This window comes from Chryseobacterium sp. CBo1 (assembly GCF_001693475.1).
In the GTDB taxonomy this organism is placed as follows: Bacteria; Bacteroidota; Bacteroidia; order Flavobacteriales; family Weeksellaceae; genus Chryseobacterium; species Chryseobacterium formosense.
Map to the genome: position 1 here is coordinate 57672 of NZ_MAUH01000003.1, position 57671 is coordinate 115342.

Consider the following 57671-nt stretch of genomic DNA (forward strand, 5'->3'; position numbering starts at 1 on the left):
TTTTGATTCTTATTCAGTTTACGAAGATATTTGTAGTAATTCCCCATCGCTAAAAGTCCGCAAAACGGAATGATAGACATCAGAAAAGTCACTAAAAAGCCCACGAAAATGCTTCCGAAGTCTTTTTTCATAAGCTCAAAGCCTTTGTTGATGTATTCTCCAAACTTAAAATTGATCGGTTTAGGTGTTAAATTTACATTCATGATTTAGGTAGTTCTTTTTTTTATTCTTCTAAGTTATATTGTTTTATTTTCCTGTATAAAGTTCTTTGTGAAATTCCCAATTCGTCTGCCGCCCTGTTTCTTCTTCCGTTGTGTTTTTCTAAAGCTTTTACAATTAAATCTTTTTCATTATTCTGAAGCGATAAAGATTCCGGTCTGTTTTCCTCAACCTCAATATCTTCAATATCCTCATAAGAATCCTCCGAATTTGAAATAATTGTAGGATTCTGAACATTCTGATTGATGTTATTATTGTTTTCAAAATACAGCAAAGAATTCGAATTTGCAGCTTGCTGATTTTCAGGAGTGTAAATTCTATTGATTAAATTCTTTTCCTGATTGCTCAGATCCGCAGTTCCTCTGTTCTTAATCAGTTCCGAAGTTAAGGATTTTAAATCATTTATATCGTTTCGCATATCGAAGAGAATTTTGTACATAATTTCTCTTTCGCTGCCAAAATCGCTTTGTTTTTGTGTATTTGGCTGATTCACGACCATCGGCAAATGAGCATCCATCGGAATATATTCTGCCAATTTTCCGACAGTGATATTTCGTTCACGTTCCACCACCGTCATTTGCTCTACCAAATTTCTCAGCTGACGAATGTTTCCCGGGAAAGTATAATTTTCGATATAATGAACAGCACTTGGGTCTAATACCAACTCAGGCATTCTGTATTTTTCGGCAAAATCAATGGCAAATTTTCTGAAAAGCAAATGAATATCTCCTTTTCTTTCTCTTAAAGCCGGCATATCAATTTGTACTGTATTTAAACGATAAAACAAATCTTCACGGAATCTTCCGTCCTGAATTGCTTTCATCATATTCACATTGGTTGCGGCAACAATTCTCACATTGGTTTTCTGAACCTGCGAAGAACCTACTTTCATAAATTCTCCGCTTTCAAGAACTCTCAGAAGACGAACCTGCGTCTGTAAAGGAAGTTCACCAACCTCATCAAGGAAAATTGTTCCTCCATCGGCCACTTCGAAATATCCTTTTCTGGTTGCTGTTGCACCCGTAAAAGCTCCTTTTTCGTGCCCGAAAAGTTCAGAATCAATGGTTCCTTCCGGAATTGCTCCACAGTTTACAACGATATAAGGCTGATGTTTTCTTTTGGATTCTGAATGAATAATTTTCGGAATAAATTCTTTACCAACACCACTTTCTCCCATAACAAGGACTGAAATGTCTGTGGGCGCTACTTGTATTGATTTTTCTAAAGCTCGGTTTAGAGCCGGAAAATTTCCGATAATTCCGAAACGGTTTTTTATATTTTGAAGTTCGCTACTCATAAGTAAAATTTAGATTATTGAATTTGAATTTTGATTTACTAAATTGTAAATCTGATAATTAGCTTAATAATTTGATTAAAAATCTTAGCCGATTAATTCTAAATCATCTTTATTTCTGACTTTTGAAACTTTGGTTTTAAAATATAAAATTTCAGCAAAAAGATTTTCTTTACTGTTTTTCTCGAAATTTTTCAGGAGTTGATCATGCTTTTCTATATTAGAAAAAACTGTCTCTGATTTATTTTTATAAGAATATTCGCAATTTTTTCCGGAACAGATTTTTCCAATTAGATCAGCTGCGGTTTCTTTATCATGAATCGCAAGATTGCGACCCTGCTTTTCAGCACAAAACTTTCCCGAAACTTCAAAATCATGATTTAAAATCTGATTATAAAGCTCATACAACTGCTTACAATCTTCACTTTCGGCAGTTCCGTTTGTTACCTGTGCCGAAATATTGCTGCAGATTATTACCAACAATACACTTAGGCAATACTTATGAAGTTTTTCCATTGTCTGAGTTTAAAATGTTAATAAAATCTTCTTTACTTGGCAATACGGTAAAATATTTACTCGCAAAAATCTGTTCGTTATCTTCTGGCAAAGTATATTGAACTAATGCTTCACTTTTATCCTGACACAAAATAATTCCTATCGTTTTATTTTCATCTTCAAGGCGTTTTTCTCTGTCGTAATAATTTACATACATCTGCATTTGCCCAATGTCCTGATGCTTCAACTCACCGATTTTTAAATCAATTAAAACAAAACATCTTAAAACCCTATTGTAAAAAACCAGATCGATCTTAAAGTGTTTTTCATCAAAAGTTATTCTGTTTTGCCTTGCAACAAAAGTGAATCCCGTTCCTAATTCTAAAAGGAAATGCTCTAATTTATCAATTAATTCTGATTCCAATTCGCTCTCAGAATAATGTGGTCTTTCGGATAAGCCAAGAAATTCTAAAACATACGGATCTTTGATAAGATCTTTCGGTTTTTCTATAATTTGGCCTTTTTCAGAAAGTTGAAGGATTTCTTCTTTATTTTTACTTAAAGATAATCTTGTATATAAAGCCGAATCGTATTGTCTTTGTAGCTCCCTTAAGCTCCAATTATTTTTAAAACTTTCAATTTCGTAGAATTTTCTTTCCTGAATATCGTTTATTCTCATTAGTTTAAGATAATGAGACCATGAAAGATTGAAATTAACAGACGGTGTCTGTTGAATTTGAAAAACGTCAGATACTGCCTGACTTATTGAATTTTGTAATTCCGCAGACAGTGTCTGCGGAATTGAGTAAGACAAATAGAATTGTCTCATCTGTTCTAAATTTCGTTGAGAGAAACCCTTACCAAATTTTTCTGTAAGATGTGTAGACAGATCTTTAAGGACAGCCTTTCCATACTCTGCTCGACTTTCACCATGTTGCTCATCCTCTACAATCATCCTTCCTATCTCATAATAAGTGAGAACCATCGTCTGATTTACAGCCACCGCAACTCTCTTTCTGGCATTATCCAGTAATGCAGAAATATTATCTAAAAGTTGTTTTGTCGTTAAATCAGCAGACATATTTTATTTTGAAACAGTTTCTCCTAAAAGTGTGCCTTGTGTATTATCAAAAACAAAAACATCCACACTGTCACCTATTTTCTGACCTTCCAGCATATCAAATACGCAAACCGCGTTTTGGGAATTTCTTCCTTTCCATTGGTTTTTATTCTTTTTCGAAATCCCTTCAATTAAGATTTTATGTGTTTTTCCAACATAAGATTTCATCCTATTTCTTGACAATTCCCCTTGTAAAGCAATTACCTCTGCTAAACGTCTTTGTTTAACATCAGCAGGAATATTATCTTCCATTTTTTTGTGAGCCGGAGTTCCAGGTCTTTCTGAGTAAGCGAACATATAACCGTAATCGTATTCTACTTCTCTCATTAAGCTCAATGTATCTTGGTGATCTTGTTCAGTTTCGTTACAGAAACCAATAATCATATCTTGAGAAAAAGAAATGTCCGGAACAATTTCTTTTGCTTTTTTAATTAAATCTAAATATTCTTCACGCGTATGTTGTCTGTTCATTGCTTCCAGCATATTATTGCTTCCGCTCTGAACCGGTAAATGAACATATTTACAGATATTATCGTGCTTCGCCATCATTCTAAATACATCCAGACTCATATCCTGCGGATTTGAAGTTGAGAATCTGATTCTCATTTCAGGAACTGCTTTAGCCACCAGATCAAGCAACTGAGCAAAATTCACTGCTGTTGCTTTCTGCATTTCTGATGCTTTTGCGAAGTCTTTTTTAGGACCCCCTCCATACCAAAGGTAAGAATCAACGTTTTGACCTAATAAAGTGATTTCTTTATAACCGCTTTCCCAAAGATTTTTACATTCATCTAAAATAGAATGCGGATCACGGCTTCTTTCTCTACCTCTTGTAAACGGAACCACGCAAAATGTACACATATTATCGCAACCTCTCGTGATCGTAACGAAAGCAGTAACACCATTTCCACCCAAACGAACAGGATTAATGTCTGCGTAAGTTTCTTCTTTTGAAAGAATGACGTTGATAGCATCTCTACCGTCTTCGGTTTCTTTTAAAAGATTCGGCAAATCTCTGTATGCATCGGGACCAACGACCAAATCAACCAACTGTTCTTCTTCTAAGAATTTGGTTTTCAGTCTTTCCGCCATACAACCTAAAACACCAACCGTCATATTCGGACGTTCTTTTTTCAGGTTTTTGAACTGAGAAAGACGCATTCTCACCGTTTGTTCAGCCTTTTCACGGATTGAGCAAGTATTTAAAAGGATAAGGTCTGCTTCTTCTACTTTTAGAGTAGTGTTGTATCCCTGTTCATTAAGAATAGATGCAACGATTTCAGAATCAGAAAAATTCATCTGACAACCATAACTCTCCAAGAATAACTTCTTGGAATTTCCATCTCGTTCAGCGATTGCAAAAGCCTCTCCCTGCTTTGTTTCGTCTATATATTTTTCCTGCACGGTTTTTAAAATTTGAGATTCGAGATTCGAAGTTTGAAATTAAAACTACTGTGTAATTTCAAATTCAAACATTAAATTTCAAATCAATTGAATTTGCAAAGATACAAAATCTTGTGACAGAATGTCATAGAAATGGGTAGACTATTAAAAAAGCCTATTGAATAAGAATTAGTAGGCATTAAATCGTATAGGCATTCTGAATACCTGCTTTACAGGAACTCCTTTGTAGTAACTTGGTTTCCAGTAAGATTTTTTTGTATTAGAAGCGCAATCGACAACCATCTTGTTGAATTTCTCCAAATCAGACTGATTTTCAATATAAAAAAAGCCTGCCTCGCCTTTTGTATCAACATCAAAATTAATAACAAAAGAATAGTCTAAATTTGCTCTATATCCATTCGAATCAAAACATTTAACAAAGTTCTCGCGGAATTTCATGATGTCACTTTCTTTATCCTTATACATATAAACAGGATTTGAAAATTCTTCCTCACTAAATCCTTTTTTAAGTAAAAGGTCGTCTGTAAAAAGAGTGCAGAACATTGCAGCTGTTTTATTCCCATCCAGTTCGGCTGGCTTCCAGTTTTTCACAGATTTCATCAATCCCAAAACTTTATCTTTTATACATTTATTATTTGCAACAGCAAGCGTATCCGGATCTGCAACATATTTTACTTGATTGTCAGGATAAATAATAAACCTCATAAACAAAGCTTCTGTTTTTTCACATGGCTTTATTCCGCTTTTTACAGCAGCGTCCTGAATATCTTTGTTAAAACCTTCCCTTCCTCCTTCATAAAAATCCTGACCTTTTGGATAATTATACAAAACCTGAGCATCAATACTGATAAAAAATATTGAGCTAATAAGAATAAAAATTTTAAGTTTCATGGTAAATAAATTAAAAATAGCCATTGCAAAATTACAACAGCTAAAATAAAAAATTTATTCGTTAGTGTATTTTAAGAGTATTTAAATTATTTTATTCGTGATCAACATGATCAGATGTAAAATTTATTTTAATTACTTTTTTAGAAATTATTGGTACTCCATCTTTCATTGCAGGTTTCCATTTCTTTTTAACTTTTTTAATGGCAAACTCCATGTCTTCAATAAATAATTCGCTGTTTTTCACTTTAGGTAAAACATTCAGGTTTTCAACTTTTCCTTCAGTACTAATGTCAAAGAGAAAAGTAAACTGACCATTTACCGCATATTTACTCATATCAATATACCCATGAATCATTCTTAAAAATTCATTAGTGAAGGCCTTATCACCTCCTGGAAATTCAGCATTGCTGGTTATTATAGAATTTTCTGTATTTGGTTTTAAGTCTTGCGAAAAACTTTTAAACCCAATCAGTAGGAGCAGTACAAAAAAATATTTATTCATATTTACATATCTGCCGACAAAGATGAGAAATTCATTTTTAATTTCATTTCAGATTTTACCGCTTGTCCGTTACACATTGCGGGTTTCCAGTTTTTCTTGATTCTTCTCACGACATACTGCATATCATCAAAAAAGACTTCACTGTTCAGAACTTTGGGGTCTCCTGCAACATCTGTCACTTTCCCCATTGCATCGATAGTTAATGTAAATGTGAAATCACCTGTTAACGTATAAAAATCAGAATTGAGATAGGTGTACATATATTTTCTTAAAATATCCTTATAAGCTGCAGCTCCACCATCAAAACTTGCCGCCTGAAAATCATTACAGCCTTTCAATGCAACCTGCATGAATGGTTCTTTAATATCAATTTTCAAAAGGTTTTTATTATTCTCAACAATAAATGAATCGTCTCTGTCTTCAAGATCCTGCGCAAAGGCGAAGTTTGCAACAAAAAGACCTAAAAATAAAGCTAATGTTTTCATAAAATTACTTTTTTAAATTACATTAAAAATCAAGCCAAATAAAGAAAACTTCACAACGAATGTGAAGTTTTTTATGAGTAATGAATTTAAATTTACAATACTTCGATCTGGTTTTTCAGAAGATCTTCAAACTCGTCTCTTTTTCTAATCAAATGTGCTTTTCCGTCTAAGAAAAGAACTTCTGCCGGTTTTAATCTTGAATTAAAATTGGAACTCATTTCAAAACCATAAGCTCCTGCATTATGGAACACCAAAATATCGCCTTCTCTTACTTCATTCAATTTTCTGTCCCAGGCGAAAGTATCAGTTTCACAAATATTTCCGACAACGGTATAGATTCTTTCTGCACCTTTCGGGTTTGATAAATTTTCAATCTGGTGGTAAGAGTCGTAAAACATCGGACGAATCAAATGATTAAAGCCTGAATTTACACCAACAAAAACCGTTGCCGTAGTTTGTTTGATGACATTTGCTTTTACCAATAAATAACCGCTTTTTCCTACTAAAAATTTTCCGGGCTCAAACCAAAGCTCAAACTTTTTTCCTGTAGATTTTGAAAATTCGGCAATTACTTTTTCTACTTTTTTCCCTAAAGTTTTCACATCGGTCTCCTCTTCACTGTCCTGATAAGGGATTTTAAATCCGCTTCCCATATCAAGGTATTTTAGATTCGGAAAATGTTCAGATAATTCAAGCATGATATCCAAAGCCTGAAGAAAAACATCAGGATCTTTAATCTCGCTTCCGGTATGCATGTGAAGTCCTTCTACATTAAGATTGGTTGATTTCATCACTCTTTCGATATGACGAACCTGATGAATGGAAATACCGAACTTTGAATCGATATGACCTGTAGAAATTTTATAGTTTCCACCAGCAAAAATATGAGGATTGATTCTTACTAAAATGGGATAAGAATTTCCGTATTTGTTTCCAAATTGCTCAAGAATAGAAATATTATCGATGTTGATATGTACTCCAAAAGTCATTGCTTCCTCGATTTCAGCAAGATCTACACAATTCGGAGTAAAGAGGATTTTTTCTTTAGGGAAACCTGCTTTTAAACCTAATTTAACTTCATTTATCGATACGCAATCCAAAGAAGCACCCAGGTTCTTGACATATTTCAGAATATTAATGTTGGTCAATGCCTTTGCGGCATAAAAGAACTTTGTGTGTTTTAAAAAAGAAGATGTAAGTTTTTCGTATTGAATTTTGATGGATTCTGCATCGTAAACATACACCGGCGTGCCAAATTCATTGGCGATCTTTAATAATTCTTTTGAATTCATAATCTAAATTTTACATAAAAAAAGGCAGATTCTTCGAAAAGAGCCTGCCGCAATAATTATTTTTTTATGCAAGGCAACTCCTTAAATATTCCAAACCTTAGAGAACTTTATAGTTCCCTTTTTACCAGTTTTATTTTGTTTAAAATTTTGCATTGCTTTTGTTATTCTTTTGCAAAAATACTATTTTTTACTCAGATTAATTATTTTGAGTATAAAGTTCATCTATTTTTTCCAAAACTGAGATTACTTCGGTAATGGCAACGTCTCAAAATCTCCACGAAGCAGTGCCAACTGCAATTCATTGATCAGATCAGAGGTTGACAAAGGCAAATCGATTTTAAGCTTTGAAATTTTACTCATGGTCTGAATCTGCGTAAACAACTCATAAAAACCGTAAGAAACCACTTTTCCTTTTTCAATAATCAGGAATAATTTTTCTCCTAATTTTCTTCCGCTTCCAAGCCAAAGTTCATTTCTCTTTTTGAAATCGATTTTCCTTCTGAAATTTTCGACATTCTGATATTCTTCGAACGTATTGATAAACTGAACTGCTTTTGAACCCTGCGTAAATGCCCTGAATTTCAGAAGTGGTTTTTCTGTCTTATTCAGTTTATTTTTTTCGACTATATATTTTTCGTTTTTATAATACAATCCGAAAGGAAAGATTTCTCTCTTTTTTATCCCTTTTGAGTTTAAAATCAGCTTCGCAATAATATCAGTTCCTGTTAATTCAAAATTGATTTGTTCCGTTTCATTCTGAACGTTTTCCCATTTTTTTGATTTGGAATTAAAAAGCTTTTTAGAATATCTGTTGATATCCTGAACGTAATCAGAAAAAATAATCTTCCCTTCATCATTCTGAAAATAAATAAAGCCTTTTTCGTTTGGCAAATCCTGAGTTAACTGCTTGATTTTGTTGATGTAATTCTTAGCATTGGTTTCATCATGCTGCTTCTGAATAATTTCATTTTCGGTATCTTTCGAAATCAAAAGTTTAAAAAGCTCTAAAGTAGCTCTCGCATCTCCATCAGCTCGATGAGCATTTACGAGAGGAATCCCTAAAGATTTCACCAATTTCTGAAGAGAATAGCTTACCTCATCGGGAATCAGTTTTTTTGCTAAAGGAATTGTATCTAAAGTATTGATTTTAAAATCATAACCAAGCCGACTGAATGATTGACGAAGCATTCTGTAATCAAAATCGATATTGTGACCGACTAAAGTAGTGTTTTCTGTAATTTCAACAACTCTTTTGGCCAATTCATGAAATTTCGGAGCCGTTTTTACCATTTTTGGGGTAATTCCCGTCAGTTTCTGCACAAAAGGAGTAATATCTCCTTCGGGATTTACAAGTGAAATAAACTGGTCAGTGATTTTCTGACCATCATAACGATAAATGGCAATGTCTATAATGCATTCTTTCCTGAAACCTGCACCATTACTTTCTATATCAATAATTGAATACATTTTGTAGTCTTACTTTAAGCTTGTACAATCAAAAACCAAACCTTTTAAAATCCGGTATCTTGCTAAAAGGCTAATCTGCTAAAATAATAAAATTACATTTAAAAATCAAAGAGATCACTAAACTCCAAATTATCTTCTTCGTTTTCCTAAACCTAGCATTCCTAAAATCGCTTTGGCTCCTTCACGCATCAGAGTATTTGCAAATGTTCTTCCGGCGCTGCTTTTCATTACCTGCTCAAACATTCCCGGTTCTTCTTTTACAGGTTTTGTTTTTTCTGTCGGAGCCGAATTCTGAACCGCCTGTTCCATTCTGTTCACCAGAATTTCGTAAGCCGACTCGCTGTCAATTGCTTTCTCATATTTTGAAACCAATGCCGATTTTGAAGTTAAATCAGAAACTTCTGCATCATTCAAAACATCCATTCTTGATTCCGGAGAAATCAAATACGTATGAACCAAAGGAGTCGGAATTCCTTTTTCGTCCAAAGCTGTAACAAAAGCTTCACCGATACCCAAATTCTGAATCAGTTCCGAAGCATTATAAAATTCCGTTGTCGGATAATTTTCAACCGCTTTAGAAATTTCTTTTTTATCTTTTGCCGTAAATCCTCTCAATGCATGCTGGATTTTTAAGCCTAATTGCGAAAGCACACTTTCCGGAACATCTCCGGGAATCTGAGTAATAAAATAAATTCCTACTCCTTTAGAACGAATCAGTTTTACCATCGTTTCAATTTGTGAAACCAAAGCTTTTGAAGATTCATCAAAAATCAAATGCGCTTCATCGATGAACAAAACCAATTTCGGTTTTCCGCTGTCGCCTTCTTCAGGGAAAGTCATGTAAATTTCAGCGAAAAGCGAAAGCATAAATGTTGAAAACAATTGTGGCTTATTCTGAATATCCGCAACTCGTAAAATATTGACAACCCCTTTTCCATCTCTCGTTTCCAGCAAATCATGGACATCAAAGCTCAATTCACCAAAGAAATCTGAAGCTCCCTGTTGTTCCAAGGCAACAATCGATCTTAAAATTGCCCCTAAAGATGCGGGTGCAATCGACCCGTAATTGGCTGCCAATTCCGCTTTTCCCTGTGGATTATCGGTTACATATTGTAGAACTTTCTTTAAATCATTCAGATCAATTAACGGCAAACCTTTATCATCGCAATATTTAAAAACAATCGACATGATGCTTTGCTGCGTATCATTCAGCTCTAAAATTTTGCTTAATAAAACAGGTCCGAATTCGGTAACGGTTGCTCTCAGCTTGATTCCTTTTCCACCCGAAATGCTCATTAATTCTACAGGAAAAGCTTGTGGATTGTATGGAAGCTGGGTTTTAGCATAACGTTCTTCAATGATTGAATTCATTTGCCCGGCTGCCGCAATTCCCGAAAAATCTCCTTTGATATCTAAAACCAAAGACGGGATTCCTGCGTGAGAAAGCTGTTCGGCAAAAACCTGAAGCGTTTTGGTTTTTCCGGTTCCGGTTGCTCCGGCAATTAATCCGTGTCGGTTGATTGTTTTTAAAGGAATGGTAACATTGACTTCAGTGACCACATCACCATCCAGCATTCCTTTTCCTAATATAATATGTTCTCCTTTCGGAGTATATCTTGAACTCAGTTCATCAATAAATTTTGTTTTATCTGCCATTTGATTTTTTTAACTCTTAAATATAAAATTTTTAGAGAATATGTTGATGATGATTTGTGGTATTTATTTTAATTAAAATTTTAAAAGTCTACTAAATTAATATGATAAAAAACAGCAATTTCGTTTTAATGATATTTAAAATTGATTTACACCTAAAAATCAGTGAGTTTCCATCATATAAAATGTTTGAAAATTCTAACAATCGACAGAAACTATCAGCAACAATATATATTTCTTTACAATTATTGACTTACTTTGTATCTTTATAAATAATTTAAAACAGATCCAATGAAAGTTGAACAAATATATACGGGCTGTCTGGCTCAGGGTGCCTATTATATTGTATCAGAAAACGAAGCGGCAATTATAGATCCTTTAAGAGAAGTGAAGCCTTATCTTGATCGTTTAGAGAAAGATAATGTAACCTTAAAATATATTTTTGAAACTCATTTCCATGCAGATTTTGTCTCGGGACATTTGGATTTAAGCAAAAAAACTCACGCTCCGATTGTTTACGGACCGACTGCAAAACCTGAATTTGAAGCCATCATCGCTGAAGACGATCAGATTTTCGAGATTGGAAAAGTAAAAATTAAAGCACTTCACACTCCCGGTCACACCATGGAAAGCACAACTTACCTTCTGATCGACGAAAACGGAGTTGAAACTGCAATTTTCACAGGAGACACTTTATTTTTAGGCGATGTTGGAAGACCGGACCTGGCTCAGAAAGCGGGAAGCGTAACTCAGGAAGACCTTGCCGGAATTCTATACGACAGTTTACATACTAAAATTATGCCTTTGGATGACAGCATTACCGTTTATCCGGCACACGGAGCGGGTTCAGCTTGCGGAAAAAATATGCAGAAAGAGACTGTTGATATCCTTGGAAACCAAAAAAGAACCAATTACGCTCTAAATCAACCGGATAAAGAATCTTTCGTAAAAGAAGTTCTTGATGGTTTAACAGCTCCACCGAAATATTTCGGGATGAATGTTGCCATGAACAAAGGCGGCTACGAAAGTCTTGATGATGTCATGAATAAAGGTTTAAACCCTGTTTCGGTAGAAGATTTTGAGAGTTTTGCTGAAGAAACCGGAGCTTTGATTTTAGATACAAGAAGCCCTGTAGAATTTCACAAAGGTTTTGTTCCGAATTCAATTAACATCGGATTGAAAGGAGATTTTGCACCATGGGTAGGAACTTTAATTGTTGACGTAAAACATCCTTTATTACTGATTTCTGACGAAGGAACTGAAGAGGAAGTCATTACAAGATTAAGCAGAGTGGGTTTTGATAATGTTTTAGGATATTTAAAAGGTGGATTTGATACCTGGAAAAACTCCAGTAAAGAAACTGACGAAATAAAAAGAATTTCTCCTTCTGAATTTGCTGAAGCCTTTAATGAAAATTCAAAAGTGATTGATGTAAGAAAAATCTCAGAATATTCTGCAGAACATATTAACAATGCCTACAGCAGACCTTTAGACACAATCAGTGACTGGGTTTCCACGATTGATGATTCTGAGCATTTCTTTCTACATTGCGCAGGAGGCTACCGAAGCATGATTGCAGCAAGCATCCTTAACTCGCACGGAATCAGAAACTTTACTGAAATAGAAGGTGGCTTTAACGGAATTAAAAAAACGGAAAAATTTCCGGTTTCAGATTTTGTTTGTCAGACAAAAACTCTGTAAAATGAAACTGAAAATATTTTACTTTTTGATTTTTTCTTTTCTTATATTTTCCTGCAAAACTCAAAATACGGCTATAAGTACAAACGAAAATATTATTGAAATTGTAAAAAGCCCGGATGTAACTTTGGTTGATGTAAGAATTCCGGAACAGTTTGCAGAAGCAACGGCTGAAAATGCCATCAATATTCCGTTAGCGGAAATAGAAAACAGAAGCAGCGAATTAAAAGGCAAGAAAGTTGTTGTATTTTGCAACAAGGGAATTCAGGCTGACCAAGCTGTAGAAATTCTTAAGAAAAACGGCGTGGAAGTTTATGACGGAACGAGCCTTCAAAATGTAAAAGCCATTCAGAATCTAAAAAATTAATTACAATGTCACAAAAATTTCAGGAACTCATCAATTCGGAAAGACCGGTACTGATTGATTTTTTCGCAACCTGGTGTCAACCTTGCAAAGTGCAGTCATCTGTTTTAACAACAGTGAAAGAAAATATAGGTGAAGGCGCAAGAATTGTGAAAATAGATGTTGATCAGTATCCCGCAATCGCTTCTCAATATGGAGTGCGAGGAGTTCCGACTTTAGCGGTTTTCAAAAACGGAGAATTGTTGTATAAAGAAAGCGGTGTACATGATGTGAATACATTGATTCAACTTTTGGAAAAGTATATTTAATGTTGAGACTAAGAATTACCTTAAATTTAAAAAATAATTTTACTCCCACAGATTTCACGGATTCACACAGATCTTTATTCTCATTCATCTGTGAAAATCTGTGTAATCTGTGGGATTTTCCAGCCTCAATCTCAACCTAAATTTTAATTTCAAAATTATCCCGATCGTTCAAAAACTGAAAATGTTCTCTGAAATCTTTCAGTTCATTAATATCTAACTCTGCGGTAACAAGGTTTCCATTTTTCTCGGCAATTTCTTTTCCATCAGCAAAAAAACAGTGTGAACTTTCCTGATACAAAAGATTATTACCATCGGTTCCGACTCGGTTTAAACCAAAAACAAAAGAAAGATTCTCAATCGCTCTTGCTTTCAATAAATGCTCCCAAGCTCCCACCCTTTTTTCAGGCCAGTTTGCCACATATAAAATGGCATCGTAATCATCATTATTTCTTACAAAAACAGGAAATCTCAGGTCATAGCAAACCTGCAGCATAAAACGGATTCCTAAATACTCAACAATGACTCTGTGTTTTCCTGGAGTGTAGACTTTATCTTCCCCAGAAAACGAAAATAAGTGTCTTTTATCGTAATAAACAACTTCAGAATCTGGTTTTACAAAATACATTCTGTTGTAAAATTTGCCATCTACCTCAACCGGAGCACTTCCGCAAAAAGCTGCATTTTTTTCTTTTGAAATCTTTTTTAAAAATTCCAGAGATTCTTCATTTTTATCTGAAACTTCAGCAGCATCCATGCAAAATCCTGTCGAAAACATTTCAGGCAGAAGAAAAAGATCGGCAGTTTCATTTTCCAGTTGCTGGGTAATCAATTCGAAATTTTTTGCCTTATCTCTCCAAACGATGTCAAAATTTAATCCTGTAATTTTCATATTCTCTATTCAATGTTTTATAAAATTACGCCTTTTAATTGACTTCGGTTTTATTTTTGCTGCGGATATTTTTTAGTAAACATTTAAAATTAAAATTTATGAAGAAATTGGTTTTGATGTTGATGCTTTCTATGGGAGCAGCAGTCAGCGCACAAGCCTACATAGGGAAAGGTGATCAGAAAGTAAATTTAGGACTTAATGCATGGGGATATGGAACGGGAATCACGGCAACTTATGACTATGGTTTAAATCAACTTATTTCCATCGGAGCCGGAGGAAATGCGTATTTCGACAATTACAGAGACAACGATAAAGACAACAGGGTTTTTATTTTCGGGCGAGTAAACTTTCATCTAAGAGAAGCTTTAGAATTGCCGGAGCAATTGGATATTTATCCGGGAGTTGATTTGGGTGTTTTAGGAAGAGATTTCGGAATCGGAGCGCACATTGGTGCAAGGTATTTCTTCACAGATAAATTCGGGGTTTTTGCAGAGGTTGGAAACAACGGAAGCTTAGGTGTTTCTTTTAATTTCTAAAATCTGCCACAATATATGACAAAGCTTCTCATTTCGAGGAGCTTTTTTATTTGGCATCCTTTTGATAATTGTTACCTTTGCAAATTAAAATCTAAAAACAATTAATGGAATTAGCAATCAAGATCTTTCAATTCATATTGAGCATCTCCATTTTAGTAATTCTTCACGAGCTTGGTCATTTTTTACCCGCAAAGTGGTTTAAAACCAAAGTAGAAAAATTTTATCTTTTCTTCGACCCGTGGTTTTCTGTAGTTAAAAAGAAAATCGGTGAAACGGAATATGGCATCGGATGGCTTCCTTTCGGAGGTTACGTGAAAATCGCCGGAATGGTTGACGAAAGCATGGACACCGAACAGCTAAAGCAACCGGCTCAACCTTGGGAATTCAGAGCAAAACCGGCTTGGCAAAGACTAATCATCATGATGGGTGGAGTTACAGTAAACTTTTTCCTTGCGTGGATCATTTACGGATGCCTTTCGTTTTTTAACGGAGAAACTGTTTTCGACAGTACTAAAGTAAATGCACCCATGAATTACACTCATGTTGCAAAAGCAATGGGTTTTCAGGATGGCGATAAAATTTTAAAAGTTGACGGAAAAGTTCAGAATAATCTTGATAAACTTTCATTAGACATATTATTAAGTGACGATATTACTGTTTTGAGAAACGGTAAAGAAGTTACTTTCCCAACAAATGACGACGGAAAAGCTTTAGCATTTAAAGATCAAAACCCGAAAGCATTCCTTACACCAAGATATCCTGCTGTAATTGATTCTATATACAATGCTAAAACAGCTGCTGCAGGTTTAAAAGTTGGCGATCAGGTAATTTCTGCAAACGGAAAGAAAATTGCCTATTACGACGAATTTCAGGAAGTAGTAAGAAATAATGCAGGAAAAGACCTTAACATTGAGGTTTCAAGAGCTGGAGCAGTTCAGCCACTGGTTTTACAGGTTTCAAAAGAAGGAACTTTAGGTCTGGCTTCTTACAAACAGCTGACAAAATATGCTGAAACCAAACATTTCACTTTTGCTCAATCGATCGGAAGAGGATTTACAAGAAGTATCGAAAGTTTGACGTATCAGGTTAAGCAATTTAAACTGATTTTCAATTCAAAAGTACAGGGATATAAAAAAGTAGGTGGTCCGTTGGCAATTATTAAAAATATGCCTGTTGATAAAGCGAAAGATGGAAGTGTATCAATTGACTGGACGTTGTTCTGGAGTTTTACCGCTATGTTCTCGGTTTGGTTGGCATTTTTGAACCTGATTCCGATTCCCGGATTGGATGGAGGTCACGTTATTTTCACATTATATGAAATGATTGTTGGTAAACCGGTTCCTCAAAAAGTTTTAGAAAACGCCCAGATGGTTGGAGTTATCTTCCTGTTAGGCTTGATGTTACTGATTTTTGGAGCAGACATTTTCAAAATCATTACGAATAAATTTTAATTTTTTTGAAAATTTTAATTAAAAAATTTGTTTGGTTTAAATATCCGTCCTATATTTGCACCACTTAAAAACAAGGACATTCCTCCTTAGCTCAGTTGGTTAGAGCATCTGACTGTTAATCAGAGGGTCGCTGGTTCGAGCCCAGCAGGAGGAGCAAAAAGACTTACAGAAATGTAGGTCTTTTTTTGTTTTAATTCGTTTCACTTTTAAGAATTTTAAAATTATTCTTTTTTAAATAGAAAAAAACAATACTTTCCAACTTATTATTAATTAAAATTTTATTCAATTTTTGCACAGAAAGGGATAAAAGCCGATGGATATTGGTATTTCAGTGCACTAATAAAATATTTAAATTTATATCGGTGATTATGAACAAATTATGTACATTTGATATGCTAAGATCTTTTATATAGATCATATAAAAGCTATTCAGTAAGTTGACAAAACTTGAATATCATACTACTAACCATAAAACCCAAATCCGATGAAAACGAAATTATTTTTTCTATTGTGCATTCTTTTTCTTTTTAGCTGTAAAAAAAATGACAGTTCAAAAACAGCAGCCCAGCCAGAGTATGAATTGAAGCTTCCGTCTGCAACAGCCATCTCATTTCCGTACACCGATTCTACAAATTTCGACAATTTTAAAGAAGAAAATATACTGGATTCTTCTCAGGTTAATTTCTTAACACTAAAAGAAATAAATCATCAGGCTCAAAAATTTTATTTAAAGTATAAAATACCTTTTTCTCAAGCTTTTGAATCTTATGTGGTCAGTTATCAAGATGGAGAACATGAGCTTTTTACAACGCTGATAAACTACGATAAAAAATATAACATTGTCGATAAAATTGATCTTTCCTATGATGAAACAGCAGAATCACAGTTTAGAAAATCATCTACAATTTGGAAAGACAGTATAAAAATCGAAGACATAAGCTACACTGAAGATCAGCCAAAAATTGAATCAATTGTTTACAAAATATCTGATGACGGAAAAATAATTAAGAAATAACACTTTAAAAACAAATATCATGAAAACAAAAATTTTACATTTGACAGCATTATGCTTCATCCTATTTTCTTGCAAAAAAAATGACAACGAAGAAAAGATAACAACTGACAACACACCAAAAATTGAAGTTGAAACCAACAAAGAGTTATCTTTTTATAGTGATTCAATTTTCACTAACATCAAACCTAATGTTCTGGATAAAGTTGGGGATGCTATTTTTGTAAGCGCCATCAATCCTTCAGACACATTGCAAATAAAAGAAGAAATATCAAAGAGAGATTCAATTTTATTAAAAGATGTTTCATTCGGAGGCTGCTGTATGCATTCTGATGCTTATTCGAAAATATACATTCCGGAAGATGATAAGTACGTATATTTCAGCATTAAAGGAAAAGATCTAAAGTTTAATTTAATTTCTGGTGCATCGCCATATTATGGAGATAGCTTTGATAAAAATACAACAGCAATATATAAAGATCAAAATGCAAATCGTTATTTGATCTGTACTTTTAATACGGATAAGATTAATCTACAATATATTGAGAATGATAAATCCCATTTTGCCCAACTTTACCCTTTAGCCGGAACAGATTAAAAAAGATTTGAAATTTAAATATCAACCAAAACAAAAGACTTATAGCAATATGAGTCTTTTTATTTGTCTGATTTCTCACAATGACATATTTCTTGCAATTTTAAATTACTGAAAAATAATCTGATAAGCACTAATGACCGATTACAACAAGAAAAAATTTGCTTGATATTATTTTTCATCCTATATTTGCACCACTTAAAACAAGCAAATTCCTCCTTAGCTCAGTTGGTTAGAGCATCTGACTGTTAATCAGAGGGTCGCTGGTTCGAGCCCAGCAGGAGGAGCAAACCGTAGTCAATCGATTACGGTTTTTTTATGTACTACATCTACATTTTATTTTCAGAGTCAGCAGGCAAATATTACATCGGTTATACACAATTTCCGGCTGAAAGGCTTTTGAAACATAACCAGCAAGAAGACTTTAATACTTTCACCCGAAAATTTCGTCCGTGGAAAATAGTTGCTCTTTTCGAAGCCTCGAGCGACAAAACAACTGCAATAACTCTCGAACGATATATTAAAAAACAAAAATCCAGAAAGTTTTTGGAGAAGTTATGTGATGAAAATCAACAACTAAGTGAAATTTTAGCTCAGTTGGTTAGAGTCCCGATACTTCGGGATTAATCAGAGGGGTCTTCCGCAATTGCTGAACCAGCAGGAGGAGCAAAAAAAGACTTACAGAAATGTAGGTCTTTTTTATTTTTAAATCTATCCAAAATCATTATTACTTTTATAAAACAATCGTTGTATTGGCGCAATATTCATAAGCTTATTTTCGTTACCTTTGCAGTTTTGTGAATGATTGTTAATTTTTATAAAAATATTTTATGTTTTCAACAAATCAGCACACTTTTTGTTTAAGCTAAATGCTCGAAGAAACGAATGATGCCAACCAACTTTTTAAAATACTGTTTCCTATATATTTCTCTCCTTATTACAGGACTCTTACAAGCACAAACTACAGTTTCCGGAAAAATTATTGACGAAAAAACCAATAAGGAAATCAGTGGTGTTGAAATTTTCATTAATGAAAGCCAAAAATCAGCGCTTACAACAACAAGCGGCAATTTTACCGTTCAATCTGATTCTATCATTTATAAATTAAAATTTTCAAGGAAAAGCTATGCATTTGAAACTGTAGATATTTCCACTGACAATGCCAATAATTTAATTATAAAACTTTCTCAGGAAAAAGTAAGCAGCATTGAAGAAGTAGTGATTCATAACGAGAAAACGAAATACAAGAGTAAAAAAGAAAACCCTGCTTACCGAATCATGCAGGAAGTATGGAAGCGCAAGCGAAACAACGGCTTGGAAAAGTTCAATACTTACACTTATAAAGAATACGAAAAGATTCAGTTTGACGCCAACAATCTCGACAGCACCTTTATGAATCGCAAAATCTTTAATAAGCTAGATTTTATTTTTGATTACGCAGATTCTACAGCCAGCGGGAAAATGGCACTTCCTGTATTTCTCAACGAATCCATTTATCAGAATTTTGGAGAAAACAAACCAAATAAAAAGAATAAGAGGCTTTTAGTTGCACAAAAAACATCGGGATTTCAAGACAATCAGGTCATTACTCTTACTGCTAAAAACCTTTATCGTGACATCAATATTTACGATAACACCTTAAATTATTTCGATATCGGATTTCCAAGTCCTGTCGGAACCGATGGTTTCAGCACGTATGATTATAATTTAGTGGATACTATTTCGGTGAACGGAGAAAATGCCTACAAAATAAGGTATCAACCAAGAAGAACTGAGGTTTTGGCATTTCAGGGTTATCTTTATATCGACACCGATTCTTATGCGGTTTTAGGAGCTACTTTAAAATCTACAAATAAGATCAATGTTAATTTCATCAACGCAATTTCAACCGAATTGGAATATGACAATCCGGATGACGAAACTTTTCTTCCAAAAAAATTCGTTACAGAAATTGAGATGACGCCGTTTTCAAAAAAGAAAAGTGCAAAAAGCATCATTGCCAAACGATCTGTAGATTATTCTGAGTATGATTTTAATAAACCTTTGGCAGATTCTGTTTTCACCAGAAGAAAAGAAGAATATGATGATCGGTTTGTAGACAAAGATGAAGCATTCTGGGCAACTGCAAGACCTGATTCACTTTCAAAACAGGAACAGGGTGTATACGAAATGCTTGATAAACTGCAGCACACTCCAAAATTCAACAGGATCGTAAAATTGACTGAAACTTTAGCTTCAAGATACTATAATGTGACCAAAGGAATCGATTTGGGCCCCATCACCTCAATTTACGGTAAAAATGAAGTAGAAGGCGATAGAATAAGATTGGGAGCAAGAACCTATTTCACGCAAAATGATCCTTGGAGAGTTGAGTTTTATAACGCTTATGGCTTTAAAGATAAACAATTCAAATACGGCGTTGAAGGACGTTATATGTTTAACAGAGTTAACCGTTTTATGATCGGTGGGGGAACGAAAAGAGACATTACTCAGCTTGGAGTACAACTGACGACAGAAGACGGAATTTTATCTCGTTCATTTGCTTCTTCAACCGTTTTTGCAAGAGGAGAAAATGCATCTTTAAGTTCGGTAAACCAAACCAGTTTCTTCACCTCTATTGAACCCTGGAAAAACTTTCAGGTAAGAGTAGACGGAACATTGCAAAGCATTAAATCGGCTAATCCTGATGGGTTTAATCTTATGTATTACAGAAACGGTGACTTAAGAAAAACAACAAACGACTCCAGAGTAACAATCAGTTTCATTGCAAGACCAGGAGCGAAGTTTTCACAAACCGGAGTTGACCGATACGAGCACGGAACTTTAGCACCAACGATTGTTTTAAAATATACGAGAGGTATTGAAGGCCTGTTTAATGCAGATTTTAATTATAATAAACTGCAGTTCATGTTTTACAAACCTATTCTTTTAGGAAGTTGGGGCAAAACTTTATTTAGTTTTGAGGCAGGAAAAAACTTTGATACGGTTCCTTTGGCTTTACAGAATATCATACCCGGAAACCAATCTTACGGAATCGTTCCCAATACTTTTGCCCAGCTGAATTATTATGAATTTGTTGCCGACACATACTCAACAATGCATATTGAGCATCATTTTAATGGCAAAATCCTGTCTTTCATTCCTTTAATCAAGAAATTGAAATTGAGAGAAGTTGCCTTTATCAGAGGGGCTTACGGATCTTTAAGCGATGCTTCGAAAAATATCAATGTAGATAATCTGAAGTATTCTGCACCTGATCAGCAGATCTATTACGAATATGGTTTTGGTATCGAAAATATTGGTTTCGGAAATATCAGAATTTTCAGGGTAGATTTCAACTGGAGAGGAAATTATTTAGACCGACCGGATGCTTCGAAGTTTGGAATTAAAGCAGGTTTCCAGTTTGGATTTTAATTCTTTTGACAATGTATTTCTTTAATGAACCAGCAAAGCCTTTTATGTCATTTACATATTATGATATTGCTTTCCTTATTTTAATAGTATAATCAACATTTATATATTTCGAAACAGAAAAAGCATTAAGATAAATCACTTTACAAAAACATCTACATTCTTACTCTTCTTTATATTAATCCCTTATCTATCAAACACAATTGAAACCAGAAACATTTATAAAAAATTTACAATAGTTGATGGCTTTAATCTTTGGTATCTAATATTTAAATATCCAGTCTGGTGGTCAATTGGCGTTTTAGAAATATTATTTCTATCTAAGCTGCAAGAAAAGAAATCTAAAAACTCATAAAGCATAAAAAATCCTCAACAAAAATGCTGAGGATTTTATTTTTATAAAACGCTTTTTAATTATGCGTTTGGTTCAATAGATACGTAAGATCTGTTGTTTGCTTTCTTTCTGAAAACTACTTTACCGTCAACAAGAGCGTGCAAAGTGTGATCTTTACCCATACCAACATTTTCACCTGGGTGATGTTGAGTACCTCTTTGTCTGATAATAATGTTACCAGCAATAGCGTCTTGTCCACCGAAAATTTTCACGCCTAATCTTTTAGAGTGAGATTCTCTACCGTTTTTGGAACTACCAACTCCTTTCTTGTGTGCCATTTTATTCTAAGGTTTTTTGGTTTAAATTATTCTGCGCTTTCTGCTGCTTCAGCATCAGCTTTTTTAGTTGTTTTCTTAGCTGGTTTTTCAGCTTTCTTACCATCAAATCCTGTAATACCAGTGATCTTGATCTGAGTAAGAGATTGTCTGTGACCGTTTTTCACTTCGTAACCTTTTCTTCTTTTCTTTTTGAAAACGATTACTTTATCAGCTTTTACATGGTCTAAGATCTCTGCCTCTACAGTGATTCCGTTTACAGCTGGGGCGCCTACAGTGATTGCTCCGTTTACAGTAAGTAAGATTTTATCGAAAGATACTTTCCCTCCTTTATCTCCTTTCAAACGGTTCACAAACAACTTCTGGTCTTGCTCAACTTTATATTGAAGCCCTGCTATTTCTACAATTGCAAACATTGTCTATAAATTTTTAGTTAATTCGAGGTGCAAATGTAATGATTTTTTAGTCACTAACAATATGATTTTGAGAATTTTTCTATTTTTTCTTTTAAAACGATTCAAGATAAGTATTTCTATATTATAATTTTTGTTTTTTACCTTTTAAAGTTTGAATAAATCAACTGAAATTAAATCGCTCTTGTTTTATTTGTACTTTTGGAAAATTATTCCACAATTAGATGAACAGAGATCTCTACATTGATTTTGCTAAAGGATTAGCAACCCTTTCCATTATTTTTATCCATACCGCATTTTGGTCGGGACAATTTTATATTATTCCTGAGCTGAGAGTATTTTCATTGGTTTTTGATGTTGCGCTGTTTTATGCCTTAAGCGGAATCACTTCAGGTTCCAATATTGAAAAAACGTTTTACAGATTACTGAAACTACAGATTACCTACATGATTTTTGTAACGTTGCTGTTCTTTTTAGATTATTTCTTTAAAATTTTTGGCCTCACTTTTTTCTCACTCGAATGGCTGCAGAATTTCTACTCTACTTTCGGTTCGAAATATGCGGCAACAAGTATTTCTACCGCTCCACAATGGCAAAATCTGGGAAATTGGTATTTGCATGAATATACCAATGCAGACACTTTTCCGGTGGTGATGGGAAGTTTCTGGTATCTTAAAGTTTATTTTATTTTAACGGTTTTCGGAGTTTTAATTTTAAGATTTTTCCCAAAACACATCAATTGGTTTATCGCAATCTGCATTGCCCTAACTTTATTATTCAACATTTTCCCGGAAATATATCCGAACGGACAAGTCGGTTATGTAGCATTTTATATGACTGTATTTCTGGTTGCCAATAAAATGAAAGGAAAAACAATTCCGACAAAAATAATTCCTGTACTTTACGGATTGGTCGCTGCTGCACTGATCTGGATGTTCTGGTATTTTGGAAATGATATATTCTTTAAAATCAATAAGCAAAAATTCCCGCCGAAAATACCTTATATTATTTGGTCTTTATTTTCTTTGACAACCTTATTTGTGTTATATAATAGATTAAAAATTACAAAAGAAAATTTCATTACTCACATCGGTAAAAATGCTATTTTTTTCTACTTCGGGCAGGGAATCAGCTCGTCACTGGTTTATTTCTTGGTTGTTCCTTTAAAAGAAAATATGCCGTGGTGGATTTTAATGGTTTTAATTTATATAGTGAATGTAATTTTAGCCTTCATTATCGCAACAGGTTTAAAGAAATTTGATGCATTCGGCTGGAAAATTTTGGAATTTTTAAGATTAAAAACCGCTTCGAAGTAATTTTGAAACTTTTAATGTAAAATATTAAACATTTGTGTTCTTGGCTGAGTGAAACGCCTTTGCGAACTTAAAAAATATGCGTAGAGTATTCCAAAAAACCTTGCGACCTTTGCGTTAAAATAACAAAAACATTGAGCGTGAAAATAAAAACGCTCAATCTTATTACAAATTATTTTAATTTTACAGAAATTTTTTAAGTCATGTTTAAGCTGAAGCTTCCCACCGATCCGAGATGGGCAAATATTGCAGAAGGAAATCTACAGGAAATTTTAACCGATCATGCCTGGTGCGAGCAAAAAGCAGCAACCAATGCGATCGGACTGATCACGATGCTTCCGGAATATCCGGAAATTGTAACGGAACTTTTGGCGATTGCTCAGGAAGAACTGGAGCATTTTAATCAGGTTCATCAGATTATTATTAAAAGAGGCTACACTTTTGGGCGAACCCGAAAAGATGATTATGTGAACGAATTGGTAAATTTCATACAGAAAGGAGGAAACAGAGACACATTAATTATAGACAAAATGCTTTTTGCTGCAATGATTGAAGCCAGAAGCTGTGAAAGATTTAAAGTTTTAACAGAAAATATTAAAGACGAAGAATTAAAAACATTCTATAAAGAACTGATGATTTCTGAAGCCAATCATTACACCACTTTTATCGGATTTGCAAGACAACTCGGCGACGCAGAACAGGTAAATAAAAGATGGGAAGAGTGGCTGGAATATGAAGCAAAAATCATTCAGTCTTACGGAAATAAAGAATCAATACACGGATAAACATTTGAAAAAACCGACTTTTGAAAGCATGACCAACGCATTCCTGAAAAACTTTTTTCAGGGATTGATTATTATTGGTCCGATCGGACTGACAATTTTCGTGATCTGGTCGGTCATTACTTCCATTGATAATATTATTCCGTCGGTAGCAAGAGAAATTCCGGGGTTGGTTTTTTTATCAACTTTATTGCTAACAGCTTTATTGGGCTATTTAGGAAACAAGTTTGTAGTCGGCAGATTTTTTGTGGATGCGGTTGACAGACTTTTAGAAAAAACACCGGGCATCAAACATATCTATTCGCCAACAAAAGATGTGATGTCTTCATTCGTCGGAGACAAGAAAAAATTCAGTGATCCGGTTTGGGTAAAAACCAACGAAAATCCTGAAATCTGGAGAATCGGTTTTTTAACCCAAAAAGAAATGGCAGATGTTGAAAAACACAATTATGTGGCAGTTTATCTTCCGCATTCGTATGCAATTTCCGGCTGGGTAATTATTACAGAAGAAAAGAATATAAAACCTGTGGTCGGAATGACTGCTGCTTCGGCAATGAAATTTGCAGTAAGCGGTGGCGTTGCAGGTTTTCATTCGGATGAAAATATATTTAAAGCTCCTGAATAAAGTTCTTTTTTATTTCTTTAAATACATCTGATGATTGAATTCATTTTCAATTAAATTTTTCTTTAATAAATCTAAAAAATATATCACATGGAATTACCATATGCAGAACCGTTTCGTATCAAAATGGTGGAAGAAATCCGTCAGTCTACGAGAGAAGAGAGAGAACAATGGCTGAAAGATGCTAAATTCAATTTATTTAACCTAAAGTCTTCACAGGTTTATATTGATCTTTTAACAGATTCTGGGACAGGAGCGATGTCTGACAGACAATGGGGAGCATTGATGACCGGAGACGAAAGTTATGCAGGTTCTCGCTCATTCGAACAACTGCACAACACAGTACAAAGTATCACAGGTTTCAAATATCTATTGCCAACTCACCAAGGAAGAGCTGCTGAAAACGTTTTGTTTTCGGTTTTGGTAAAAGACGGAGATGTAATTCCCGGAAACTCCCATTTTGACACCACAAAAGGACATATCGAAATCAGAAAAGCGCACGCAATCGACTGTACCATTGATGAGGCTTTTGATATTAATGACCTTCATCCATTCAAAGGAAATATCAACCTTCAAAAACTGGAAGAAGTTTACAAATCTCATCCGAAAGAGCAGATTCCTTTCTGTTTGGTAACGATTACCTGTAATTCTTCAGGAGGACAGCCTGTTTCTCTTGAAAACATGAAAGCAGTAAAAGAACTTTCAGACCAATACGGAATTCCTGTATTTTTTGATTCTGCCAGATTTGCAGAAAATGCTTATTTCATCAAGAAAAGAGAAGCCGGACAGGAAAACAGAAGCATCAAAGAAATCTGTAAAGAAATGTTTTCTTACGGAGAAGGTATGACGATGAGTTCAAAGAAAGACGGATTGGTAAACATCGGTGGGTTTATTGCATTGAACAACGAAGAAGTTTTCAGAAAAGCATCTAATTTCACGATTATCTTTGAAGGTTTTATCACGTATGGCGGAATGGCAGGAAGAGATATGGCTGCTTTGGCTGTCGGACTAGATGAAGCAACAGAATTTGCGTATCTGGAAAGCAGAATTTCTCAGGTTGAATATCTTGGAAATAAATTAATCGAGTACGGAATTCCTGTACAGAAGCCGATTGGTGGTCACGCTGTTTTCATTGATTCTTTAAATTTCTTACCCAATGTTTCGCGTGAAGAATATCCTGCGCAGACTTTAGGTCTTGAGATCTACAAAGAAGCAGGAATCAGAACGGTGGAAATCGGAACTTTATTGGCAGACAGAGATCCTGAAACAAGAGAAAACCGTTATCCGAAATTAGAATTGGTTCGTTTGGCAATTCCGAGAAGAACGTACACGAACAATCACATGGATTATATTGCAGCTGCGGTAAAAAATGTGTACGAAAGAAGAAACGAAATTTCAAAAGGATACAATATTACTTGGGAACCTGAAATTTTAAGACACTTTACCGTTCATTTGGAAGAAGCTTAATTGTTTTTTAAAATAAAAATTTGGGCGCAAAATCGAAGATTTTGCGCCCAAATTGCATATGATTTGATTCTTATTTAATGTTGATAGGATTGCATCCTATCCTGTAGAAAGTCGTCACTTCGTGACTCTTTTCTAGACATTTATTTCTTAGAAATTTTATACAGTTTTCCGCTGTCGGTCACACCATACAAATTCCCGTCCATTCCGCTCAAAACATCACGGAATCTTTCTTTCTGGTCTAATAGAAGTCTTTCTTCGCCAACAACCTTATTGTCTTTCAATACAATTCTGTTGATATGTTGGCCGCTAAGGCAGGCAATAAATAAATTATTTTTCCACTCATCAATATTTCCTGTGTAAAATGTAACTCCACTTGGGGAAACTACGGGATCCCAGTAATAAACAGGTTGCTCAGTTCCTGCTTTTTGCGTTGTTCCGTTATTTATTTTCTCTCCATTGTATTCAATTCCGTAGGTGACGTCACCCCATCCATAATTTTTCCCGGGTTGGATGAGATTGATTTCATCTCCGCCTCTCGGTCCCATTTCGATATCCCAAAGCTGACCTTTTTCATCCAAAGCCAAACCTTGCGGACTGCGGATTCCAAATGCATAAATTTCAGGTTTATAGCCATCTTTTCCGATAAATGGATTTCCCGGAGCTGGTTTTCCGTCTTTGGTAATTTTTAAAATTTTACCTAAATAATTATCTGTTTTCTGTGCGTACACTCTGGTTTCTTTATCTGATCTTTCACCGGTACTTACAAAAAGATTTCCGTCTTTATCAAAAACCAAACGGCTTCCGTAGTGTTTATCGCCGTCATAGGTTGGTGTGGCACGGAAAATCACTTTTACATCAGAAATGTTTTTCATGTCTGCTGATAATTTTCCTTTGGCAACTGCAGTGTGATTTCCACCTGTATAAGGTTCAGAATAGCAAAAATAAATGATGTTATTGCTTTTAAAATCAGGGTCAAGAGCAACATCAAGCATTCCACCCTGCCCTTTGGAATCTACTTTTGGAAATCCTTCAATTTTTGAAATCTGTTTTCCGTCTGCAGAAACAACATTCATAAATCCTGTTTTTTCAGTAATTAAAAACTTTCCGTCGGGCAAATTGATGATTCCCCATGGTTTGCCTAAATCTTTAGTTAAAACCTCAACATTAAATGCTGTAGTAGTTTTAACAGGCTTAATTCTAGTCTGTCCTTCAAAAGCAGGTTTGTAATCTGTATTCGGTTTTTCTTCTTTTGCAGATGGTTCGCTGGGTTTTCCTTTTCCCTGACACGAAACAATCGTGGTTGCTGAAGCCAGTAAAATGGGTAAGAGTAGTTTTTTCATAATAATATTAAAAGAGGTTTTTGTATAAAGTGGAAAAATAATGCCATAAAAACATTTGCACAGTTAAATTTTTATTCTACATTTGTAGAACGAAATGAAATATTGTAGAATATGAACGAGATAAAACTGACCAATTCCGAAAAAACTTTAATGGATATTCTTTGGGAAAAAGAAAAAGCATTCATGAAAGATATTCTGGAAACGTATCCTGAGCCGAAACCTGCAGCAACAACTGTTGCAACACTGCTAAAAAGAATGCAGAATAAAGATTTGGTAGGCTTTACACTGTATGGAAATTCACGCGAATACTTTCCGAAAGTAGCAAAAGGTGAATATTTCAAGGAAGAAATGACTTCTATGATTGACCGTTTTTTCAACAGCTCTGTGACGCAGTTTGCTTCGTTTTTTACATCAAATTCAAAGCTGACGCAGAAACAACTGAAAGAACTTCGTGATATTATCGATAAAGAAATAAAAGGTTAGTCATGGAAATAATTCTTTTAAAAATGATCCTTTGTTCAGGAGCTTTGCTGGGACTTTATTATTTATTCCTGGCAAAAGAAAGAACATTTATATTCAACCGTTTCTATTTATTATCGGCTTTGCTATTTTCACTTTGCATTCCTTTCGCAACGATTGAAACAAAACAGCTTCAACAAGAAAATCAGGAGACGGTCTTTACAGAAGAAACCGGACAGCCCATATTAGAAACTCAGATTATAGACCAAAAGGAAAGCTTTAATTTCACAAATTTTTTGGTAATTGCTTACTTTATTATCACAGGAATTTTAGTTTTAAAAATGATGCATTCTGTTTTGAAAATCAAAAGATTGAAGGGAAGAAATCTAATATATCAAAATAGAAAAATCGTTCTCCTTGAAAAAGACTTAGCCCCTTTCAGTTTCTGGAATACGATTTATCTTTCAGAAAATTATTTCAAGGATTCAAAAATTGATGATACCATTTTTCTCCATGAGGAAATTCATATTAAACAAAAACATTCTGCAGACATTCTTTTTGTGGAAATTATAAAAGCCGTTTTCTGGTTCAATCCGTTTGTGTATTTCTACAAAAAAGCGATGCTCAACAACCATGAGTTTATCGCCGATGAGAGCGTAATCTCTCAAAATAAAAATGTAAAAAAATACCGGGAGATGATTTTACAGGAAATTTTAAAACAACAAAACCTCCCATTGATTCACCAATTCAATTTTAATAACACTAAAAAAAGATTTACAATGATGACAAGTAAAAATTCAAAATTTGCAAAAGCAAAAAAATATCTTGCGATTCCTGCTTTTGCTGTTTTAGCAATCGTTTTTGCAGAAAAAACTTACGCGAAAGAGAATCATGATTTTTCAGCTCAAATTGAGGAGAAGGCAACTCCTGGAATATTTTCTAATGATCCTTCAACCGAGTACAACCAGATTATCAAAAAATATAGTAATCTCTTGGAACAGAAAAAATATGCTGAATTTGATAGAAAAATTAGTTTAGAAGATCGTGCAAAGTTGCAGGAACTATATTTTAAGCTTACAAAAGAACAGCAGGCTGAAACTCCTTTGTATTTTTTCAATATAAAAAAATCTGAAAAAGTAGAGGTAAGTCAAAATCAACTCAATGATTTTATGAACACAAAGAAATACGGTTTGTGGATTGATGGTAAGAAAACGCAAAATCAGAATCTTAAAAAGTATAAGCCACAAGACTTTTCGCATCAATCTGTAAGCAAAAGATATCCTAATGCAATAAGTGCAAAAAATCCGGAGCCTTATCAGGTAAACTTAATGACAAACAAATATTTTGAAGATTATCGAAATGAAAAAGAAAAGGTCTTCATGGGCTTTAAAGCAAAAGCATTCATTAAAGGAAAAGATACTATTCCCGTAAAACGAAATGTTGAAGCAAAAAAATCTGAAGAAAAAAAGATACAAAATGTTGCTTATGGAGAAGAAGCCAATCTTACGCCTGCAGAATTTCCGGGAGGAGCAAATAAGCTGAGAAGTCTTGTTGCAGCGAATTTTGATGGTTCTGTTTTTAAAGGAGATGAAGGAACTGTAAAAACAACAATAACCTTTGTTGTAGACGAGAACGGTAAAGTAAGAGACATTAAGGCATCAGGCGAAAACGAAAAGTTCAACAGTGAAGCACACCGTGTTATAAAGCTAGCCAATCAGGATGTAACTTGGAAACCGGCCATAGCAGATGGTAAAACCGTGGCTTATCAATACAAATTGCCATTAACAATGAATTTTGAAATTTATAAGAAAACGCAATAAAAATATTATTTCGAATAGATATTTTTTATAACCGTGAAGTTGATGCTTTGCGGTTTAATTTTTAAAATTAAATATCCGTTATTATCATACTTGGATTTTAACCACGAAGCGCACAAAAGATTTCACAAAGAACACAATAGTTGAGCTTTGTGGATAATCCTAGTGTACTTTGTGGTAAGAAACAATCATGATTACAGAAAACAGCATTTAATTATAGCATACTGCGGACAATCAGTTTTTTAATAAAATAAATAGTTAATTGTCATAATCGAGCTGAATAAAATATTAGACGTTTTAAAGAAAAAAATTATGACTTTACTCTACTTCCCAACATCTTTTTATTTCCTAAATTTGAAGTATGAAATTCAATCTTCAATCAGAATATAAACCTACAGGAGATCAGCCGGGAGCAATTGAAAAATTGACCAATGGTATTGAAATCGGGGAAAAATACCAGACTTTATTGGGAGTTACCGGTTCCGGGAAAACTTTTACCGTTGCCAATGTGGTGAATAATGCGCAGAAACCAACTTTGGTTTTGGCGCACAACAAAACTTTGGCGGCTCAGCTTTTCATGGAATTCAAAGAGTTTTTCCCTGAAAATGCGGTGGAATATTTTGTGAGCTACTACGACTATTACCAACCGGAAGCCTATATTGCAAGTTCGGGAACTTATATCGAGAAAGATTTAAGCATTAACGAAGAAGTTGAGAAGCTTCGTCTTTCTGCAACGGCCAGTTTACTTTCAGGAAGAAGAGATGTTTTGATTGTAGCTTCCGTTTCATGTATTTACGGTATCGGAAATCCTACTGAATTTCATAAATCTTTAATTTCACTTGAAATCGGAGAAAAAACCACAAGAACCGCACTATTACATTCTTTAGTTAACGCATTATATTCCAGAACATTAGGGGACTTCCAGAGAGGCACATTCAGAGTAAAAGGTGATGTGATTGATGTATTTCCTGCTTATGCAGATAACGGCGTAAGAATTCAGTTTTTTGGAGATGAAATTGAAAAAATTCAGAGTTTTGATCCTGTTTCTGGAAATGTAACGTCAAATTTTGAACAGATTCAGATCTACCCGGCAAATCTTTTCGTGACTTCCAAGGAGACATTGAACGGAGCTATCAAAAATATTCAGGATGACATGGTAAAGCAGGTGGATTTCTTTTCATCCATTGAGAAACCTTTAGAGGCAAAAAGACTTCAGGAAAGAACCGAACTCGACCTTGAAATGATCAAAGAATTGGGTTACTGTTCAGGAATTGAAAATTACTCGCGTTATCTTGACGGTAGGCTTCCCGGAACTAGGCCTTTCTGTCTTTTAGATTATTTTCCGAAAGATTTTTTAATGGTAATCGATGAAAGCCATGTTACCGTTCCACAAGTTCATGCGATGTATGGCGGCGACAGAAGCCGTAAAGAAGCTTTGGTAGAATATGGTTTCCGACTTCCCGCTGCAATGGATAACCGACCTTTAAAATTTGAGGAATTTGAAGCCATTCAGAATCAGGTCATCTATGTTTCCGCAACTCCTGCAGATTATGAATTGGAAAAAACAGGTGGAGAATATATTGAACAAATTATTCGTCCAACAGGACTTTTAGATCCGATTATTGAAATCCGACCAACCATTAATCAGATTGATGATTTAATGGAGGAGATCAATAAGAGAGCCGAAATTGACGAAAGAGTCTTAGTGACAACTTTAACCAAGAAAATGGCGGAAGAATTGACGAAATATTTTACAAAATTCGGAATCAGAACAAGATATATTCATTCTGATGTTGAAACTTTGGAACGTATTCAGATCATGCAGGATCTTCGTTTAGGCGTATTTGATGTTTTAATTGGCGTTAATTTACTAAGAGAAGGTTTAGATTTACCGGAAGTTTCTTTGGTGGCGATTTTGGATGCCGATAAAGAAGGTATGTTGAGAAGCAGAAGATCAATGATTCAGACCGTAGGTCGTGCCGCAAGAAATATCAACGGAAGAGCAATCATGTACGCTGACAAAATTACGAAATCGATGCAGGCAACATTAGATGAAACCGAATATCGCCGTGCAAAACAAATAGCCTATAATGAAGAGCATGGCAAAGTTCCGACCGCATTAAATAAAAAAATCTCCGAAAATCTTGTCGGAAGAAGTAAAGATTTTCCAGACGAAAGATACACTCAAAAAGAAATTGTACAAAAAGTTGCCGAAACAAAAGCAAGTTATTCTTCTGAAGATGTAGAGAAAATCATCGTTCAAAAACAAAAAGAAATGGAGTCTGCCGCGAAGAATTTAGATTTTATAAAAGCGGCAAAGCTAAGAGATGAAATTGCTGCTTTGAAAAGTTGATTTTGGGCGGTTCCTACGGAACCGCCCAAATTCTAAAACTTATAAATCTTCGTTTTAGGTTTTTCATAATTCACTTTTCCACCACGAATCGGGATCAACAGATCCATCAGACCATTTAATTTTATTTCATAAATCGTAGAAAGCTGCATTCCCAGTTTTCCCGGCGGCATTCCTTTTCGGTGGAACCATTCAAGATAGCTGATTGGAAGATCAGCTAAAATGGTATCTTTATACTTACCGAAAGGCATTTTTACGACACATATTTCCTGTAAAATCTCAGGATTTATTCCCTGCTCCATTTTTAAACTATCAAATCTATTTTATTTTCAAGATCTTCATTCTTATCTTTTTCTGAAAGTTGGAGTTCAGGCGTTTCGTCATCCGAAAACTCATTTCGGTATACCTGAATCAAAAGCAAGGTAAATGATACTAAAATAGGCCCAAAAATCAATCCCATAAACCCAAAAAGACTCATACCCATAATGATTCCGAAAACCGTATTTAAAGGATGGATATCTTCAAGTTTTTTAAGCAAAGTGAAACGAAGGACATTATCCGTTAAACCTACTACAATCAGGCAATAAATTCCGAGACCAATTCCAGGCCCGGTCTGCCCTTCAGCAATCATAAAAATACAGATCGGAACATATACAATCGCAGCTCCTACAACCGGAATCATTGATGCTGCAGCCGTTAAAGCAAATAATAAAATAGGACTTGGCGCACCAAAAATAAAATATCCTATCATTGCAATAATTCCCTGCCCCAATGCTACAACGGGAAGTCCGATTGCATTTGCCATGATCAGCTTTCTCATTTTTTCTCCTATTAAAGATACATTGGCTCTTTTCAACGGTGCCGCAGAAGCTAAGATCCTTTCAAAAAGCCTTGGCTTTTCAAACATAAAATAGAGGATAAAATACATTGACATAATCACAGTCAGGGTATTAAATGTTCCGCTCAAAGCTTTTGTAGAAAAACGCCCAGCCGAATCTTTCAGCTTCGTCATATTTTCTTTGCTCAAAAGATCCACCTGAGTTTTTGAATAAACAAAATCATGAATTTTATCAACAAATACGTTGAATTTGGTCATGTACGCCTGCGCATTTCCTAATTTTTCAATGAGTAAATCTGCAATAAAATATATCGGAAGAATAATCACAATTAAACTCGCCAACATCAAAACCAAAGCAGAAGCCCAAGGTTTCCATTTTTTTTCTTCCTGTAAGTAAAGGTTGTATTTTCTGCAGACTACATAAATGGTAATCGCTCCTAAAACAGAAGGAATAAACATAGCAAGATTAAAACAGATTAATGCCGCCAAAATCAAAATAATGGCAAGCAAAAAGATCTGTTTTATAACTACACTGCTGATCTGGTTTTCTTTGTGGTGTGGTGTCATTTATTGTATGTTATTTGTCGTGGTTTACCTAAATATGCACAGTATAGCGAATACATGGCAATATAAATAAACGGTGCAGTAAAAATTATACCAACACAACATAAAACGATTCCCGCTATACTGATAATGACACTTAAAAGTCCGGTTCCCAAGAAAACACTATAGTTTTCTTTAGCGATATTAAAGGTTTTCGAAAGCGCATCCATCGCATTTGCATTTTCAAATAACAAAATAGGATAGCCTAATAAAAATAAAGGAAAAACAAAAACTACAGGAAGCAAACAAAGCATTGCCGCTATAAATAAAATAATATTGGTAATCAGACTATACAACAAAATATTTCCTAAATTTTGACGGTAACCAATAAAAAGATCAGTAAACTCGATTGGAGTTTTAGTATTAAATTTATTGGTAATGTAAATTAATCCCACATAAAGTGGAGAAAGAAGAATGCTCAATACTCCGGCAAATGAGTAATATAAACTTACTCCGGGACGATTAAGTAAAAGTTCTCTGTAAGAATCTTCATCAAAATCTTTGAAATCACTGTAGTTCGTCCAGGAACCAAATCCGGAAATTGATTGAATAACAAAATCTCCTATAAGATAAATGATCATTGCCACGAGACCATAAAGAAAAACGCCTTTATACATTTCGAAAGCATGAGAAATAATGGAGCCTGTACTTCTTTCAGGAACAGATCCCTGTTGATCAAATTCGTTAAATTCTGACATGGTGTTTAATTTTTAATGTTTCTCAAATTTAATTTATTTAAGAACAAAAACACCAGATAATGTAAAAACTTTAGCTTTTTTCGTTAAAAATTGTTTTGTAAAGTGAATATATCATCGCATTCCAGAAAGGAAAAGTAAGCAAAGCGCCAACAAAAAATAAGGCAAACCCGATGTACTTAAATAATACAGCTACAATCGTACAGACTAAAATCTCGAGAAAATACATTTTAAAAGCCTTCCAGTTTAGCGAAATAGCTTCGAAAGTTGTTTTATTATGAAAGAACATCAAAGGAGCCACCAAAATTGTAACCATGATCCAGAAAAGAGGTAAGATAAGTGTAATTTTGAGGATCTCACAAACCAGATACCAGAAAACAAAATAAGAAACATATCTGAAAAAATTGATCCCGTTGTAACCCACAAATAAATCGCCAATACCGATATCTTCTTTCAAATCTATTTTTTTGAAAATCTGAAAAAAACCTAAATTCATAGGAAATAAAAAAGCAGAAACTGCCATAAAACCATACAAAGCATAAGCAAAATTCTCTGTATTTCTTATTGCTGCCAACTTTTCGTTTAGTTCTTCAAGCCCGCTTATTCCCACCTTAGAATAATCTTCTAAAGCTTCAGCATACTGATCATAAATCCCAAATCGCTGCATAATATAAAATGAAACTGCAAAAAATATAGTTCCGTAAATTATCGTAAATAAAATTTGGTATAGTAAAGTTTTGTTCCAGTAAAAAAAAGCCTGCTTTAAAATAAAATCGAGTCCCGGTTTTTGTGGATAGTTCTCCTGCATTGAAAAAATTTTATGCAAAAGTAAACATCAATAACTACTTTTGCGGAATGTTTTCAGCGAATCATCAAAAATTTTTGGAAATGGACGAACTTTCACGGCAGAAAGTTCCGTTTTTCTTTATCATCGATTTTCTTGTTGATCAGGTAGAAATCTGCAAAGAAAATGAACTTTCTGAAAAAGGCTTACTTATTGATTTTCAAATATTTTCGAACACAAAAAAACAGGAAGCATTACAAAAAAAAACGGAATGGAAATCTTATCCGGAAACTCTTGAAAACTTCAGAAAAGGATTTGATCATGTTCAGGACAATATTCGGTTAGGAAACTCATACTTAACCAATTACACCCGAAAAACAAGAATTGAAACCAATTTAAGTTTAGAAGAAATTTTTCATCATTCAAAGGCAAAATATAAAGTTTTATTTAAAGATTTTTTCGTATTTTTTTCTCCTGAAACTTTCGTAAAGATTATTGATGATAAAATTCTGACCTATCCGATGAAAGGAACGATTGATGCTTCTGTGGAAAATGCTGCCGAAGTTTTGAAAAATGATAAAAAAGAAAAGGCAGAACATTATACCGTGGTAGATCTGTTACGAAATGATTTGAGCATGGTTGCAGATAATGTGAAGGTGGATAAATTTCAGTACATTGATTTTCTGAAAACCCATCAAAAAGATCTTTTTGCGATGAGCTCGGAAATTTCAGGTCATATAAAGCCTGAATTTAAAGGAAAGATTGGAAGCATTATGCAGAAACTTCTTCCGGCTGGCTCAATTTTAGGAGCACCAAAACCTAAAACCTTAGAAATTATTCTCGAAGCAGAAGGGTTCGACAGAGGTTTTTACACCGGAGTTTGCGGTTGGTTTGATGGCGAAAACTTAGACAGTTGCGTAATGATTCGTTTTATCGAAAAAGAAGGCGACGATCTCTATTTCAAAAGTGGTGGCGGAATTACACACATGAGTAAATTAGAAGACGAATATCAGGAAATGAAAAACAAAATCTATGTCCCAATTCATTGAAAGCATTAAAGTAGAAGATCAGGAATTATTCCTGCTGGAGTTTCATCAGAAACGTGTGAACGAAACTTTCGCCCATTTTGGGAAAGAAGGCTCAATTGATTTGGCAAAAATCTTCAAAAATCTGGAGCATGATGAAGATGGCCTTTATAAAATGAGACTTGTTTATGACCTTGATAAAAGATTCAGAACACAGATGATTCCTTACGCAATTCCGGAAATTCAGGATTTTCAGCTGATCGAGAACAACAGCTATGATTATTCTTTCAAGTTTGAAGACCGTAAAGAGTTTGAAAAAATGAAGATGAAATCAAAAGCTGAAGAGATTATCATTGTTAAAAACAACCATATTACCGATACTTCGTTTTCAAATATCCTGTTTCAAAAAGGGAAAGATTGGTTTACACCGACAACCTATCTGTTGAATGGCGTGCAAAGACAAAATTTACTGAAAAAGAAGAAAATCAAGGAAGCGGAAATTACGATGCAGAACATTAAAGAATTCTCACATTTTCAGTTAATTAATGCACTGAATGACTTCGATGATATGTTCATTTACCCGATTCATAAGATCATTAATCTTCCAGGAAATGATGATTATTTAGATATTTAATGTCTCTCGCAGATTTTACAGATTAAACATATTCTTTTTTAAATCTGCGTAATCTGTAAAATCTGCGAGGGTAAATTACTTACTTTCTTTCAAAAAATTAAAATAAGCTTTCTGTGTATCGGCATTGGTTTTACCTTGCGTGTTGACTTCCATGATTTTAGGCTGAGCATCCGGTTTGAAGAAATTCTCAAAAACACGATCCAGAGTTCCGTCATCATCCACTTTTACGTAAGAAAAGCCGAAATGTTTTGCTAAAAATTCCGCATTCTTCTGATGTTTCGTCGAGATAAATTCGTCCACCGTATTCGAGTTTGCATTTCCCGGTCCTGGAATGATTTTAAAGATATTTCCTTCCCCGTTATTAAAAATAATAATTCTTGTAAATGGTGGAATATATTGATTCCAAAGCCCATTAATATCATAGAAAAAACTCAAATCTCCCGTAATCAAAACCGTCGGATTTGCATTTTTAATGGCAAATCCCATGGCTGTGGAAGTTGAACCGTCGATTCCGCTTGTACCCCTGTTGCAATAGATTTTTCTTTTTCCGAAATCAAATAACTGAGCATAGCGAATTGCTGAAGAATTGCTGAGATGAATATTATAATGCTCCGGAATACTTTGTGAAGCTTTGTTGAAGAAATAAAAATCTGAGAATTCAATTAAATTTAAAAAATCCTTGTGTTTTTTATCTTTTTTATCTCTTAAAACATCCCAAAGATTAAAATATGGTTTGGGTTCCAGATTAATGAAATTCAATAATTTAGCAAAGAAAAGTTCAGGTTTAATCTCCAGTTTCTGAGTCAAGGCAAAATACGTATCGGGTTGCCAAACCTCATCAAGATGCCAATGCTGTTTCGGATGTGCATTTCTTAAAAACATTTTTACTTTTTTGGAAACCACATTCTGTCCGATTGTAATCAACAGATCCGGAGCATATGTTTTGAAATCTTCTTCCGAAAAATTAAAAATATACCGGTCGATATGTCTGAAAAACTTTTCGTGATATACATTTGAGTTAGCCTCAGTTAAAACAACCACCGAATGGTTTTTCACCAATTGCGTCAGCTGATTTTCCAGTTCGGGACTGTAATCTCTGGTTCCGACCAAAATCATAATTCTTTGGGAAGTATTCCAGTCTGCGACAAGATTTGAAGGAATTTCGTAGTCTTTCTTTTTAATAGTTTTTTCCACCTGAGGAAAAGTAGGAAGCTCTGAAACCAATTCGTACAAAGGTTCTTCCAGAGGAATATTGATGTGAACAGGACCTTGTTTTTCAAAACAAAGCTCGATGGCTTTTTTGATAATATCTGAATTTATTTCCTCCGCATTATCCTTTGAATCTTCCACCAATTGAAAATCACCGTAAGAGTGCTGATGATAAAGATTGTCTTGTCTGATGGTTTGTCCGTCAAACAAATCCACATAATCGGTCGGTCGGTCTGCAGTTAAAATCAGCAAAGGAATATTCGAATAAAAAGCTTCGGTAATGGCGGGATAATAATTTGCTGCGGCAGAACCGCTTGTACAGGTAATTGCAACCGGTTTTTTCTCGCTCATCGCCATTCCCATTCCTACAAAAGCTGCGCTTCTTTCATCCACAATACTGAAACAGTTGAAATCATCCATTTCCGAAAAATGAATCGCCAAAGGAGCATTTCTTGATCCCGGAGAGATGACAACGTCTAAAATTTGATATTGCTGAAGAAGATTTGCAAGTACCTGAATACTTCTTTTGGAAGAATATTTTTTCATTTGAAGATTTCTATTGTTAATGTAATCGTTTAGATTCTACCGAATTTATTTACCGGTTGCGGCATTGCGATTTCATGAGACAAATTTAGTTTATAAATAATTAATTGTAAAATGATTTAATTTAAAAAAGATGTATTTTAGCATCACGTAAAATTTCTATAAAATGGATAAAATACCTAGTGTAGACCTGCGTGATTTCCTTTCGGACAACCCGGAACGCAAACAGAAATTTGTAAATGAAATCGGAAAAGCTTACGAAGAAATTGGTTTTGTAGCCTTAAAGGGACATTTCCTGGATGACAAACTCGTAGACGATCTTTATGGCGAAGTTAAAAACTTCTTTCAACTCCCAACAGAAACTAAACAAAAGTACGAAATTCCCGGAATCGGAGGACAAAGAGGCTATGTAGGTTTCGGAAAAGAAACTGCAAAAGGTTTTAAAAAAGGAGATTTGAAAGAATTTTGGCATTTCGGGCAGTATGTTTCGGATGATTCAAAATACAAAAGCAAATATCCTGATAACGTAATCGTTGATGAACTACCGAAGTTCAACGAAGTGGGTAAAGAAACTTACCAGATGCTTGAAAAAACAGGAAAATATGTTTTGAGAGCATTGGCTTTATATCTTGGTCTTGATGAATTTTATTTTGATGATAAAATAGCTGAAGGAAATTCTATCCTTAGACCCATTCATTATCCGCCAATCACTCAGGAACCGGATGATGCAGTAAGAGCTGCTGCACATGGAGATATTAATCTGATTACCCTTTTGATGGGCTCTCAGGGAAAAGGACTTCAGGTTCAGAATCATAATGGTGATTGGATTGATGCTATTGCAGAACCGGATGAATTGATGATCAATGTTGGAGATATGCTTTCAAGACACACGAACAATAAATTGAAATCTACGATTCACAGAGTAGTAAACCCGCCAAGAGAATTGTGGGGAACTTCAAGATATTCCATTCCTTTCTTTATGCATCCGATAAGCGAAATGTCGTTGAATGCCTTAGAAAACTGCGTAGATGAAAACCATCCTAAACTGTATGAAGATACAACGGCAGGAGAGTTTTTGCATGAACGATTAATTGAATTGGGATTGATTAAAAAATAAATGAAAACCGGACGTTAAGTTCGGTTTTTTTTATTTTTAGCAGCTTCAGTTCAATCTGTGAAATCCATTGATAGTAATTTCCCCACAGATTTCACAGATTGACACAGATTTTTTTTAGTTGAATTTGATTTATGATTGATACCCCAGCAATTTCCTGATCTGATAGAAGAATCTTTCAATGAGTCTTAGATCCTGCGTTACGATTTCTGCATTTCCCCTTAATTCTTTATCAAATTTCAAAGTTTTGTTGTAAGAAGTTTTCAAACCTTTAGGTAAAACAACATCCACATAATAATTTCCTTTATTATCCGGAATCATGGAAATATTTTTCACTTTTCCTTCAATAATTCCGTATTCCTGAAAGCGGTAATTGTCTAATTTAATTAAAACCTTTTCTCCCGGAATAATTTTCCCGGAATTTGCTGTAGGAACAGACAATCTACCAACTAACTGACTCGTATGATCCGGTAAAATTGAAACAATAGGATCACCTGCTTTTACAAACTGATTTTCACCAAAAAACTGCTGAAAACTCGCCACTCCGTTAGTCGACGAAATAATGAGATAATTTTGCTCCCACTGTTTCAACGATTTTCTTAGGTTTTCGAAAAGCTGCAACGTTTGTGAAGAATAATTAATTTTATCTTTCTCTGTATTGATTGCTGTTCCGCTTTTGGTTTTGTGAAGATTAGAAATTCCTTCCTGCATCTGAGAAATAGAAATATTAATATTTTCTAAATTCTGCTGAGCTTGAAGATATTTTATTTTCTCGTTCTCCATTTCCATCGCAGGGATTATTCCCTGATTAAACAGTTCCTGAGATCGCTGATAATTCTTTTTTGTCAGCTCATATTTTGCTGATTCTAAACTTTTTTGCTGTTTTAAGTTTAAAATTCTGCTTTGAGATTCTGAGATACTTTGATTTGCTGCCAGTTTTTCTGGAGCATACGGTTGCAATCTCGTAAAAAGACTCTCATCCTGAAATGCTTTTGCAAAACTATTATAATCTCCCTGTAATTCTCCCAATTTAAAATGAGAAGCTTTACTTAAAGGAAAAGAAAGCAATTGACCCGGAGAAAGAGAATCTACAAGTTTCTTGAGCTCTAAAACATCTTTATAATTTGCCGTCGACTGCAAAACAACCATTATATCACCTTTTTTTACTTTCTGATGATCTTTGATGAATATTTTCTCAATCTTTGAATTGCTTCTGGCTTCAATTTTTTCGGGCGGATTTTGGGATGTCACAATAATAGTAGCGGGAACGAATTCCGGATATTTGATGATATAGCTCATTATGAATATCATTACCAAGATCAGGAAAATAATGGTATTTCCCCATCTGAACATCCAATGTGGTGGTTCTGTGAGAATATCCTGAACACTTTCTGAGCGGAGTTCTATGGTGTCTAAAATATCTTTTTCTTTCATTTGTTAATAAATGCCTTTTAAAACTTTGTCAAAGATTTTCAACTTTGACAAAGTAACTAATTCAGTATAGTTAGTTTCCAAGTTCCAGTTGATTTTTCACCAATCTATAATATTCACCTTTTAAGTCAACCAACTCATTATGATTTCCCTCTTCCACAACTTTTCCTTTATCTAAGACTATGATTTTATCGGCGTGTTTTACTGTAGAAAGTCTATGCGCTATTACAATTGCCGTTTTACCTTTGAAAAACTGTTCAAGATTTTCCATAATTACTTTCTCATTATTGGCATCCAATGCCGAAGTTGCTTCATCAAAGAAAATATATTCCGGGGATTTGTAAACAGCTCTTGCAATAAAAAGTCTTTGTTTTTGTCCGCCACTTACACCCAGTCCTTCGTTTCCGATTTTGGTATTGTAACTTAATGGTAATCCTTCAATAAAATCTTTAATATTGGCAATCTCTACCGCCTTTCTCAATTTTGTTTTATCTACATAATCTTCACCGACTGCAATATTATTAGCAATCGTATCATTAAAAATATAACCTTCCTGCATCACAACTCCGCATTGATCTCTCCAAAATCTTGGCGAAATGTTTTTCATCTGCGTATTTCCTATTTTTATTTCCCCTTCATTGGGTTCATAAAATTTCATTAAAAGTTTCAGTAATGTTGTTTTTCCACTTCCGCTTGCTCCAACAATAGCTGTTGTTTTTTGGTAAGGAATATTTAAACTTAAATTTTCAAAAACCGGAACGTCAGAACCAATATATCTGAAAGACATATTATTGATTTCAATATCTTTTTCGGGAACCTCGGTTGCATATTGCTCGTCTTTGCTTTCTTCATCTTCCTTGTCGTGAATCTCGCCCAATCTCTCCAATGATATTTTAGCATCCTGAGTCTGTTTTATAAAGTCAATCAGCTGCAGTAACGGACTGTTTAATTGCCCGATAATATACTGAACAGAAAGCATCATTCCCAATGTAAGATTACCTTCCAAAACCAATTTAGCAGAAAGAAAACTTACCAGAATATCTTTCATTTGATTAATAAAATTCCCTCCAACAGATTGCCATTGTTCAAGGGAAAGAGATTTTATTCTCAGTTTGAATAATTTAACCTGCAAAAATTCCCAGTCCCAACGTTTTTGCTTTTCAGCGTTATGCATTTTGATTTCCTGCATTCCGTTGATGAGCTCAATCACTTTACTCTGCTCCTGAGAAACCTGCGAAAACCTTTTATAATCTAATTCTTTTCTTTTATTAAGGAAAAAACTGATCCATCCAATGTATAAAATAGCTCCGACCAAATACACAAGAAACAGTTTGTAATCATAAAATAGCAAAACAATACTGAAGATAATCAGATTGACTAATGAGAAAAGAGTATTTAAAGATGAATTGGTTAAAAGCTGCTCTATTCTATGATGATCGTTGATTCTTTGCATAATATCTCCGGTCATTCTTGTATCAAAGAAACTGATCGGAAGTTTCATTAATTTAATAAAGAAATCTGAGATGATCGAGATATTGATTCGGGTGGAAAGGTGAAGTAAAATCCAGCTTCGGATAATTTCAATACCCATTCTGCCAAGAAAAAGCATGACTTGCGCTAATAGAACCAAATAAATAAAGTTAATATCTTGGTTTTGAATCCCAACATCAACGATACTTTGTGTAAGAAAAGGAAGTATTAATGATAATAAACTTCCAGCCAACAAACCAATTGCCAGTTGAAAAATAAGCGATTTGTATTTTAACAAATATTTTGAAAGAAAAGAAAAACTTGCTTTGCTTTCATGGTCATCAAATTCAGTCTGAAAAAATGCAGGAGTGGTTTCAAGAATCAAAGCGATTCCTTCTTCGGTGTTTTCGTTTGCATTTTCACCAATCCAGAATTTAATAAACTCTTCTTTTGTGTACGTAATTAAACCATAACTCGGATCTGAAATATAGACAGTATTATTTTTATCAATTTTATATACAACTACAAAATGTTGCTTGTTCCAATGAACAATACAGGGAAATAGAACTTCTTCTTTCAGCGTATTAAAATCTATCTGAACACCCAAAGAACGGAACCCTAAACTTTCGGCTGCGTCACTTAAACCGAGCAAACTACTTCCTTCTCGAGTGGTTTCAGAAAGATTACGAATTTGCTGCAAAGAAATACTTTTGCCGTAATGTTTACTGATGATTCTGAGACAGGTGGGGCCGCAGTCTTTGGCGTCGGGTTGGAGGTAATGAGGAAAAGATTTCAATTTTATTTGTTTTTTACTAATTCCTGCATATCATAATATTCGATAGCTTTTTGTTTTAATGGATTGATACTCCAATCTTCCCATTCGCCAGAATTTGGATTGTAACCACATTTTAAAGGCTTGGAAGTATCTAATCCTCTGTTGTTTATGTGGGTTCGCTCGGTATAAGCTCTACAATCTGTACATATATATCGGAATTCACATTCTTTGCAAGATTCAATAATGTCTTTTGTAACATTCCAATATTTTTTAAATTCGGAATGCTGTATTGCCTCCACTAAAGTTGTATTATTTATATTTCCAAAATCTTTCGCCATAGAAGGACAGTTTTTGATATTTCCATTGATATCAATAGCTATCTTCCTATTGAGGCAAGAATTATATTGAATACTTTCACTAAATGTTTTAGTGTTTACCGAAAAATAAAAATCAGAAATAAAGCCACATGATTTAACCGAAAAAGTAGATTCTTTTAAAAAATAAATAAGCATTAGTCTTGTTTCAATTTCAGGAGTTATATCCGGAGCACCATAAATATAAACCTCTCTAACTCTGCTATATTTTTCTTCAATATCTAAAAAGAAATCTTTTCTAAAATCAGAATAATTTATGATTATTTTAATGGATCTTATACCAGAAGTTTCAAATAATTTTAGAATTTCCATATAGCTTTGATAAAAGTCTCCAAAAAATCTTATTTCAATTGATTCACAACCTAATTGATTAAGCTGCTTAACTGTGTTTTTTACAGTATTAATATTGTAATTAGCTGGTATATCAAGAATTGAATTACTAATAACAGCTGGAATTTCAAAATTAAAATTAATTTTAGGAAATCTACTTTCTAATGAAGAATCATCAATAAATATAAATTCTTTATCTAATAAAAATTCAATGTATGAATCGAAAGTTTCAAGATCATCTTTATCCTGATATTTAGACCTGATATTTTCTAATTCTCTTTCATTATCCAAATCTATTAATATGTCAAAAAGACTATTAGGTACAATTTCAAAATCTTTTCTTTGTAAATCACAGATTAAACTTTGAGAGGCTCCCTTTACAGGGATGCAGGACGAAAATAAATAAATATTTTTTTTCACTTTGGTTCTTTTATTTCAAATTTACTTACAGGCTTATAAAATAACAAGCTAAATGTTTGGCTAGAGTTATGTCTATCTGATTTTATAATTATGGCACTTCCTCCTTTAACAGGTTTCATCTTTTCTAAAAGTGGTATTTTTATTTTTTTCATTATCTATTAATATTAATTTTTCAGCAATTTTTTTTTCAATATTATAATTACATGGGAGTGATACCATTCCAAATTGCCCAAGTGGATTGACTTCTAAAAAATACAACTCATTATTTAAATCAAAAATGAAATCTAATGATCCTGTCTGTAAATCCACATCTTTCATGAACTTTCTGATTTTTTTTTCTTCTATATCGGTTAGATTAAAAGGAACATTTCTATTTGGTAATTTGTTATCATATTGACGGAAATCAATTTCTGTTTCTTTGTTACTTGCTGAGAATATTGCCATACTATAAATATCTCCTGAATCAAAAAATACTCTTACTTCCAGCTTCTTTTTTATTTCTTTCTGAAAAAGAGTAGGGAAAAAAGTTTCTTTCAGGTTATTAATGATATTTTCATCAATCCGCTCTGTAAAAGGAGCTAAATTTTTCTTTTGGATTTTATCATGAAAAGTATCAATGTCACCAATCGGTTTCATGATAACGGAATCGTTTTCTTCAATAAATTTCACTAATTCTTTTTTATTTGTAGTAATAAGCGTTGTTGGTATTTTGAATCCATTTTTGCTGGCAAAAAATAATTGTGCTGATTTTGAAGCATAATCCTTTTGATAACTATCTTTGTTATACCATTTATCTGTACTGAAACAAGAGAAGAAATATTGTGATAAAGAACGGAATTCTCGCTTTAAAAAAGCATTTAGATCTCTTTTTTTATCAAAAGAATATTGCCCCATCCATCTTCTATACCAGATAATATTTACATCATCAATATTAATATCGTTTAATGCTAAATTTCTTTTAGAAGAGGTAAAATCTATTTTGAAGTTTTTACTTTCCATTAATGTTCTTCCATTAACTCTCCTGACATTTCCACCTAAATGTACAATCCATTCGTAAATGACATCAGTTGTATACTCGAACTCGGCTTGGCTAAAAATTAAAATCATTACACTTATAATTTAAAATTATTTTAAAAACTGGAGTATTTTCATACTCCAGTTACAGAATCTTCCAAGGATTATTTTATTATTTATCTGAGTCTTTTCCTCCAGAATCTTCACAGTCTATTGAACCATTCTTTCCTGTAGTTGTACAATTTGTATCAACGAATGTTAAAGTTGCATCTGTTAACTCTGTTATAGCCATTAATGCTCCAACAAAATGTTTAAGATTTGATTTTTTAACACTTTTACTTTGTAAATTTTCTAATTTTTTCATAACAATAATTTTTACTTATTATTTATCCCAGTTATGATCTGAACAATCATATACCGCAGTATTAGCTGTAGTAACACAGCCTGTACTTACGTAAGTTTTTCCATCAGCTTCAAGCGAGCTTATTGCCGCTAAAGCACCTATAAAATACTTTAAACTTGCCTTATTAATGGCTTTGCTTTGTAATTTTTCTAATTTTTTCATAAATTTCTTTTTTGATTATGGAAGATTCTTTTTGATTTTTTTGAGCGTAACACGTCTGTTAAAAGAAAATTTTTCTTTCAACATTTCTGAATTAGTTAATATTTTCTATTGCTTAACTCTAAGAATTATAAGATTGAGATTTACTTATAGAGTATAGGCTCTGTAATGCCTTCTTTTTCAAAAATATTTTTATTCATTTGAAAATGTCTTTCGGTCATGAAATTTAAATATTCTCTGAGTGGTCCTAGCTGATAAGCTTTTCTTAATTTATCAATATTTGTACTGTCTATTAACCCATTTTTGGGTATAGCTTGCCCATTAGATTTATAATCTAATTGTGTTCCGAAAAGTTGTTTTTCAGAATTATTTACTTTTACACGATCATATAATAAAGCATAATGTTCTGGCGATGCATTATTTTTTTGTATCTCTTTTTTTAAAGATTTTAAAACTTTATTTTGAAAATTTGGGAATTTGTCAGAATGTTGTATAATAGCCCAAAATTTCTGTTCGCTTTCTTTATCTAATATTTTGTATCCAGGATAACCATATTTGCTATATATTTCCATAGCTTTCCTAGTGTTTTCAATATAAACGCTATCTTTAAAAGCGCTCCACTGCTGAGGAGTATATTTTTCGTATTTTCCTTTTGGGATAAATGCAGCTATCTGATCTATCTCATACATTTTATCTACTTCATTTTTAAGGTTGTTTATTTGGTAATCTGTAATATTACTTTTACAACTTATAAATGTATTCATCAATAACAATAATATTACCCAATTAATAAATATTAAAATTAATTTTTCAACCATGCTTATACGATTATTATTAATTCGTTCAAATCAAAAAATTTTATTTTTCGTTTGTGCGCACTAAAAAATAAACATTCGTTTTTCAGTGTAATGTTTTTCAAAACTAAACAACATACTCCTCCCATCCAACCAAAAATTACCGCTTTTTATAGCCTATAATTTTGAAATACGAAAATTATTAGTATTTTCGTTATAGAAAACACAACAACACAATGAAAAAAGAAAAACTTATTGGCATCCGTAAGGGCAAGAAGATTTCGCAAACGGATATTGCAACCTATCTTAAAATAAGCCAAACCCAATACCAGAAAAGAGAATCCGGAAAGATAAAAATTACAGATTTAGAATGGCAGAGAATTGCGCAATTACTTGAAGTTTTTGTTGAGGATATTTATGAAGAAGATTTTCTCCTAAATAACCAGGAAGACATTAGACAAGAATTGCAATCCTTAAAAGAAAAGATTAAGGTTTTGGAACAAAAATTAAGATCATTTAAAACAACCTCAACTGCTGCTCCCTCGTTCCAGTAAAACCCTTCGTTGAAAGCTTAGGAAATTCTTTGTCTTTAAAAAATTTCTTTCTGCCGATTTTAAAAGTATTGTGAATCATTTCTGCAATGTTTCCTTCGCCTTTTTGCCTTTCAAACATTCTTTTGTCGCCCAGTTTTCCGCCGCGCATAGAACGGATGAGATTCAAAACCTTTTGCGCTCGGTCGGGAAAAGCGGTCTCAATCCATTTTATGAAAACGGGTTCTACCGTATCATTTAATCGTACCAAAGTATACCCAAAACTTTGAGCTCCGGCATCAGAAATAGCTTTTAAAATAGTTAAAGGCTCATCACTGTTTAATCCCGGAATAATCGGTGCTACCATGACATGAGTGGGTATCCCATTTTCAGAGAGAATTTCTATGGCTTTCAGTTTGTTTTTTGCAGAGCTGGTTCTGGGTTCCATTTTTCTTCGAAGATCTTCATTGATTGTCGGAATACTTAGTGAAACAGAAACCAGATTTTGTTCAGCCATAGGTTTTAAAATATCAATATCTCTTAAGATCAATGCATTTTTTGTCAGCACATTTACCGGATGTCTGTAATCAAGACAAACCTGCAGAATTTTTCTTGTAATCTCAAATTGACGTTCTGCAGGTTGGTAACAATCTGTATTTCCGGAGAGCAAAATCGGCGCAGGTTTATAGCCTCTTTTTCTGAAAAATTTTTCTAGTAATTCCGGAGCATTTTTCTTGACCATAATTCTTCTTTCAAAATCAATCCCGGCACTGTATCCCCAATATTCATGAGTGGGTCTCGCAAAGCAATAAGAACATCCGTGTTCACAACCCTGATAAGGATTCATCGAATATTCCATTGGTAAATCTTCGCTTTTCACCTGATTGACAATGGTTTTAGGAAAAACTTCGGTGAATGTAGTTTTTACAGATTCAAAATCTTCATCTTCAGGCTCATAGGTGTATTTGTCGAAACGATTGATAACATTTCGCTGTGCACCCTGACCTTTTATGATATTTTCGTTCTGCATTTCAACTGTAAATTTAGAATGGTTTTTTTCTAAAATAATGAGTTTTAACACTAAAGTTTTCCACAAAAAAATCCGGCTCCAAAAAATTTGGAAAACCGGATCTTCTAAAAAAATTTATATCTCTTACTTACTTCTTATTTGAATGCGTAAAACTCAATACCATGATCATCTTCGTCACTTTTTTTGTCAAAGTGTCTGTGATGATCCGAATAGTATTCGTTATACTTTTTATGCTTTTTACTTAAAATTTTTTTTACACTTAAAAAACTCAGTACTGCCAAAAGACCAACTCCGCTGGCAAGCAAAACTCCTACTTCTTTTTTCATGTTTTTTACAATTTTGTAATGTGGTCAAGCAAATAGTGTACCTTTTTAAAAAATTATTGTAACAATTTTTGTTAATATATATCCGTTTCTCTTACCATGAAATTATAGTCTTCATATTGGTTTATGGTTTAATAATTGTACTTACAGTAAAAAAATATTATTATGGAAAATCCCGACAATATAGACAGAATGACAACCCTTAGTCAGGTCATGGAAACTTTGAGAAAGAGAGGAATTCACAAAGAATTCAGAATGAATGAATCCTGTGAAATGAAATATGAAGATTCAGAAAAAAATTATAAGCCTGAGGAACTTACCATTCTTAAAACATACCGTTTTGAAGGTGACAGCAATCCTGCCGACAATGTTGTTTTGTACGTTGTACAGGCAGATGACCGAAACTTCGGAATCATTATCGATTCTTACGGAGCGGAAAGCAACTATCCCGGTCCTGAATTTGACAATTTTCTACGAAATATCCCTATTGAAGAAAGCGACGAGTATTAATAAACCGCCTTCATATAAAATCCCGAAATTATTCAGTTTCGGGATTTTCTTTTTTCTTAAATACTTTTCTGAACAATCCTTTCTTTTCTTTTGGTTTTTCAGTTTCAGGCTGAGCTTTTGTTTTTTCAGCAGTATTAGGGTCTGAAAAAGTCTTCGAAATATCTGTTTTAGCATTATTCAGCGATTTTTTGACGTCCTGAACGCCGCCTTTTACATCTTTCACCGTATTGACTGCTCCTTCAACGGTTTTTTTAGTTTTATCAACATTAATTCCGATCAGAGTTTTCTTTAAACCATCCTCAATACCTTTCCAGAACATATTAAAGAAGGATTTCGTAGGATCTCTTTCCACTCCTTCTACAACAACCGATTCGGGAAATTTACCGGAATCCGATTTAATGAAAATATTAGCAACAGCACTCAGAACACCTTTCTTCTCTTTACTTTTTTTATCTAAAATGGAAACTTTAAGATCTTTATGTTTAATATTGAATGTTCCGCCAATTCCCTTTGGATTTCCTTTAAAATTAAAAAGCATCTGCTGAATGGTTCCCGTTGCAGAAACGCTTAAATAAGGAACTACAAAAGAATTCAAAGCCGTGGCAGGAATATTGTCAAGATTTCCGGCAATCGTGAAATGATCGCCCTGATCTGCAGTATCAAATCCCCAGTTTACCGAAAGCGGTGAAGATTTCATAAATGTAGTATTGATATTAATTTTCACATGCGTTGGTTTTCCTTTCATCTTAGCGGAGTTCAGGTTTCTGACGTTCATATTAAAATTACTGAATGTCAGTTTTCCCGGCCCGCTGCTTTTCGGAGTATCTTCTTCGTATTCTAAAATTGAATTTTTCAGATTAAGATTGGCGATATACATCGGAATTTTAATCGATCTCAACATTCTGGAATACAAAGGTTTTATCTTTGGATCATCTGCCGGAATTTTAGATCTGAAAATATTGGCATTTGCAGAATTGACGGTAACGTTTGTCGCATTGATTGATTTGTTTTCAGAAAATAAATCCCAATTTCCCTGCGCCGAAATCTGACTAACCTTTATGTCATACAAGTCACTTTCCACGGGAATCATTCTGATAAACTGAGCTCTCGAAACCAGAGGGACCATCGCAAACTGACTGATGTTAATTTTGTTTTTGGTTAAAGCCAAACTTGCTGCATTCATTTTATAGAACTTTGTTTTATAAATGAAATTTTTAGTGTTCACGGCATAATCTTTTATCTTGACTGCCATTCCGTTTTTCGCAGTGTTTTCAACCAATTCAAGCTGATTCACGGTTGCATTCAGATCATTAAATGTCAAAGGCTGATTTTTGCTTTCGTATGTTAAATTTGAATTTTTAAGTGCAATTTTTCCAACAACAATAGGAAACTGAATTCCTTTCACCGCCGTCTTTTTCTTCGGAACAACTTTTCCTGCTGCAATTTTACCATTAATTCCATCAATTAAAATATCTTTTACGTCGAGGTTTAATTTCTTATCTACAAACTTAAAATCATTGATATTAAACTGGATAAGATTTGTTTTAAAATCCATTCCCATTCCGGGCGAATGGGTTGGTCTTGCAATAATATTTTTAATTTGTCCGCCTTTAGGATTCAAACTAAAACTCTCGACAGAAATATTCTGCTGATCATTATAATGAATTCCAGTTCCTGCAATTTTAAAATCTTTATATAAAACGGGTATTATTTCCTGTGAACTTTCTTTGGTAAATTCGAGTTTGTTGACATTCACACTCAGATTTTCGGCAAGAAAAAGATCGGTTTCATTCGGTTTCAGAATCTGAATTTTGGCATTATTCAGTTTAATATCATCTAAATTGAGTTCAAAACTGCGCTTTTTTTCATCTTTCTTTATGATTGAAGCACCTGTTTTATACACTTTAAGAAAAGGATTCTGAAAATCTGCATTGGCAAGCGAAACCTTATTTTTTTCCAATACAACATCCTTAAAATTCATCTTGGGAATACTGAACTGAAACATTTGAGTTTTCTGAGGATAAGTTTTTTTAAACTGCTCAAAAGAAATCATCGGCATCAACTGAAAGTTTTCAACAGACATTTGTCCGTTGGTCGTTGTAATCTGATCGATTTTTAAGGTATAAATGTCATCCGGCTGAAAGAAAAAATCTTTTCCGCGAATGCTGTATTGATCAAAAACTACCGGAAGTTTATTTTCAACAGATTCTTCAGTCATCTGCAGGTTTTCTACATACAGATCAAGCTGATTGACTCCTATAAATTTCTGTTTGTTATGTTTAAAAACATTGATTGTACCTTTATTGATTCTGATATTCTCAAACATCACCGGATTTCTTTTTTTTCCGGTTTTTTTATCAACAGGTTTTGCCAGAATAATATTGAGATCAGGTTTTGCCAGTAACAGATCAGAAGAACTTATAACTTTATTGAATATCGCATCATAAATCCCGAACCGGCTGATTTTTAAAGTATCAATCGTTCCCTGAAGACCTATAACGTTTGTATTTTGTGGATTCTTATTGTTGACGGTGATTCCGGTTGCAAAAATATTTCCGGTTCCAAGGTCTACATCCAAAGATTTGTATGAAACTTTATAATCCGTATTTTCCTTGATGTAATCAGGAAGCTGGGTTTTAAGCCAAAGGTTGAGAGCAAGATTCGCTAGTAGAATCACTCCGACAAATATTCCTAAAAAAAGGAAGAGCTTTTTTACCCATTTTTTTTTCATGGTGGTAAGTTTTTAGTTTAAAACAAAAAAATATTGAGTACAAATACTGATGTGGTACAAAATATTTGAATTGCCAAAATCAGACCATCCCGAAAATCAGGGAAATGCTAATTTTTCACTTCAAGTTCAATTACATATCCTTCATGTCCTCTTACATTCATAAAATTTCCGCCTTCAAATCCCAAATATTGCCCTTTTATTCCGGTAAGCCTTCCTGTAAACTCAGGATTTTTATCTAGTGTAAACGAGCTTACTTTTTCCGGTTTTCCGAAAGGATAATCGAATTTCCACATATTTTCGCCTTCAGAATAGAATTTCTGAAAATCTTCAGGAAAATACTCTCGTATTTTCTGCTGAAAATCTGCAAGATCTATATCATCTTCAAAATCGTCCTGAAGCATTTTTCTCCAGTTTGTTTTATCCGGAAGATGCTCTTTTAAGGCAACTTCTATCATTCCGGCTTCGTAACGGTTTTCAGTTCTTGCAATCGGCAAAGCGAAAGTTGCTCCCTGATCGATCCATCGTGTCGGAATTTGTGTATTTCTGGTCACTCCCACTTTCACATCACCGGTATAAGCTAAATATACGGTATGCGGTTGCAATTGGATTTCTTTTTCTACATCAAGATCTCTTTCACCAATTCCCAAATGCGCCGTAGAAAGTTCGGGACGGATAATGGTATCACTTGCATAAGGGCTTTCGAAGAAACAGCTTTTACAAAACCCCATTCTGTAAATCGTTTTATCTAAACCACAATTCACACACTGAAATCCGGCATGTTTTATCGTCAGTTCTTTCCCAAAAAGCTCATTCATATGAATAAGATCTCCCGAAAGATTAAGATAATACTGAATAGGTTGATCATTAAAGCTCGTCATTTTTAAAATTTGCCCCTTAAATTGCATATTAATTTTATTTGAAGTAAAAGTACAAAAACAGGAAATATCATCATCAATAGTTTTCAAAACAAATTCACTTATTAAAAACGATGTTTATATATTTTAAATATTATCAATTTATTAAACAAAAGAAATTCTTAAATTTATACTTTTGTGCAACTAAAACACTAAGATGACATATCTCGTAACAGGAGGAAGCGGATTTATAGGTTCTCACTTGATTGAAAAATTATTGAAAGAAGGACATTCTGTCATAAATATTGACAACTTCGATGATTTTTATGATTATAAAGTAAAAATCAAAAATACTTTAGAATCTTTAGGTAAAAAATCTGAATTTGAATTTTCACAAAAAGAAAATGATATTCTACATTTGATCTCTATTTCAAAGTCAGAAAACCACACTTTATATTTTCAGGATATAAGAGATAAAAACGGGCTTGAAAAAATTTTTACCGATCATAAAATCGATCAGATCATTCATCTTGCGGCTCTTGCAGGTGTGAGACCTTCCATAGAACGTCCTTTAGAATACGAAGAGGTGAATGTTCGCGGAACGATGAATCTTTGGGAGCTTTGCAAACAGTTCGGCATTAAGAAATTTATTTGTGCATCTTCATCGAGCGTTTACGGCAACAATGAAAAAACGCCTTTCTCTGAAACCGACAATGTAGATAAACCTATTTCTCCCTATGCAGCTACCAAAAAAAGCGGTGAAATTTTAGGACACGTTTATCATGGTTTATACGGAATTGATATGTTTCAATTAAGATTTTTTACGGTTTACGGACCGAGACAAAGACCGGATTTGGCCATTCATAAATTTACAAAACTCATTTCTGAAGACAAAGAAATCCCGTTCTATGGCGACGGAACAACGGCAAGAGACTATACTTATATTGATGATATCATCGACGGGATCGTAAAATCATCTCAATATCTTGAGAAAAATTCCGGTGTTTACGAAATTATAAACTTAGGAGAAAGCCAGGTTATCAATTTAAACGAAATGCTTTCAACTTTGGAAACACTTTTAGGAAAATCTGCCATCAGAAAAAATCTGCCAATGCAACCCGGCGATGTCACAAAAACCAATGCAGATATTACCAAAGCAAAGAATTTAGTAGGCTATAATCCTGTCACCAACTTCCAAAATGGCACAAAAAAATTTGTGGAATGGTTTTTGAGAAAATGACAGCAATATGCAGGAAATGCCCTATAAATGTATAATGGCACAGAAAGCATTAAAAGTTTAATAAAAAGAATTGAAAATCAAGTCATAAAAAAGTTTATAATATAACCTATTTTTATACTTTTGCAAAAAAATAAAAAATTATGTACTGGACATTAGAATTAGCTTCATATTTAAGCGACGCACCTTGGCCGATGACAAAAGCAGAACTTATCGATTATGCCATCAGAACTGGTGCACCGATGGAAGTTGTAGAAAACCTTCAGGCAATCGAAGATGAAGGTGAAATTTACGATGCGATCGATGAGATTTGGAGCGACTATCCTACAGACGAAGATTATCTGTGGAACGAAGACGAATATTAAGACAAAGCATAAGCTTTAAGTAGTACACTTAAAGCTTTTTAAATATAACATACACACTAAGCGTGTAATTTTAATATGCTTAAAGCATCTAAACTTTAAGCTTAAATCAAATTCTATGAGTTTTTTAAATAAAGTTCTTAAAGGGTTTTTGGGAGACAAAAAAGCGCAGGACCTAAAGGAAGTAAAAAAAGTTGTAACAAAAATCAAAGCTGTTGAACCAAACATCGGAGAATTATCTGATGATGGTTTGAGAGAGAAAACTGCCGAATTCAAATCTAAAATCAAAGAAGCGACAGCCAGTATCACAGCGCAGATAGAACAAATTAAAGAGCAAATAAAAAACTCTACCAATGTTGATGAGAAAGAAGCTCTGTTTTCTAAAATCGAAGCTTTAAAGAAAGATTCTTACGAAATTGAAGAAAAAGTTCTTTTGCAGGTTCTTCCTGAAGCTTTTGCTTTGATTAAAGAAACATCCAGAAGATGGGCACAAAACGGAGAAATTCGTGTAACTGCTTCAGACTGGGATCGTCAATTGGCAGCAGCAGGAAAAGATTTCATTGAAATACAAGGAGATCAGGCCGTATGGAAAAACACATGGAATGCAGCCGGAACACCCGTCGTTTGGGATATGGTGCATTATGATGTACAGTTCATCGGTGGGGTCATTCTTCACAGCGGAAAAATTGCCGAAATGGCAACCGGTGAAGGTAAAACCTTGGTAGGAACACTTCCTATTTATTTAAATGCACTTCCCGAAAGAGGAGTTCACGTGGTAACCGTAAACGACTATCTTGCAAAAAGAGACTCGGCTTGGATGGGACCATTGTACCAATTCCACGGAATGTCGATTGACTGTATTGATAATCACCAACCGAACTCAGACGGAAGAAGACAGGCATACAACTCAGATATTACTTACGGAACCAATAATGAATTCGGTTTTGATTACCTGAGAGATAACATGGTAACTTCACCTTCAGAATTGGTACAAAGAGAACTGAACTTTGCTATCGTCGATGAGGTTGACTCTGTTTTAGTAGATGATGCAAGAACACCATTGATTATTTCAGGACCTGTTCCTCAGGGTGACAGACAGGAATTTGATGTTCTGAAGCCTTCTATCGACAGAATCGTAGAAGTTCAGAAAAAAACAGTTTCTGCAATATTTAATGAAGCTAAAAAATTAATCGCTGCAGGAAACACAAAAGAAGGAGGATTCAAATTGCTTCAGGCTTACAGAGGTCTTCCTAAAAACAGACAATTAATTAAATTCTTATCGGAAAGCGGAAACCGTGCATTGCTTCAGAAAGTTGAAGCTCAGTATATGCAGGATAACAATCGCGATATGCCGATTGTAGATAAAGATCTTTACTTCGTAATTGAAGAAAAAAACAATCAGGTTGACCTTACAGACAAAGGTGTTGAATACATGTCTCAAGGAAACTCTGATCAAAATTTCTTCGTTCTTCCGGATATCGGAACTGAAATCGCTGAGGTTGAGGCTAAGAATTTATCTAAAGAAGAAGAATTTGAAGCTAAAGAAAAATTATTCTCAGAATTTGCAGAAAAATCTGAAAGAGTTCACACCATGAGCCAATTGCTAAAGGCATATACATTATTTGAAAAAGACGATGAATATGTGGTAATTGACGGTGAGGTAAAAATTGTTGATGAGCAGACAGGCCGTATCATGGAAGGAAGACGTTATTCAGATGGTCTTCACCAGGCAATTGAAGCTAAAGAAAATGTAAAAATCGAGGCAGCAACTCAGACATTTGCAACAGTTACCCTTCAGAACTATTTCCGTATGTACAATAAACTTGCGGGGATGACCGGTACTGCTGAAACTGAAGCCGGAGAACTTTGGCAGATCTACAAATTAGACGTTGTGGTAATTCCAACCAACCGTCCGATCCAAAGACATGACAGACAAGATTTGGTTTATAAAACCAACAGAGAAAAATATAACGCTGTAATTGAAGAAATCGAAAGATTAACAGCAGCAGGAAGACCGGTATTGGTGGGTACAACTTCTGTTGAGATTTCACAATTATTATCAAAAGCACTAAGTTTAAGAAAGATTCAGCATCAGGTTTTGAATGCGAAACTTCACAAAAAAGAAGCGGAGATCGTTGCTGGAGCTGGTCAGCCAGGAGTTGTAACGATTGCAACCAACATGGCAGGTCGTGGTACCGATATTAAGCTTTCGAAAGAAGTAAAAGAAGCAGGCGGTTTAGCAATTATCGGAACAGAAAGACACGATTCAAGACGTGTTGACAGACAGTTGAGAGGTAGAGCGGGACGTCAGGGAGATCCTGGAAGTTCCCAGTTCTATGTTTCTCTGGAAGACAACTTGATGCGTTTATTCGGTTCTGAAAGAATCGCTAAAATGATGGACAGAATGGGTCATAAAGAAGGTGAAGTTATTCAGCATTCTATGATCTCAAAATCTATCGAAAGAGCTCAGAAAAAAGTAGAAGAAAACAACTTTGGGGTAAGAAAAAGACTTCTTGAGTATGATGACGTAATGAACAAGCAGCGTGACGTTATCTACAAAAGAAGAAAGAATGCATTGTTCGGTGATCATTTAAAATATGATATTACCAACATGATTTTTGATGTGGCAAATTCTATAGTAGCCAAAGGAAAAACTTCCGGAAATTACAAAGATTTTGAGTTTGAAATCATCAAGAATTTCACCATGCAATCTCCGGTTTCTGAAAATGATTTTAAATCTAAACAGGTTGCGGATCTTACCGATATTGTTTTCAAAGCAGCTCAGGAAGACTATCAAATGAAGCTGAACTTATTGAAAGAAAAATCATTCCCGATTATTGAGAATGTTTATCAGAATCAGGGTTCAATGTTTAAAATGATTCAGGTTCCTTTCACAGATGGTCACAAAACAACAACAATTGTTACGGATCTGAAGGAAGCTTATGAAACTCATTGCGATAGTCTTATTAATGATTTTGAAAAGAATATTACCTTATCAATCATCGATGAGAACTGGAAACTTCACCTTCGTGAAATGGATGATCTGAGAAGATCTTCTCAGGGTGCTGTTTATGAGCAGAAGGATCCTTTGGTGATTTACAAGCAGGAATCTTTCCACTTATTCAGCGAAATGGTTGATAAGATGAATAAAGAAATTATCA

At 34.1% G+C, this 57671-nt stretch carries 54 protein-coding genes, 2 tRNA genes and 1 pseudogene (2 of these 57 cut by a window edge); 26 read left to right on the forward strand and 31 right to left on the reverse strand.

The window, feature by feature from the left end; genetic code table 11:
• The 11 genes from BA768_RS03525 to BA768_RS03575 form a co-directional block, all read right to left on the reverse strand.
• Positions 1–203, reverse strand: the 5' portion of a protein-coding gene (locus BA768_RS03525) for a hypothetical protein (protein WP_034677625.1). Its footprint begins 505 nt before the window's first position; only the first 203 of its 708 coding nucleotides appear in the window; it begins with the start codon at positions 201–203; its stop codon lies off the left edge, out of view.
• 20 nt (positions 204–223) lie between these two features.
• Positions 224–1516 carry a sigma-54 interaction domain-containing protein gene (locus BA768_RS03530; protein ID WP_065719723.1) on the reverse strand — a complete coding sequence of 431 codons (1293 nt, stop codon included), beginning with the start codon at positions 1514–1516 and terminating at the stop codon, positions 224–226.
• Positions 1517–1600: 84 nt separating this feature from the next.
• Complete coding sequence (locus BA768_RS03535; RefSeq protein WP_065719724.1) at positions 1601–2029, reverse strand: hypothetical protein; 429 nt, start codon at positions 2027–2029, stop codon at positions 1601–1603.
• The gene (locus BA768_RS03540; protein ID WP_065719725.1) at positions 2013–3089 is read right to left on the reverse strand and encodes a YhcG family protein; all 1077 of its coding nucleotides are present in this window, start codon (positions 3087–3089) and stop codon (positions 2013–2015) included. Before BA768_RS03540 ends, BA768_RS03535 begins: the two co-directional genes overlap by 17 nt.
• 3 nt (positions 3090–3092) lie before the next feature.
• A complete protein-coding gene (gene miaB, locus BA768_RS03545; protein WP_065719726.1) occupies positions 3093–4532 on the reverse strand; it encodes a tRNA (N6-isopentenyl adenosine(37)-C2)-methylthiotransferase MiaB in 1440 nt (479 codons plus the stop codon).
• Between the two features lie 168 nt (positions 4533–4700).
• Positions 4701–5423, reverse strand: coding sequence for a hypothetical protein (locus tag BA768_RS03550; protein WP_123947058.1), 723 nt, complete (start codon positions 5421–5423; stop codon positions 4701–4703).
• Between the two features lie 91 nt (positions 5424–5514).
• A complete protein-coding gene (locus BA768_RS03555; RefSeq protein ID WP_065719728.1) occupies positions 5515–5925 on the reverse strand; it encodes an energy transducer TonB in 411 nt (136 codons plus the stop codon).
• Between the two features lie 2 nt (positions 5926–5927).
• Positions 5928–6410 (reverse strand): hypothetical protein, encoded by a 483-nt coding sequence (locus BA768_RS03560; RefSeq protein ID WP_065719729.1) that lies wholly within the window; start codon positions 6408–6410, stop codon positions 5928–5930.
• 92 nt (positions 6411–6502) lie between these two features.
• Entirely contained in the window at positions 6503–7702 is a 1200-nt protein-coding gene (gene lysA, locus BA768_RS03565; RefSeq protein WP_177225358.1) for a diaminopimelate decarboxylase, read from the reverse strand.
• A 243-nt stretch (positions 7703–7945) separates the two neighbouring features.
• Positions 7946–9169 (reverse strand): PolC-type DNA polymerase III, encoded by a 1224-nt coding sequence (locus BA768_RS03570; protein ID WP_065719730.1) that lies wholly within the window; start codon positions 9167–9169, stop codon positions 7946–7948.
• A gap of 129 nt (positions 9170–9298) precedes the next feature.
• Positions 9299–10825: a helicase HerA-like domain-containing protein gene (locus BA768_RS03575; protein WP_065719731.1), complete on the reverse strand. Its 1527-nt coding sequence runs from the start codon at positions 10823–10825 to the stop codon at positions 9299–9301.
• 288 nt (positions 10826–11113) lie between these two features.
• Here BA768_RS03575 and BA768_RS03580 point away from each other — a divergent pair, with 288 nt between their 5' ends.
• The 3 genes from BA768_RS03580 to BA768_RS03590 are packed head-to-tail and all read left to right on the forward strand — an operon-like array spanning position 11114 to position 13192.
• Entirely contained in the window at positions 11114–12523 is a 1410-nt protein-coding gene (locus BA768_RS03580; RefSeq protein ID WP_065719732.1) for an MBL fold metallo-hydrolase, read from the forward strand.
• 1 nt (position 12524) lies between these two features.
• Positions 12525–12887 carry a rhodanese-like domain-containing protein gene (locus tag BA768_RS03585; RefSeq protein WP_065719733.1) on the forward strand — a complete coding sequence of 121 codons (363 nt, stop codon included), beginning with the start codon at positions 12525–12527 and terminating at the stop codon, positions 12885–12887.
• A 5-nt stretch (positions 12888–12892) separates the two neighbouring features.
• Positions 12893–13192: a thioredoxin family protein gene (locus BA768_RS03590; protein ID WP_065719734.1), complete on the forward strand. Its 300-nt coding sequence runs from the start codon at positions 12893–12895 to the stop codon at positions 13190–13192.
• A 136-nt stretch (positions 13193–13328) separates the two neighbouring features.
• Here BA768_RS03590 and BA768_RS03595 read toward each other — a convergent pair whose 3' ends face one another.
• Positions 13329–14081, reverse strand: a complete 753-nt coding sequence (locus tag BA768_RS03595; RefSeq protein WP_065719735.1) for a nitrilase-related carbon-nitrogen hydrolase — start codon at positions 14079–14081, stop codon at positions 13329–13331.
• A gap of 98 nt (positions 14082–14179) precedes the next feature.
• Between BA768_RS03595 and BA768_RS03600 the strand changes: the two genes are divergently transcribed.
• From BA768_RS03600 to BA768_RS03635, 8 genes are all read left to right on the forward strand, one after another.
• Positions 14180–14617: a DUF6646 family protein gene (locus tag BA768_RS03600; RefSeq protein WP_065719736.1), complete on the forward strand. Its 438-nt coding sequence runs from the start codon at positions 14180–14182 to the stop codon at positions 14615–14617.
• A 104-nt stretch (positions 14618–14721) separates the two neighbouring features.
• Positions 14722–16068, forward strand: a complete 1347-nt coding sequence (gene rseP, locus BA768_RS03605) for an RIP metalloprotease RseP (RefSeq protein ID WP_065719737.1) — start codon at positions 14722–14724, stop codon at positions 16066–16068.
• An 80-nt stretch (positions 16069–16148) separates the two neighbouring features.
• A tRNA-Asn gene (locus BA768_RS03610) sits at positions 16149–16222 on the forward strand.
• A gap of 330 nt (positions 16223–16552) precedes the next feature.
• Positions 16553–17083, forward strand: coding sequence for a hypothetical protein (locus tag BA768_RS03615; RefSeq protein ID WP_123947059.1), 531 nt, complete (start codon positions 16553–16555; stop codon positions 17081–17083).
• Positions 17084–17102: 19 nt separating this feature from the next.
• Positions 17103–17678 carry a hypothetical protein gene (locus BA768_RS03620; RefSeq protein WP_065719739.1) on the forward strand — a complete coding sequence of 192 codons (576 nt, stop codon included), beginning with the start codon at positions 17103–17105 and terminating at the stop codon, positions 17676–17678.
• Positions 17679–17888: 210 nt separating this feature from the next.
• Positions 17889–17962: transfer RNA gene (locus BA768_RS03625), tRNA-Asn, on the forward strand.
• 31 nt (positions 17963–17993) lie between these two features.
• A complete protein-coding gene (locus BA768_RS03630; RefSeq protein ID WP_065719740.1) occupies positions 17994–18302 on the forward strand; it encodes a GIY-YIG nuclease family protein in 309 nt (102 codons plus the stop codon).
• 258 nt (positions 18303–18560) lie between these two features.
• Positions 18561–21089: a DUF5686 family protein gene (locus BA768_RS03635; protein ID WP_228388279.1), complete on the forward strand. Its 2529-nt coding sequence runs from the start codon at positions 18561–18563 to the stop codon at positions 21087–21089.
• Between the two features lie 411 nt (positions 21090–21500).
• Here the strand turns inward: BA768_RS03635 and rpmA are convergent, their stop codons facing one another.
• Together rpmA and rplU are read right to left on the reverse strand one after the other, a co-directional pair.
• Positions 21501–21758: a 50S ribosomal protein L27 gene (gene rpmA, locus BA768_RS03640; RefSeq protein WP_034677604.1), complete on the reverse strand. Its 258-nt coding sequence runs from the start codon at positions 21756–21758 to the stop codon at positions 21501–21503.
• A 53-nt stretch (positions 21759–21811) separates the two neighbouring features.
• Positions 21812–22171 (reverse strand): annotated as a pseudogene (gene rplU, locus BA768_RS03645) (50S ribosomal protein L21); the annotation flags it as partial.
• Positions 22172–22392: 221 nt separating this feature from the next.
• On the opposite strand from rplU, the gene BA768_RS03650 reads away from it, so the two are divergent.
• The 4 genes from BA768_RS03650 to BA768_RS03665 all read left to right on the forward strand — a co-directional run bounded on the left by BA768_RS03650 (position 22393) and on the right by BA768_RS03665 (position 26352).
• Complete coding sequence (locus BA768_RS03650) at positions 22393–23484, forward strand: acyltransferase family protein (protein ID WP_065719742.1); 1092 nt, start codon at positions 22393–22395, stop codon at positions 23482–23484.
• Between the two features lie 200 nt (positions 23485–23684).
• Positions 23685–24266, forward strand: coding sequence for a tRNA-(ms[2]io[6]A)-hydroxylase (locus BA768_RS03655; protein ID WP_034677600.1), 582 nt, complete (start codon positions 23685–23687; stop codon positions 24264–24266).
• A 28-nt stretch (positions 24267–24294) separates the two neighbouring features.
• Positions 24295–24888 carry a DUF502 domain-containing protein gene (locus BA768_RS03660; RefSeq protein ID WP_177225359.1) on the forward strand — a complete coding sequence of 198 codons (594 nt, stop codon included), beginning with the start codon at positions 24295–24297 and terminating at the stop codon, positions 24886–24888.
• Between the two features lie 87 nt (positions 24889–24975).
• Complete coding sequence (locus BA768_RS03665; RefSeq protein ID WP_065719743.1) at positions 24976–26352, forward strand: tryptophanase; 1377 nt, start codon at positions 24976–24978, stop codon at positions 26350–26352.
• 140 nt (positions 26353–26492) lie between these two features.
• On the opposite strand, the gene BA768_RS03670 is transcribed toward BA768_RS03665, so the two are convergent.
• The gene (locus tag BA768_RS03670) at positions 26493–27692 is read right to left on the reverse strand and encodes a PQQ-dependent sugar dehydrogenase (protein WP_034677597.1); all 1200 of its coding nucleotides are present in this window, start codon (positions 27690–27692) and stop codon (positions 26493–26495) included.
• 111 nt (positions 27693–27803) lie between these two features.
• On the opposite strand from BA768_RS03670, the gene BA768_RS03675 reads away from it, so the two are divergent.
• The 3 genes from BA768_RS03675 (at position 27804) to uvrB (ending at position 32321) form a co-directional block, all read left to right on the forward strand.
• On the forward strand, positions 27804–28175 hold the full coding sequence (locus BA768_RS03675; RefSeq protein ID WP_065719744.1) for a BlaI/MecI/CopY family transcriptional regulator: 372 nt from the start codon (positions 27804–27806) through the stop codon (positions 28173–28175).
• A 2-nt stretch (positions 28176–28177) separates the two neighbouring features.
• Positions 28178–29971, forward strand: a complete 1794-nt coding sequence (locus BA768_RS03680) for a M56 family metallopeptidase (protein WP_065719745.1) — start codon at positions 28178–28180, stop codon at positions 29969–29971.
• Positions 29972–30329: 358 nt separating this feature from the next.
• The gene (uvrB, locus tag BA768_RS03685) at positions 30330–32321 is read left to right on the forward strand and encodes an excinuclease ABC subunit UvrB (protein ID WP_065719746.1); all 1992 of its coding nucleotides are present in this window, start codon (positions 30330–30332) and stop codon (positions 32319–32321) included.
• Between the two features lie 32 nt (positions 32322–32353).
• On the opposite strand, the gene BA768_RS03690 is transcribed toward uvrB, so the two are convergent.
• The 4 genes from BA768_RS03690 to BA768_RS03705 form a co-directional block, all read right to left on the reverse strand.
• A complete protein-coding gene (locus BA768_RS03690; protein WP_051882938.1) occupies positions 32354–32608 on the reverse strand; it encodes a DUF3820 family protein in 255 nt (84 codons plus the stop codon).
• A gap of 14 nt (positions 32609–32622) precedes the next feature.
• Positions 32623–33723 (reverse strand): AI-2E family transporter, encoded by a 1101-nt coding sequence (locus BA768_RS03695; protein WP_065719747.1) that lies wholly within the window; start codon positions 33721–33723, stop codon positions 32623–32625.
• Positions 33720–34457 carry a beta-carotene 15,15'-monooxygenase gene (locus BA768_RS03700; RefSeq protein ID WP_065719748.1) on the reverse strand — a complete coding sequence of 246 codons (738 nt, stop codon included), beginning with the start codon at positions 34455–34457 and terminating at the stop codon, positions 33720–33722. Before BA768_RS03700 ends, BA768_RS03695 begins: the two co-directional genes overlap by 4 nt.
• Positions 34458–34527: 70 nt before the next feature.
• Positions 34528–35262: a hypothetical protein gene (locus BA768_RS03705; protein WP_065719749.1), complete on the reverse strand. Its 735-nt coding sequence runs from the start codon at positions 35260–35262 to the stop codon at positions 34528–34530.
• Positions 35263–35309: 47 nt separating this feature from the next.
• On the opposite strand from BA768_RS03705, the gene BA768_RS03710 reads away from it, so the two are divergent.
• Positions 35310–36287, forward strand: coding sequence for an aminodeoxychorismate synthase component I (locus BA768_RS03710; protein ID WP_065719785.1), 978 nt, complete (start codon positions 35310–35312; stop codon positions 36285–36287).
• Positions 36271–36897 carry an aminotransferase class IV gene (locus BA768_RS03715; RefSeq protein WP_065719750.1) on the forward strand — a complete coding sequence of 209 codons (627 nt, stop codon included), beginning with the start codon at positions 36271–36273 and terminating at the stop codon, positions 36895–36897. The genes BA768_RS03710 and BA768_RS03715 overlap by 17 nt, the downstream gene beginning before the upstream one ends.
• Before the next feature lie 75 nt (positions 36898–36972).
• On the opposite strand, the gene menD is transcribed toward BA768_RS03715, so the two are convergent.
• Positions 36973–38652, reverse strand: coding sequence for a 2-succinyl-5-enolpyruvyl-6-hydroxy-3-cyclohexene-1-carboxylic-acid synthase (gene menD, locus BA768_RS03720; protein ID WP_065719751.1), 1680 nt, complete (start codon positions 38650–38652; stop codon positions 36973–36975).
• A gap of 163 nt (positions 38653–38815) precedes the next feature.
• Here menD and BA768_RS03725 point away from each other — a divergent pair, with 163 nt between their 5' ends.
• Positions 38816–39766, forward strand: coding sequence for an isopenicillin N synthase family dioxygenase (locus BA768_RS03725; RefSeq protein ID WP_065719752.1), 951 nt, complete (start codon positions 38816–38818; stop codon positions 39764–39766).
• 129 nt (positions 39767–39895) lie between these two features.
• Here BA768_RS03725 and BA768_RS03730 read toward each other — a convergent pair whose 3' ends face one another.
• The 7 genes from BA768_RS03730 to BA768_RS03760 all read right to left on the reverse strand — a co-directional run bounded on the left by BA768_RS03730 (position 39896) and on the right by BA768_RS03760 (position 46957).
• Complete coding sequence (locus tag BA768_RS03730) at positions 39896–41197, reverse strand: HlyD family secretion protein (protein ID WP_065719753.1); 1302 nt, start codon at positions 41195–41197, stop codon at positions 39896–39898.
• A gap of 70 nt (positions 41198–41267) precedes the next feature.
• Positions 41268–43460 carry a peptidase domain-containing ABC transporter gene (locus tag BA768_RS03735; RefSeq protein WP_065719754.1) on the reverse strand — a complete coding sequence of 731 codons (2193 nt, stop codon included), beginning with the start codon at positions 43458–43460 and terminating at the stop codon, positions 41268–41270.
• Between the two features lie 2 nt (positions 43461–43462).
• On the reverse strand, positions 43463–44563 hold the full coding sequence (gene gwsS, locus BA768_RS03740; protein ID WP_083206582.1) for a grasp-with-spasm system SPASM domain peptide maturase: 1101 nt from the start codon (positions 44561–44563) through the stop codon (positions 43463–43465).
• Between the two features lie 105 nt (positions 44564–44668).
• The gene (gene gwsG, locus BA768_RS03745; RefSeq protein WP_065719755.1) at positions 44669–45670 is read right to left on the reverse strand and encodes a grasp-with-spasm system ATP-grasp peptide maturase; all 1002 of its coding nucleotides are present in this window, start codon (positions 45668–45670) and stop codon (positions 44669–44671) included.
• Positions 45671–45749: 79 nt separating this feature from the next.
• Positions 45750–45941 (reverse strand): hypothetical protein, encoded by a 192-nt coding sequence (locus BA768_RS03750; protein ID WP_065719756.1) that lies wholly within the window; start codon positions 45939–45941, stop codon positions 45750–45752.
• 18 nt (positions 45942–45959) lie between these two features.
• Entirely contained in the window at positions 45960–46142 is a 183-nt protein-coding gene (locus BA768_RS03755) for a hypothetical protein (protein WP_065719757.1), read from the reverse strand.
• 140 nt (positions 46143–46282) lie between these two features.
• Positions 46283–46957 (reverse strand): DUF6624 domain-containing protein, encoded by a 675-nt coding sequence (locus tag BA768_RS03760; RefSeq protein ID WP_065719758.1) that lies wholly within the window; start codon positions 46955–46957, stop codon positions 46283–46285.
• 212 nt (positions 46958–47169) lie between these two features.
• Between BA768_RS03760 and BA768_RS03765 the strand changes: the two genes are divergently transcribed.
• Positions 47170–47487, forward strand: coding sequence for a helix-turn-helix transcriptional regulator (locus BA768_RS03765; RefSeq protein ID WP_065719759.1), 318 nt, complete (start codon positions 47170–47172; stop codon positions 47485–47487).
• Here the strand turns inward: BA768_RS03765 and BA768_RS03770 are convergent.
• Both BA768_RS03770 and BA768_RS03775 read right to left on the reverse strand, forming a co-directional pair.
• Positions 47450–48493 (reverse strand): PA0069 family radical SAM protein, encoded by a 1044-nt coding sequence (locus tag BA768_RS03770; RefSeq protein WP_065719787.1) that lies wholly within the window; start codon positions 48491–48493, stop codon positions 47450–47452. The genes BA768_RS03765 and BA768_RS03770 overlap by 38 nt on opposite strands.
• A 134-nt stretch (positions 48494–48627) precedes the next feature.
• Positions 48628–48819: a hypothetical protein gene (locus BA768_RS03775; RefSeq protein ID WP_034677585.1), complete on the reverse strand. Its 192-nt coding sequence runs from the start codon at positions 48817–48819 to the stop codon at positions 48628–48630.
• A 162-nt stretch (positions 48820–48981) separates the two neighbouring features.
• Here BA768_RS03775 and BA768_RS03780 point away from each other — a divergent pair, with 162 nt between their 5' ends.
• Entirely contained in the window at positions 48982–49326 is a 345-nt protein-coding gene (locus BA768_RS03780; protein ID WP_065719760.1) for a hypothetical protein, read from the forward strand.
• A 28-nt stretch (positions 49327–49354) separates the two neighbouring features.
• Here BA768_RS03780 and BA768_RS03785 read toward each other — a convergent pair whose 3' ends face one another.
• Both BA768_RS03785 and BA768_RS03790 read right to left on the reverse strand, forming a co-directional pair.
• Positions 49355–52057, reverse strand: a complete 2703-nt coding sequence (locus tag BA768_RS03785; RefSeq protein WP_065719761.1) for a hypothetical protein — start codon at positions 52055–52057, stop codon at positions 49355–49357.
• A 107-nt stretch (positions 52058–52164) separates the two neighbouring features.
• A complete protein-coding gene (locus BA768_RS03790; protein ID WP_034677581.1) occupies positions 52165–52962 on the reverse strand; it encodes a DUF2797 domain-containing protein in 798 nt (265 codons plus the stop codon).
• A 166-nt stretch (positions 52963–53128) separates the two neighbouring features.
• On the opposite strand from BA768_RS03790, the gene BA768_RS03795 reads away from it, so the two are divergent.
• From BA768_RS03795 to secA, 3 genes are all read left to right on the forward strand, one after another.
• The gene (locus BA768_RS03795; RefSeq protein ID WP_034677580.1) at positions 53129–54151 is read left to right on the forward strand and encodes a GDP-mannose 4,6-dehydratase; all 1023 of its coding nucleotides are present in this window, start codon (positions 53129–53131) and stop codon (positions 54149–54151) included.
• Between the two features lie 140 nt (positions 54152–54291).
• Complete coding sequence (locus BA768_RS03800) at positions 54292–54513, forward strand: DUF2795 domain-containing protein (RefSeq protein WP_027382805.1); 222 nt, start codon at positions 54292–54294, stop codon at positions 54511–54513.
• Positions 54514–54628: 115 nt separating this feature from the next.
• Positions 54629–57671, forward strand: the 5' portion of a protein-coding gene (secA, locus tag BA768_RS03805) for a preprotein translocase subunit SecA (RefSeq protein WP_065719762.1). 32 nt of this gene lie beyond the right edge of the window; only the first 3043 of its 3075 coding nucleotides appear in the window; it begins with the start codon at positions 54629–54631; the stop codon falls past the right edge of the window.

Excerpts from the sequence above, each read along its gene's own strand:
- BA768_RS03530 (WP_065719723.1), bottom strand. The coding sequence starts at position 1,516 with ATGAGTAGCGAACTTCAAAATATAAAAAACCGTTTCGGAATTATCGGA.
- BA768_RS03535 (WP_065719724.1), bottom strand. The coding sequence starts at position 2,029 with ATGGAAAAACTTCATAAGTATTGCCTAAGTGTATTGTTGGTAATAATC.
- BA768_RS03540 (WP_065719725.1), bottom strand. The coding sequence starts at position 3,089 with ATGTCTGCTGATTTAACGACAAAACAACTTTTAGATAATATTTCTGCA.
- BA768_RS03550 (WP_123947058.1), bottom strand. The coding sequence starts at position 5,423 with ATGAAACTTAAAATTTTTATTCTTATTAGCTCAATATTTTTTATCAGT.
- BA768_RS03555 (WP_065719728.1), bottom strand. The coding sequence starts at position 5,925 with ATGAATAAATATTTTTTTGTACTGCTCCTACTGATTGGGTTTAAAAGT.
- BA768_RS03560 (WP_065719729.1), bottom strand. The coding sequence starts at position 6,410 with ATGAAAACATTAGCTTTATTTTTAGGTCTTTTTGTTGCAAACTTCGCC.
- lysA (WP_177225358.1), bottom strand. The coding sequence starts at position 7,702 with ATGAATTCAAAAGAATTATTAAAGATCGCCAATGAATTTGGCACGCCG.
- BA768_RS03570 (WP_065719730.1), bottom strand. The coding sequence starts at position 9,169 with ATGTATTCAATTATTGATATAGAAAGTAATGGTGCAGGTTTCAGGAAA.
- BA768_RS03575 (WP_065719731.1), bottom strand. The coding sequence starts at position 10,825 with ATGGCAGATAAAACAAAATTTATTGATGAACTGAGTTCAAGATATACT.
- BA768_RS03580 (WP_065719732.1), top strand. The coding sequence starts at position 11,114 with ATGAAAGTTGAACAAATATATACGGGCTGTCTGGCTCAGGGTGCCTAT.
- BA768_RS03585 (WP_065719733.1), top strand. The coding sequence starts at position 12,525 with ATGAAACTGAAAATATTTTACTTTTTGATTTTTTCTTTTCTTATATTT.
- BA768_RS03590 (WP_065719734.1), top strand. The coding sequence starts at position 12,893 with ATGTCACAAAAATTTCAGGAACTCATCAATTCGGAAAGACCGGTACTG.
- BA768_RS03595 (WP_065719735.1), bottom strand. The coding sequence starts at position 14,081 with ATGAAAATTACAGGATTAAATTTTGACATCGTTTGGAGAGATAAGGCA.
- BA768_RS03600 (WP_065719736.1), top strand. The coding sequence starts at position 14,180 with ATGAAGAAATTGGTTTTGATGTTGATGCTTTCTATGGGAGCAGCAGTC.
- rseP (WP_065719737.1), top strand. The coding sequence starts at position 14,722 with ATGGAATTAGCAATCAAGATCTTTCAATTCATATTGAGCATCTCCATT.
- BA768_RS03615 (WP_123947059.1), top strand. The coding sequence starts at position 16,553 with ATGAAAACGAAATTATTTTTTCTATTGTGCATTCTTTTTCTTTTTAGC.
- BA768_RS03620 (WP_065719739.1), top strand. The coding sequence starts at position 17,103 with ATGAAAACAAAAATTTTACATTTGACAGCATTATGCTTCATCCTATTT.
- BA768_RS03630 (WP_065719740.1), top strand. The coding sequence starts at position 17,994 with ATGTACTACATCTACATTTTATTTTCAGAGTCAGCAGGCAAATATTAC.
- BA768_RS03635 (WP_228388279.1), top strand. The coding sequence starts at position 18,561 with ATGATGCCAACCAACTTTTTAAAATACTGTTTCCTATATATTTCTCTC.
- rpmA (WP_034677604.1), bottom strand. The coding sequence starts at position 21,758 with ATGGCACACAAGAAAGGAGTTGGTAGTTCCAAAAACGGTAGAGAATCT.
- BA768_RS03650 (WP_065719742.1), top strand. The coding sequence starts at position 22,393 with ATGAACAGAGATCTCTACATTGATTTTGCTAAAGGATTAGCAACCCTT.
- BA768_RS03655 (WP_034677600.1), top strand. The coding sequence starts at position 23,685 with ATGTTTAAGCTGAAGCTTCCCACCGATCCGAGATGGGCAAATATTGCA.
- BA768_RS03660 (WP_177225359.1), top strand. The coding sequence starts at position 24,295 with ATGACCAACGCATTCCTGAAAAACTTTTTTCAGGGATTGATTATTATT.
- BA768_RS03665 (WP_065719743.1), top strand. The coding sequence starts at position 24,976 with ATGGAATTACCATATGCAGAACCGTTTCGTATCAAAATGGTGGAAGAA.
- BA768_RS03670 (WP_034677597.1), bottom strand. The coding sequence starts at position 27,692 with ATGAAAAAACTACTCTTACCCATTTTACTGGCTTCAGCAACCACGATT.
- BA768_RS03675 (WP_065719744.1), top strand. The coding sequence starts at position 27,804 with ATGAACGAGATAAAACTGACCAATTCCGAAAAAACTTTAATGGATATT.
- BA768_RS03680 (WP_065719745.1), top strand. The coding sequence starts at position 28,178 with ATGGAAATAATTCTTTTAAAAATGATCCTTTGTTCAGGAGCTTTGCTG.
- uvrB (WP_065719746.1), top strand. The coding sequence starts at position 30,330 with ATGAAATTCAATCTTCAATCAGAATATAAACCTACAGGAGATCAGCCG.
- BA768_RS03695 (WP_065719747.1), bottom strand. The coding sequence starts at position 33,723 with ATGACACCACACCACAAAGAAAACCAGATCAGCAGTGTAGTTATAAAA.
- BA768_RS03700 (WP_065719748.1), bottom strand. The coding sequence starts at position 34,457 with ATGTCAGAATTTAACGAATTTGATCAACAGGGATCTGTTCCTGAAAGA.
- BA768_RS03705 (WP_065719749.1), bottom strand. The coding sequence starts at position 35,262 with ATGCAGGAGAACTATCCACAAAAACCGGGACTCGATTTTATTTTAAAG.
- BA768_RS03710 (WP_065719785.1), top strand. The coding sequence starts at position 35,310 with ATGTTTTCAGCGAATCATCAAAAATTTTTGGAAATGGACGAACTTTCA.
- BA768_RS03715 (WP_065719750.1), top strand. The coding sequence starts at position 36,271 with ATGTCCCAATTCATTGAAAGCATTAAAGTAGAAGATCAGGAATTATTC.
- menD (WP_065719751.1), bottom strand. The coding sequence starts at position 38,652 with ATGAAAAAATATTCTTCCAAAAGAAGTATTCAGGTACTTGCAAATCTT.
- BA768_RS03725 (WP_065719752.1), top strand. The coding sequence starts at position 38,816 with ATGGATAAAATACCTAGTGTAGACCTGCGTGATTTCCTTTCGGACAAC.
- BA768_RS03730 (WP_065719753.1), bottom strand. The coding sequence starts at position 41,197 with ATGAAAGAAAAAGATATTTTAGACACCATAGAACTCCGCTCAGAAAGT.
- gwsG (WP_065719755.1), bottom strand. The coding sequence starts at position 45,670 with ATGATTTTAATTTTTAGCCAAGCCGAGTTCGAGTATACAACTGATGTC.
- BA768_RS03750 (WP_065719756.1), bottom strand. The coding sequence starts at position 45,941 with ATGAAAAAATTAGAAAATTTACAAAGTAAAAGTGTTAAAAAATCAAAT.
- BA768_RS03755 (WP_065719757.1), bottom strand. The coding sequence starts at position 46,142 with ATGAAAAAATTAGAAAAATTACAAAGCAAAGCCATTAATAAGGCAAGT.
- BA768_RS03760 (WP_065719758.1), bottom strand. The coding sequence starts at position 46,957 with ATGGTTGAAAAATTAATTTTAATATTTATTAATTGGGTAATATTATTG.
- BA768_RS03765 (WP_065719759.1), top strand. The coding sequence starts at position 47,170 with ATGAAAAAAGAAAAACTTATTGGCATCCGTAAGGGCAAGAAGATTTCG.
- BA768_RS03770 (WP_065719787.1), bottom strand. The coding sequence starts at position 48,493 with ATGCAGAACGAAAATATCATAAAAGGTCAGGGTGCACAGCGAAATGTT.
- BA768_RS03775 (WP_034677585.1), bottom strand. The coding sequence starts at position 48,819 with ATGAAAAAAGAAGTAGGAGTTTTGCTTGCCAGCGGAGTTGGTCTTTTG.
- BA768_RS03780 (WP_065719760.1), top strand. The coding sequence starts at position 48,982 with ATGGAAAATCCCGACAATATAGACAGAATGACAACCCTTAGTCAGGTC.
- BA768_RS03785 (WP_065719761.1), bottom strand. The coding sequence starts at position 52,057 with ATGAAAAAAAAATGGGTAAAAAAGCTCTTCCTTTTTTTAGGAATATTT.
- BA768_RS03790 (WP_034677581.1), bottom strand. The coding sequence starts at position 52,962 with ATGCAATTTAAGGGGCAAATTTTAAAAATGACGAGCTTTAATGATCAA.
- BA768_RS03795 (WP_034677580.1), top strand. The coding sequence starts at position 53,129 with ATGACATATCTCGTAACAGGAGGAAGCGGATTTATAGGTTCTCACTTG.
- BA768_RS03800 (WP_027382805.1), top strand. The coding sequence starts at position 54,292 with ATGTACTGGACATTAGAATTAGCTTCATATTTAAGCGACGCACCTTGG.